Here is a 57,671-nt window from a genome sequence, read left to right as displayed (position 1 = left end):
TTACCGGTACATCCATAGCCAAGCTGGACTATGAAAAAAAATTATCGCTCAACGATCCCGTCACCCGCTACCTTCCCTGGTTCCGTATGTGGGACAGTACGACCACCCGCCTCATCTCGCTCAGGGATGTATTGTGCCACCGCCTGGGCACCAAAACCTTCCAGGGTGATTTCACCTTCTGGGACTCCAGTCTTCCCAGGGATTCCATCCTGTGGAAGCTGCGGTACCTGAAGCCTCCCGGCACCTTCCGGCAGGATTATGGCTATTGCAATGCTGGTTTTTTAACCGCAGGCCAGGTACTGCAACAGGTAACCGGTCAAACCTGGGAACATTATGTGCAGGAAAATATTCTTACTCCCCTGGGCATGAGTCATACTTATATGAATACTGCGGGTATACAGCAGCGATCCAATGTGGCGGCACCTCACAGCAATATGTTTAGCCCGCTGACCGTGTTGCCTTTTGACCAGGTAGACAACCTGGGCCCAGCGGCCAGCATGATAAGCAATGTAGCTGATCTTACCCGTTGGCTGCGTATGCAGCTGGACAGCGGCCGCTTTGAAGGCCAGCGTATTTTACCCTGGGAAGTGCTGCAAAAAACGCGCGATGCCAACATAACGGTCAACAGCCGCAAAAACAACAACTATCCCATCCATTTTATAACCTATGGCCTGGGCGTATACGCGGCCGATTACAATGGCCGGCAAGTGTACTGGCATACGGGCGGCGCTTTTGGTTTTGTGACCAATGTATGCTTTGTACCGGAAGAAAAACTGGGCATTGTAATATTAAGCAACAATGACAACCAAAGCTTTTTTGAAGCCCTGCGTTACCAGGTACTGGATGCCTACCTGGGAGTTCCTTATAAAAACCGAAGCCGCTTCCTTCAGGGCTTTGCCGCTAAGAACCGGAAAGAGACCGAGGCCGGTTTGAAGCAGCTGCAGCAGCGGGTAGATGCCCGCAACAGCACTCCGGTGCCGCTGGATGCTTATACCGGCGATTATTACAATACGGTTTACGGAAGGATCCGGATCTCGAAAAGAGGGACCAACCAGCTCAGCTGTTCCTTTCAGCATCATCCGGACCTGACGGCCACACTGGAGTATATGGACAATAATACTTTCCGGCTCACCTATTCCAATATCGGCTTTGGTGTGTTCCCCGCTGTTTTTACCCTGAAGAACGGAAAACCGGAGACCGTACAGATCAAGGCAACGGATTTTATTGAATACGATGCTTACCTGTTTGCCCGGGACCCGCAGGGGCTAATGATCCGATGAACCGATTGTGTGAGGTTAAACCTGGTTTTAAAGAAGCATCAGTTTTCGGTTTAAAGTTTCAAGCTTAACGTTCCTGGTCAGATCTGTTTTCGTCCTCAGTGAGCGGTTTCGTATTTGAGGTGATTGAAAGGCTCAAAGCTGGTAGCAAGACCAAAGATTCCGGATCCAAAACCATCCCGGTTATAAAGAGATTTCATACATTTACATAACAAGTTATGGAATTAATTATGGAAAAGATATTTTATACCCGTACCGGTAAAACCGCCCTGGGCAGCCGGCTCCGGATGCTGTCTGCCCTGTTTACCGAAGAGGCAGGAAAGATCTATGAGCAAAACCAGCTTCCGCTGAAGGCCCAATGGTTCCCGGTCTTTTATATGCTTTCGCAGAACGAGAAAAAAACGATCACCGAAATCGCCCGGGAGATCGGGCATTCGCAGCCCTCCGTAAGCAGAACCATCCGTGAAATGACCGCAAAGGGGCTGATCACCGAAAACAAACGATCCGGCGACAAGCGGCAGAACCTGGTGGCATTATCCGCAAAAGGCAGGACTCTTGTTCCCCGGATGATGGATCAATGCACAGATGTTGACCATGCTGTGGAGGGCCTGATACAGGAAGCAGTGCATGATCTTTGGAAAGCCATAGAGGAATGGGAATTCCTCCTGGAGCAAAAATCCCTTTCACGCCGGGTACTGGAACAAAAAAAACAACGGGAAAGCAACCTTGTCAGCATTGTTAGCTACGAACCCGGGTACAAAGCCGCGTTCCGTTCTTTAAATGAAGCCTGGATATCGCAGTACTTTGAAATAGAAACAAAAGATACCCGAACCCTCTCCAACCCCGGGAAGTATATTCTTGAAAAGGGTGGTTTTATCCTGGTGGCCCTGTATAAAGGAGAACCGGTTGGGGTATGTGCACTTATAAAAATGAATGACCCCGACTATGATTATGAACTGGCCAAGATGGCCGTTGCGCCCTCAGCCCAGGGAAAAAATATCGGGTTCCTGCTGGCCAATGCCATCATTGAAAAAGCAAAAGAACAGGGGGCTTCCAAACTTTACCTGGAGAGTAACACCCGGCTAAAACCAGCTATCCGTCTCTATTACAAGCTGGGATTTAAAAAGATCACCAACCGCCCCAGCCCCTACAAACGGGTCAATATACAGATGGGACTGGATCTTTAAGACCGGTAAACTTCACAGATCTTACACGGGCAATTGTTCCCCGGGAGATTTCTTCCAACAAACGATACCCCACATCATGAATATCTTTTAATTGGCCGAAGACTGTTAAATAAGGGAAAGCTATCCGCTGAAAACCAATTATCAATAGCTGAAAGCTCAAACAATAAAGTGCCGCCACGGGATCAGGCCTTACTAAAACTTTGCAGCAGGTACTTCGTGATATTCCCCGGTTTTTGCGATTTGCAGGTGAGGTAATAGGGATAAGGAATCACCTTTTTTAAAAGTCGAAGCTGATAAGATTCCCCATTTACCGTAACCCTGAAATCGTAGCCCTCCTCCCCTTCGGTCTGTTCATCAATGGTAAAATCAAAGCTGACTGAAAAATCCTGCAACTGCTCCCTCAGGCAACACTCTACCGACTGGTACAGAAACGACCTGGTGCAAAGCCCGCGGTAATTAGGGTAATGGATAAGCTCCCGCTCAGTGGCTTCCAGGATGGCATCTACATCTTCAACCATCACCCGCCCGTAATAAATACCCTTCGGCATACAAACCGCGTTTGCCGCAAAACGATCGCCCCCCACATGGGTACTTTCAAAAACAGAAACCGCCTTATCATGATTCTCGATGAACTTAAAAACGGGGAAGCCAAACTTGGCGCAGCACTTGTCTTTTTTACCATTGGTGCATACCACAAAAAAAGGATCCGTTTCCCAAATCGCATCCGGGTTATTGATGTAAAACTCCAACCGGATAGCAGCCAGATCTGCCAATGTGGAGCGTAGGGTAAGGTAGCGGTGTCCGATGCAATCCACATAAATCAGCCGGCAGGTTTTAAAATCCGTTTTACGGTTACGGATCAGCAGGAGCTTGGCTTTCTTTTGTTTTGCCAGCTCCTGCAGGCTGGCTATAAAAAGAGGATCAACATGCGCCTGGCTGATCTTTTCCGGAAAGGGATCGCTGTGCTCCAGCAATATAAAACCGTTATAATTTGCAGCAGAGCCGTGAATATCCTCTTTAAAATACCGCGATGCCGCGCTACAAAAAAAAACGTGCCGGGTGCCTGTCTTTTTCAATAATTGCGTTTATATTGTTTCTGAATGATCAATGTACACCACTCCTTCCCGGATCAGCTGTACCACAGCCGCTATTTTACCGGCTTCCGGCTGTTCGCCGGGCAGTGCCGCCACCGTAAATTTTTCTGTATCAAATATATGATCAATCACCGGCTTTAAGGAACCGGCGAATGAAATTGTTTTGCCAAAACATTTTATAAAACACTTGTCGCCCGCGTTTCCCCGCTCATAAAACACATTACGGTTTACCTGCAGTACCGTGCCGGCTCCAAGTTCTTTTAACTGCAGGAGGCTATCGAAATACCCCCGCGCCTGCTGCGGCTGTGCTTTCTGATACTGATCATTGAGCTGCTGCAAGGCATCAGTATGGGCCAGCCGCCCGATGGTTTCCTTAAGCAGCTCTGTTTTTTCGCGGATAACCCTATCCAGGTCATTGCTCCAGAAAGGAACCGCTTCCCGGAAAGCCTTTTCATTTTCGAGCTGCGTTAGCAACTCCGAAAAATACCGGATCCAGGTAAAGGACAGGATTCCCATGGTAATATGTGCAGAAATACCATCATCCGCCACGGCATCATGCACGTAGCCTCTGGGCAGATATAAAAAATCGCCCGGTTGCAATTGCAGGGTCTGTTCCGGCTCCTTATGGTACCCTTTACTCACAAATCCCTGGTTTTTGGTGGGCAGTTCTTTTTCAAACCCGTAAAGGTTCCAGGTTTTTGTTCCCGAAACCTGAAGCACAAATACATCATGAGTATCCCAATGGGGATTAAACCCCTGCGACCTGTTGGGTGTAATATATAAATTGGCCTGAACCGGTGCATTAAATTTCCGGGACAACTCCATGCAGCAGGCAGACAAATGATCAAAATAACGCTGCCCTGCCTGTATCACCAGTGTGGCGCCCTCGTTAAACAATGCAAAGACTTTCTCCGTGTGAATGATCCCATCCCGCTTATGATGCCCGATGGGCACGCCCTTTAGCGTATACGCCGCAGAAGGCACTTCCTGCCCGTTTTTAACAATACGCAGCGATGGATAAAACACATCCTGCCGGTCGAGAAAAGCGGATATTTCGGCGGTGGTCAGCACCGTATTATAATAAGCGGGATCGTCCCGCCGGATATGCAGGATCTTCTTTTCATGATAGGTATTAAAAAAAGCTTCGATGGAGCAGGGTGCAATGATCTTATCAAAAAAAGCGGTCATAGATTCAATCCATTTTTATACTGCACAAAATAATAAAAAAAGCTGCAGCATTTGTTGTGCCGCAGCTTTTTAATACCATTCACTTTTATCAGGCATTATCGGATCCATCCGCATCGCCGCCATCACCATCGCTGCCGCCGTCACCATCTGCTCCCCCATCACCGTCGGAGGCATCGGATCCATCGCCATCGCTGCCGTCCCCATCCGCCCCATCACCATCCATTTCCTCATATTCATTTTCTGTAGCACGCGTTACCTGTAACTCGTCTTCATTCAACAAAAATTCATTTAATTCCATAATCAACGTTTAAGGAGTTTAGAATATAGTTTACTAAAGTAAGTTAGGCAAATTTTCCTGAACTGCCAGCAACACGGACAAATTTAATAGTACATTAATAAAACAGACCTATACATTTCTAGCAACCACGCAACGGAGCAACGGCGCAAAGATTTAGCCGGTCTGAAATAAATATCAGTATTGTATAAAAGCTTTCAGTATTGATCATCAAGTATTAAGACGGGTCAAACATCAAACCTTGAACTTTAAACCTGAAACTGCCCTCCGGTGCCAACCTACTTCCCCGCCCTGGCCCAGCTGTCTTTCAATGTAACGGTACGGTTAAAGACCATTTGTCCGGGGGTGCTGCCGGCATCCAGTGTAAAATAACCCTTCCTCAAAAACTGGAAACGCTCATCGGGCTTTGCTGCTTTCAGCGCCGGCTCGGCCAGTGCATTGTCAACAATTGTTAATGAGTCCTTATTGATATAGTCCGTAAATACACCTTCCACATTTGCCGGATCCTCCACGGTAAAAAGCCGGTCATATTCATTTACCCGGATGGGAAAACAATCCTTCGCATTTATCCAATGGAGCGTTCCTTTTACATGGATACCCGAGGTATCTTCCCCACTCTTACTATTATTGAAATAGGAGCAATTCAATTGAACGATATTGCCTCCGGCATCCTTCACCACTTCATCACACTGGATAATATAGGCACTTTTCAGACGCACCTGTTTACCGGGCGCCAGGCGGAAATATTTTTTAGGCGCATCTTCCATAAAATCCTCCCGCTCAATATACAGCTCATTGCTAAAGCTGATGACGCGGGTACCACCGTCAGGATCTTCGGGGTTATTTTCAGCATGTAGTGTTTCGCCGGCTCCGTTATAATTGGTAATGACCACCTTTAACGGATCAAATACCACCATACGGCGCAAAGCGATTTTATTGAGGTGCTCTCGGGCACAAAATTCCAGTACCCCGGCGTCAATCATGTTGTCTCTTTTTCCTACCCCGATACGATCGCAGTAATCCCGGATGCTTTCAGGCGTGTACCCCCTCCTCCGAAGGCCGGCAATGGTGGGCATACGGGGATCGTCCCAGCCTGATACATATTTTTCATTCACCAGTTGCAATAATTTCCGTTTGCTGGTGATCGTATGGCTCAGGTTGCGGCGGGCAAATTCATATTGGTGCGAGGGATAGATCTCCAGTTTTTCGATCAGCCAGTCGTAGGCCTCGCGGTGCGGCACAAACTCCATCGTGCAGATGGAATGGGTAATATGCTCCAGGGAATCGCTTTGTCCATGGGCAAAATCATACATGGGATAGATGGGCCATTGATCGCCCGTACGGTGATGGTGCGCATGCTTGATACGGTATAAAATGGGGTCGCGCATGATCATATTGGGCGAGCCCATATCTATTTTTGCACGCAGCACTTTTTCCCCATCCCGGTATTGGCCCCTGCGCATTTCTTCAAATAAGCGAAGGTTCTCCTCTACTGTTCGTTCCGCATACTGGTTTCTCCGTCCGGGCTGGGTGGGGGTACCTTTTTGTTCTGCAATTTCCTCGCTGGAACTGTCATCCACATAAGCCAGCCCCTTTTTTATAAGCGCTACGGCATAGTCGTACAATTGTTCAAAATAATCTGAGGCATAGAACTCATTTGCCCACTCGAAACCGAGCCACCGGATATCTTTTTTAATGCCCTCTACATATTCCGTTTCCTCGGTTACCGGGTTGGTATCATCAAACCGGAGGTTGGTTCCGCCTCCATATTTCAGGCTTAACCCAAAATTGAGACAAATGCTGCTGGCATGGCCAATATGCAGGTAACCGTTGGGCTCCGGCGGAAACCGGGTCATAATGGTTTTATATTTTCCGGCAGCCAGGTCTGCTTCCACAATTTCCTCCAAAAAATTCAGGCTCTTTTTATTTTCTTCCGTCATAAAATAACATCAATTCAGTCTACAAATGTAGCTAATTGTTAGTAAAAGAGATAGCACAACTAATGCATTCCATTTTAAAATGGAGAGCGGGTCAATGATCAAACCTTTTGAATTTATTTTATAAGTTACGGGGTATATTGTTATATTCGTTTTAACAATATGGTTTACTTGCGCAGGATCGCCTTCTATAGTAAGTTGAAGCATAATACATTTGAGAAATTATACTATGAAAGGGCGCTTACCTGCAGCAACCTGAGTTCCTCGATTGATAAAAGCATTCCCCTTGTGGCCCGGGCTCTTGCCGAATTGAAACAGGATGATGTGGTGATTGCTGAGGGCCATGCAGATTCCACTGGCGGGAGAAAAGCATTATTAAACCGGCTAAGGCCCAAACCGAAGGTGTGGAACTGAACAGCTCAACGCTCCGGTACAAGGCCTATTCCATGGGCGCAGCGGTACTGGTGGTCAACAGCCTGCCTGCCAAAACCCCGGACGAGCTCAGAGAACCGGCCTCCTGATACCGCCTTCCTTTCTTGCAAACAGAACCTCTATTATACATGAAAACAAAACCTTTCAACGGACTTCGTCTCCTGCTGGGCGCCTGTGCCCTGCATGTTTTAAAAAAAAGCTGACCGGCCTTCTTACATTCAGGCCCTTGGCATGAAATTTTATTGTTCAACAATGCAAGAGATCCATTATACATGAGAAGAAAACGATCCGTTGCGCGTTGCCTCCTTCCCGGCGAATAAACCAGCGTATGCTGTAACAACAGTATCACGATGTCCGGTATTGCCTGTTACATACGTAAAAGCAGGAAGGCTCAATTCTGATCGCTGATCAACGTAAACGACCACCCTACGTGGACGACAGGGTCATATTGTGTTCGGTTACACCATACGGGACGCATCAAATCCTGTACCGGTCAATCGTATATATCCTCTATCACCTATACACATTTTTATTATTCACCTAAAGCAAAACTATCAACAAATGAAAGCAAAACAATTCATTGCATTTTGCCTGTTCCTGCTAAGCACCCTCACCGTGCATGCGCAGGGAAAATCGGTACATGGCCGTGTTACCGGGGCGGACGGAGCACCATTGCCCGGGGTAACCATTTCCTCCCGGAAATCGAACAAGGCGGTCGTCACCGACGCCAACGGCGATTACCGCATCGCAGCCGCGCCCGGCGAGGTCCTGGTATTTTCCTACGTAGGTTATGCCACCCGGGAAGCTGTTGCCCGCGATGGGGAAGAACTGAACATTTCCCTGCAAACATCCGATGCGGAGCTTACAACCGTAGTGGTAACCGCGCTGGGCATTAAACGGGCCGAGCGATCACTTACGTACTCCACGCAAACGATCAGCGGGTCGGACCTTGTAAAAGCCAAGGATGTAAACCCCATGAACAACCTCACCGGTAAAGTTGCGGGGTTGCAGATCAACAGAAGTTCTTCCGGCATCGGAGGATCTGTAAGCATCGTATTGCGGGGATTAAAATCCAACCGGAACAACCAGCCGCTCTATGTGATCGATGGATTACCGGTGGTGAATTCCGCCGGAAGCGGCTCCACCGGACCCTTTGGCGGTAATACAGACCGCGGGGATATCCTCAGCAGCATTAACCCCGATGATATACAGAGCATCAATGTACTGAAAGGTGCTTCCGCCTCGGCCCTGTATGGCAGCCAGGGAGCCAATGGCGCCATTATGATCACCACTAAAAAAGGAGCTGCCGGCGCTACCCGGATCGATTTTTCCAGTACGGCAAACATCGACCAGGCCTTTTACCTCCCCAAGCTCCAGTATACATACGGACAATCCACTTCCGAAAAAGGCGATGCGGAGGATAGCTGGGGCAAACCGGGTTCTTATAAGGATCATGTAAAAGATTTCTTTAACCTGGGAACCACGTTTATCAACAGCATTGCCATAAGCGGCGGTACGGATAAATCGAGAAATTACTTTTCCTACGCCAATACGGCTAACAAAGGGATCATGCCCACCAATACCTTCAAACAGCATACCCTCAGCTTCCGCAACTCCGCCAAGCTTTTCAATGACAAACTTTTATTTGACGGAAGTCTGATGTATGCCTTCCAGGATGTGCACAACCGGCCGGCATCCGGTCTTTACTTTAACCCGCTCAGTGGCTTATACATGTTCCCGCGCGGGCTGGATTTTGATAAATTCAGAAACGAATACGAGTACCTTTCCCCCACCCGCAACCTGCTGCTGCAAAACTGGTTCAACGTAAATGCAGATGCGGGCCTGGGCGGCACCCACCATTCGCAAAACCCCTACTGGATCCTGAACAAGATCCCAACAGATCAAACCCGGCATAGCCTCATCGGTGCGGTAAGTCTGAAATATGATATAAACGACTGGCTCAGCATCAGCACCCGCGGTACATTGAACCGGGTATGGAATAAATTTGAGCGGAAGGTTTCTGCAGGAACGCAGGGGGTACTCTCCGGGCAAACAACCGGCGGCACACCGGTAGACAATGGCCGGTACATCCGCGAAGAAGTGGCCTCTACCAATAAGTACGGCGATCTGTTGCTCATCGGTAACAAGGACCTGAACGATGACCTGGCATTAAATTTCACCGTTGGTACGGCCATCTCCGATCTGAACAGTTATGGATGGAACCTGGATGCCCGGCAACTGAGGGTGGCCAACGGATTCTCACTGGCCAATCTTTCGCGGAAGGACCCGGTAAATGCATTAACCGAAGTATACCAGCGCAACCAGACCCAATCGCTGTTTGCATCTGCCAACCTGGGCTTTAAAAAATACCTGTTCCTGGACCTCACCGGCCGGAACGACTGGTCCTCTACCCTAGCCAGCACCCCCAATGAGAAAAACGGATTCTTCTATTACTCCGCCGGTATTGCCACCATCCTGTCCGATATACTGCAGCTACGCAACAATTACAGCAAGCTGCGCCTCTCCTATGCCCAGGTGGGTAACGGTGTAGGGGTGTTTGTATCCCAGATACCCGAAGCCACTATGGCCAGCGGGAACATTGTAGCCAACAGCGCGGGTGTATATAATGACATTCCGCTGAAACCCGAGATCAGCAACAGCTGGGAGCTGGGTTACGAGGGCCGGTTCCTCGACAACCGGTTAACCGTAGACCTAGCCCTTTACAAGACCAATACAAAGAACCAGTTCTTTACCTTTCAGGGGCCCCTGGGCTTGCTGAACACTACGGTTTACCTCAATGCCGGTAATGTGGAAAACAAGGGGATCGAACTGTCGCTGAACTACAATGTTATCAAACATCCTTCCTTCAGCTGGAGCACCGGCGTTAACTATACCTCCAATCGCAACACCGTGCTGGCCCTGCATCCCCGGTTGACCAATGCCTATCCCATCGGCAACTTCAATGTGCTTCGTGTAGGTGGGTCCTTTGGTGATTTCTGGGGTAAGACCTTCCTGAGGGATGCCGCCGGAAAGATCGTTGTAGACAAAGACGGAACCCCGCTTGGATCGAAAGACGGATACATCGGCAGCTCCAATCCCAAAGTGCTGGTGGGCTGGAACAACAGTTTCAACCTTGGCAAACTTTCCCTGGATTTTACGGTTGACGGCCGGTTTGGCGGACAGGTGATCAGTATTACACAGGGATACCTGAACTCCTTTGGCGTAAGCAAACTAAGCGCCGATCAGCGGGAGACCGGTGTAACGGTAGACGCGGTAGACCAGGATGGAAAAGCGGTAACCAATGTGCCCGCCCAGAAATATTACCAGGGCGTTGGCAACCGCGATGGGATCATTGAGGGTGAAGTATATGATGCCACCAATATCCGGCTCCGGCAGCTTTCCCTGGCCTATCATATACCCGTAAGATCCAATTTTATTAAAAACGCCAGCGTTAGCCTGGTAGGCCGCAACCTGTTCTTTATTACCAATAAAGCACCGTTTGATCCGGAACTGAGCTCGACCACGGCAACAGGAACCGATGGCGGACAGGGCCTGGACAGTTTTGGGCCGCCTGCCACCCGCAGTTATGGTCTTAACCTGAACCTGAGCTTTTAAGCCGCGCGGGTACACGCTTCGATTCAATTAATTAATGCAGAAAAAATTAAAATATGAAACCATTCAAATATCTCTTCAGGACCTTTTGTTCATCAACGGTCGCCGTATTGCTGATGACCGGGTGCACCAAGGATTTCAAGGATCTGAACTCCAACCCCATCGGGCTTACAACAGAACAGGCCGATGCCGACTACACCCTGTTGTCTGCGTTTTTACAACAGGCCCAACGCTTCATCATTCCGGAGGATGTAGGCACTTACCAGCTGTCGGAGAACCTGACCAGCGACTCCTATTCCGGTTATATGGCAGCAGAAGCGCCCTTTGTATCCAACTCCAACAACCTTACCTATAGCCTGGTAGACGGGTGGAACGCTTCTATCTGGACATCTCGTTACATCAATGTGATGAACCCGACCTACAAGGTCATTGCTGCAGCAAAAGCAGATCCGGTCCTTAAGGACCTGGAAGCCCTGGCAAGAATTGTAAGGGTATCGGCCATGTCGCGCGTCAGCGATAAAATAGGCCCCATTATTTACAGCCACTATAATACCCCCAATGATGACGGAACGATCAGCTACGATGCGCAGAAGGATGCCTATCCCCTGTTATTTAAAGACCTGGATACTGCCATCAGCATCTTAAAAGCGCTGCCGGCCACCATCTCGCCCCAGATGAAGAATGCCGACCTGGCTTATACGGCCAACAATTATGAAAACTGGCTGAAATATGCCAACACGCTGCGGCTGCGGCTGGCCCTGCGTGCAGCCCTTATTGATAATGCAATGGCCAAAACCCAGGGCGAGGCGGCGCTGGACCCCGCAAATGGCGGCCTGTTAAGTGAGAACAGCCAGAACTGCTCCGTAGGGCTAAGCGTATCGCACCCGCTCAACGTGATCGTGAACGACTGGAGCGATACGCGTATGGGCGCACCGATGGAATCGATCCTGGGCGGATACAATGATCCCCGGATATCAAAATACTTCCAGAAAGCCACCGACCCCGCCGTTGCCGGACAATATAAAGGGATCCGGAGCGGTATTAATATTGACGAAAAATCGAGATACGATTCCTATTCCAAACTGGTGTTCTTCTCCGTTAATAAGATGCAGCTGATGGTGGCAGCAGAATCCTGGTTCTTAAAAGCAGAAGCCGCACTGAGGGGCTGGACCAATGCAGGAGATGCCAAAGCAAATTATGAAACCGGCATCGACCGTTCCTTTGCCATGTATGGGCTTACAGCCGAAGCCGGCGCGTATAAAAACGATGCGGCAAGCAAACCTAAACCCTATATTGATCCAAAGGCCAAGACCGCAGGCGAGAACGATGTACTGACGGGCTCTCCAAACCTGAGCACGATTACCATCAAATGGAGCGATGCCGACAATAATAACCGCAAGCTGGAACGGATCATTACCCAGAAATGGATCGCCCTGTTCCCGGACGGCGAAGAAGCATGGGCCGAGTACCGCAGGACCGGATACCCCATCCTCTTTCCGGTGGTGGTTAATAAAAGTGCCGGCGCCATCCCAACCGTACCGGGCATACGCAGCATTCCCATTCCCCAAGTAGAATTTACTACCAACAAGGCCGCAGCAGAAGCCGCGGTTGCCACACTTGGCGGTCCCAGCAATGGCGCCACCCGGCTCTGGTGGGATGTGGTCAATAAATCGTTTTAAGCAAAAATGCCGTGGTTCAGAAAGCTCACCACGACAAAAAAAATACCTGGCATTCCGGTGCCCCGCATGTCGTCAATCCGGGTAGCCATCGCGTATGCGTCAAGCTAAGGGGATGTAAGCATACAAGCAAATCTGCGCTATTAAAGGCTTTGAGGGGCATAGCCCCGGATAGATGTTGGAACGTCGTGCTTCATCGCGATGTTAGCAGCCAAAAGGCAGATGTGAGTGCCATAGGCACGGCAGATGTTTCGGGCTGACGGCTCTCAACCCTTCGTCCGGATGGCGAGACGGGTTAAAACCCGCTCTTACAATATTCATCTGCCGCTATGCGGCGGGTACACAGTTTCATGCTAACCTGACGCGTAGGCGCAGAGGCGGGACAGGCACTGACGGAGCCGATGCGCTGCATCGTTGGTCATGAATACTATAAACACGTGGCGCCTGCAGCGCCTGGATTGAGTTTCCTAACTTGATGCACATGCGATGGCGATCGGGATTGACAAAGGAAACCGATGATCCACCCGCATTCATGTGCGACACAACATCCGCAAAATGACCGGTTCAAAACAGGAGCCGGTCATTTTGTTTATAACATAGGGGTCTGCAGGCATCTCATGCCGGTCCCGGCCTTGCAACAGAACAGCTGCTTACCCGGCATACAGCCCCGGTATCCTTCCTGAACCATCAGACAGCTTCAGATCTGCCTTCATCAAAAACACGTTATAGTCTTTCCATACAGACATCAGAAAATAAAGCTCCGTTCCGTTTTGCAAAGGATAGATAAAGGAGCCATACAGGCCGGGATAATCCGCAGAACGAACAAGTATTTTGGGAGCGCTCCATCCCTGTTCTATGGCCTTTGAATCGCGTAGTACCAGCGCCTTGTGGCTTACATCCAGGTACGCAATGATCCAGCGCTGAAAATGTTCATTATAGATCACCGACATTTCTCCTGCCGGGGCTTTGATCACCGGCGTGGCCCCGGCCTCATCGCCGCTAACCCAGCCCCGGACTTCATTCCAGTACTCAAACTGTTGCAGGAAAGCAAACTCCGCTTCTTTCACCCGCAGCAGATAGATGGCCCCATGCCGCCCGGCAGGCGTCCCCAGCATATACACCCAGCCGTCCTTTTTACATTAACCGGAATAATATCCCCCGTTAAAGGAAGTATGACAAGCTCCGGTTCTCTGCCCCCCGGTGCATCGATGAACACCGGCAATAACAAAACAAAATTCAGGCATTGCAAATAAAGACGAACTTTCATAGGGCGTACCGGATCTCTTTTATATCAATGGTACCGGATACAGTCCGTACCTGCGCTTTCCGGTTTTTATACACCACGGTTCCAAACCCCGTAGCAGTTGAAAGAAAACAGGTAAAGTCGCCAATCTTTGAATGCACATGCAATATTTTATCTACCGCATCATACCGCAAGCCGGTAAGCCCCTGCAGCATGCCGTAGCTCGACATGGCCCGGGCGTACCAATGCCCGCATTCATACTCGTTAAACGGATTGCGAACACGTCCGTTGTACCGGTTGCGACAGGCTCTAACAATATCCAGCCCTTCTGCCACTTTTCCCATCATCATTAAATGCGCAGCCACCTGGTATTCGATACCCGTCCACACTTCGTTGCTGTATACAAACGGCAATGACAATTTGCCACCTCTCGGCCATGTGCACAGCAATAAGCCGCCCTCATTGCCCAGTGCATAGGCCGGGCGCTGCGGGTTCACATGCCCTTTAAGACTTTTTTTTAAATTATAGCGGTGCACGGAAAGCAGGTGACTGGTTATTTTTTTTGGGTCTACCGGATCTTCCAGTCCGCAAACCGCCGCCATCCAGCTCCCCAGGACACCGTCCGACAAACAACCGCTGCCATACTGGTATTTGGGTCCTTCTTTTTTCAGGATGGCAACTGCCTCCCTGGAATAAGCGCCGCCAAAGGATTGTGCTTCGGCAGGATTCTGAGCCTTCAGTCCTTCCCATTGTATTTTTTGGAAAAAGTATTCCCCGTTGTAGAGCTGGTTTTCCAGGAAGGCCTTTCCTTTTTCCTGCAACGATCTGTAAATACCAATATCCTCCTTTAAAAAGCTTCCCATAGTAATAATGGATTGCAGGGCTCCCAGGTAAAAACTGGTACACATGGCATCGGGTCCCCAAAACTCAATATCATAGGTGTTATGATGTGGCTCTTCCAGCACGCCTTTATGCGTTGGATCCCAGGTTTCGATGCAATAATCGAGGCTGCGTTTTGTAAGGGGATATATTTTTTTCAGCCAACTGTGATTTCCGCTGATGCGCCATTCCCGGTATACTTTCATGATGCCGCCCAGCTGTCCGTCTGCCGCTGCATGAAAATCGTGCTTTACAGGGCTGATGGGCATATTGGCTCTAAAGGTTTGATGCCCGGCAGCGCTTTGGTCTTCGCAGTACTCGGTATTCCGCAGGCCGATCTCCAGCCCTGGAAACAGGTGGCAAATAGCCTGTGCATAGTTCCACACATGGGTACAGGTACCATGACAGCACCCGGCCTCATCGCTGCAGCCCTCCCAGGCCCACATGCGGCCATCATACTGGCGCAGCACGGTAGGCGACTTTAATATGGTCAGATTGGCTGCCACTGCTTCTATTACCTCTGCCGGCAGCGTGCTGCTGTAAAAAGCATCCTTAAACAAGGCCGACTTCTTTTTCAGCGTATCGTATTGCGCGCGCCAATAGGCCGCTACGGCTTCAATATTTTTAAACCGGGAGGCATACCAGGGCTGGTATTTTTCACCGGTAAATTTTGTATAGGCTTGCAGTCCCGATTCCAGCGGCGTAATGCAGCAGGCATCACTATGGCATTGTTCCTTTCCATCCGGACCTTTATCCTGTATGCGCAGGTCTGCCTCCGGAACATACCAGGCCATCATGATCCGGATCGTTCGCCGGCCCCCGGGCGCCAATGTAAACGGAACAAATAAGGAAGCCCCGGGCGCATCCCAGTCTACCGGCGGATTGTCTTTTGTGGCCCCGGCTTCAATGGTATTCCAGATCATTGTTACGGGGTCAAACCAACCGCCCCTGAACCAGCAATAGTCGGTAACCGGCTGCTGATCCGCTGTTGTATAAATTGCAAAGTCCGTTTTTGTAAACGGTTTGTCTTTGCCCGGCTCCTGTGAAAGGATAAACCCCTGTTCCATTTTGCGAATGCGTGCCCGCTCGCCCCGCGCCACAAAGTTTTTTGCATTATAAGAAAAAACGGCCTCCTGCATTTTTGCCGTGCGGTTTACAAACCGGTATTCCAGCGCCCCCACCGGCAAGCCGGAGTTATCTTCATCGCCCGGTATAAACGGGCTCCAACCCGTAACCTCCACCTCCAGGGGCATTGCTTTGTCTTTTAATTCAATAATGCCAAAAGGAAAACGGGCCAGGAAGGTGGCTTCTTCAAAACGCGGTAAGCCGTAGCTGGTACCGCCAGCGCCATTGCCTGTACCCCGCTGGCCAAAGATCTTCCATTCCGGTACCGGCCCTTCCAATACTCTTGCCACCGGCTGTGCCCCCTTTACACATACAGCTGCAAACACATTGGGTTCAAAAAACACTTCGGGGCGGTTATTGATCGACATGTGCGAGATGGCGCCCGTTCCCTCCAGGCAAAACATACCGGCGCCAAGCCCGCCAATGGGAAAGGCTACCCGGTTGAGGTATTCTCCTTTGTAAACACCATTAAATGCTCTTTCAGCCGCGGGCCATTCGTTTTTAGCCGGTATATCCGGCAGATCACTACCATCGTTTGCAGCCACGGCTCCGGTAACCCCGGATGCAACTGCTGCCAGGCTGCCCAATCCTACCTTTTTAATAAAAGACCTTCTTCCTTTTGTATGGTTCATGCCATTCGTTTTTATTTGCGGTGCCGGACATCAGGCAACTACATAATCATACCGGTATTGAGGTTTCGGGTAACCGGGGCTTAGCGACCGGCATTGACGGATTTCATAAAACATTCCGTCATCAATGGTGTTTGCCAGCGCTTCAAACACCTGCCGCTCCAATACCCGGGCGTCTGCTTCTATCCGCACATTAATCGTCATTTGAGCAATATTGCCGGCCCCCGCAGCTCCCCTAAACTGCAATGTACCGGCGGGGCCGGTCTGGTTGCCCACCCGGTATTGATTGTTCTTACTTTCGATCATGATCTTTATATGCCCCACCCGTGCCTGTGCACCCAGTAAACCGTTAAGCCGGCAAAAATAATTTTCAAGAAACGCATCCCAATCCACCGCTGTGCCCTGCAGCAACACGGCAGCATTGAGCCAGCCCAGCAGGGCCTCACCTTCGGCATAGATGGCATAGTCCACGGCCGTCAGCCGGCTCCCCGAAACCGTGCTTGTCATTATATCATCCAGCCAGGCCTCCAACCCGGCCCCCGTACGGGCACTGATGCATTGCAATTCCCGCCCGGGAAATACCAGTTTTGCCTTTTCCGCTAATAGGGCCAACCGTCCGGCACTGATCGTATCGGTTTTTGTGATCCCGATCAGATCGCTTTCTTCCAGCTGCTTCCGGTAAATATAGGCAGCGGACGGATGCATGCCGGCATCACCGCCATCAAGGATCTGCTCCAGCTTCGCCGGATCTGCAAGCACGGAAAAAGGCGCCATCTCTACCACCGCCTGCATCTGCTCTTTTAAAGGTTGCAGGATGGTTGCAGAAATATCAGTGCAGCTGCCTACCGGCTCCGCAATGATGACATCCAGCCCGGCACCCTGCCGGATCAGTTCATTAACCGTCTCTGTAAATCCGTGATAATTGCAGCAAAAACAGCTGCCGCTTAGTTCCCTGGTAACGCGATTGCTTTTTGTGAGCAGTAGTGTATCCACCAATCCCTCCGCCTGATCGTTGGTGATGAGGCCAACAGATTTGCCCCGGGCCGCAAGCAATCCGCAAACAGCCTGTAATAGTGTTGTTTTACCGGCTCCTAAAAAGCCCCCTACAAAAACCAGTTTTACCTTACGTGCTTTCATTTCATCATGTTGATATTACAGGGATGCTTTCCTGATAACAACGGCACTGTATCAAAAATGATTATTAAAACAAACTAAACCGACCGCCGGGAGCCCTGCCCGGTATTGCAGCGTTCCCGTTGATCGTATGAACACAACAGGGCCTATTCAGCATTGCTTTTAAACAGACCGGCTCCATAGTGATCAAAGATCCTGTTGTAAGCTTCTGCTGCTGCGCCATTGCCCCAATCATAAATAGTAAACTCCCCAATCCCCAGGCCATGGGCATCGGTAACACCATCATGCCCATAATTCTCCATCATAAACCCATAATCCTTTTCGTTAAAAAAGGGCCACCGGGCCTGCCATTGCTGCATAGTACCCGGGTTTAGCGGTGTGTACATCATTGTAAAGGAGGCTTTCAGGGCAGCAATGCCCCGCTGCCGGTAATCCGCGCGGTGCAGCAAGGCGCCATACCGGATGATCAGTTCCGCAAAAAGACTTTGCCGGGAATCGTTCCACTCGGCATCCGCATTCATCACCCCAAAACCACCAAGCGTATGAACGGCCATATAAGGCGGCTGCCAAACGGCCTGCCACATCAGCAATTCATCCAGCACCCGCTGCCCGGTAACAAGATACTTCTTTTCCTTTGTAATCTGAAACATTTCAAGCAGCGCTTCTGCGGTCCAGAATATGCAAAAGGTATTCTGTTTATACATATTGTTACGGGGTATTTTGCGCCCCACCCAGGTATCGCTTCCAATGCGGCTGCAGGACCAATAGGTTTCAAAATCTTCCCACCGGCCCATGGGGATGATCTCCCGGGAGACGGCATCGATGGCTTTTTTTGCAGCTTTTAAATACCGCGACTCCCTGGTAAGCGCATACAGTTTTAATAAAAACGTAACAGAAGCTGATGTTTCGGGCGATTGTTTTAAATAGGGCAAGGGGGTTTGTTCCTTTAAATCGAGCCAGGCAGGAAAAAAGCCTTCGGCATCCTGCAGACCAAGCAGCCTGTTGGCATACCGGGCCGCATAATTCAGTAAACGCGGATCCTTTTCCAGCTCCTGATACCATACCAGCATCCAGTATGCGGTAAAGCTCATATCTGCAATATGATAGGGCGATTGTCGTGCATCCCAGGTATACGGGTTGCGGTTAGAGTTGCCAAAATACCGGGTATCCCACCCCGTGGAACGGCTGTATTTTTTTCCATCCGTTCCGTCTACCTCCTCCATTCCGGTGGCAATCACCGAATGAAACAGACCCTCTTGCTTCGGAAAGGAAAGCGCCAGCTCTTTTGTAAGCAATGCATAATGCAGCAATGAATCGTCATGCATTCTCCGCGCGTACCGGTACAGGCCCTGTGCCGACCGCAGGGAGTTAAACCAGGCCTGGTTCCAGACAGAAAGAAACTCGCGCTGATTGGGTATTCCTTTGTAGTTGGGGCTCTGCGTTATGTTTACAATAAATGCCGGCGCGCCCACATTCCTGCCGTCAAGCACAAGCTGCTGCCATACCGCAGATCTCCAGTTTTTAAACGCCCAATCATAGGTTTGTTTTACATACGGCTCCAGCTCCGTACGCTGCAATGGCATCCCCTGCCTGTATAGCGGCCGGCCCCATTTTTGCCACAGGAAGGCGGCCGTTTGCCCAAAGGGGTTTTGCAGCGCTTCTTTTTTATCTGAAACGATACAATAAAACCCAATAGTATGTACTCCTTCGGAAAATACAGCGCCCGGTACTTTTGTAAACAGCACATGTTCTTTTACTGCGGCCTTTCCCATACCCAGCACCAGCTGGTTCCTGGGGGCGTCCATATCCATATACCAGGGCACAGCGCTTTCGTTTTGCAGCAGGTCCAGATCCGGTATCACAGCCAGTAATTTTGTATCGCCGGCAACAATCAGCGCCGGTGCCCGAAATACATGTTGTGCAATAACATGCATACTGTCCGGGGTTAAAAGCGGCGCCCAGTTAAAAGAGGGCACAAAAGCCGGAATCACGCGCAGGCTAACAGCGCCGCGTTTCACAGGCTTTTGAAATTTCCATACCACGGATACATGGTAAATATTGTCCGATACCGCTTTAACAGTAACGACCTTTTGCGCTGCTTCCACCTCATCCGTTTGTATATCCCGGATATACTTTTTCAGTAACCCGGGGTATGGGCCTGAAGCCTGCACACCGGTCGTTAATAAAAGAAACGCCCCCATCCAACAAGCGATCTTCTTCATAAATAAATCACCAGCCATTTTCAGGCCTTAATTATTCGTTCTTAGATAATATAAGCTATTAAGATCCATTACCAGCTTATCGGGGCCGCCGCCCGGGTCGGCTACAAAAGAAGCCTTCAGCGTACCCGTACGCCTGGGGGCAACAGTGGTCAATGAGTTATGTGTATGGAACACATAGTTCATGGTGCCATCCGGATCAAAAAACACGTCTCCATGGCCGATACCCGGCTTACCGGAATTATCGATGCTGAGCACCGGGTTTTCGGCGGCTTTTGTCCACGGTCCCCAGGGGCTTGCGGCGCTGGCATAGCCCACGGCATAATGCTGGTTGACATAATGGTTGGCCGAATAGATGAGATAATACACCCCTTTGTGCTTTATAACGGCAGGGCCCTCTACCACATTAGCCTGTTTCAGCTCCCAGCTGGCAGTAGCCGTAATACAAAGTTTCCGGCTTGCTTTATCAATAGCCGTAAAATCATCATTCAGCGCCGCCACATATATTTTATTGCCATTCGTAATATCTACATGATAAAGATACTTTTTACCATCATCATCTAAAAACACATAGGGGTCAATATTCTTCTGATCAAAAGCGATGGGGTCCTTTGCATAAAACGGCCCTTCCGGTGAAGCAGCTGTAGCAATAGCGATCTGCTCATTGGCTACATAGGCCATATAAAACTTATTGTTAGCCGTCCATACCTGCGGCGCCCAAAAACCCGCAGTGCCAAAGGATTCGAGCGCACGCAGCGCCAGCCCGTCTGCACTGGAGGCCGGCAGCTTCCACTTCTTTTTATCGTCCGAAATGTATACTTTAATTCCTCTGTCGGGGGCAAGGCCATCCGTACCATACAAATAATATTTTCCCTTGTTAACAAAAACGGTGGGGTCTGCCTGGAAGATGGGGTCGCCGGGTGTTTTAGGTACCGGCAGCGGCGCAATGATCCGTTTGCCATCCCTGGAACAGGCCGCCAGCAGCACCCAACAGATGACCGGGTAAAACAGGCCGCTTAAGATGTTGATCTTATTTTTCATGAGTTGTTTCGATTTAAAAAGAATAATTTTTTTCGGGATCAAATGCCAGACGATAAACGCTGCCGGAACCATCCAGCGCCAGGATATCATTTCCGCTTACGATGATTTTGCGGAACACATTCCAGCCGGTACCGATTTTTTTACCGGTGCCCGGCACCCCGGTTTCCGACACCGGGTAGTACCAGAGTTCACCAGCCGCATTTACAAAGAGCAATGCATTGGAATTGACAGATGGGTAGGCTACCCCCTGGGAATAATTAAAGCCGGCGCCCACCTGTGTGCGGTTTTGATCAATTTTTGCAAACAGGGGCTGGCGCCACAAAACGCCGCCATTATCCGCGGTTATCATATAATTTCTAAAAGGAACAATCAGGTATTTATTCCAAAAGTCGCCCAGCCAAAACGTATTCCAGTCTGCAATACCGGTTATAATATTTTCGGCGGGTTTGGGATTGTTTTGCAGAATATTTTCGGGGTGCATATCAAACCGGAACAGGCCAGCCCAGTAAGGCGCATTTCTTACCACCATGGCATTTTCGTTCAAATAATAAAATGATTCGGAAGCATCCCATCTAATTCCGATATGCAGCGCCGCCTGGTTGTAATCGCCATCATTCTTCGGCAGGTTCATCAGAATATCGAGGCTGTTTTTATCGTTGGAGATAATGGTATTTTTGGGACCAAGGCTAAAAATGCCGCCCCAGCTACTTCCCAGCTTTAATACAGGCGGCAGGGCTACCCGGACAAGGTAAAAGGTAACTGCATATTTTTTCAGCACCTGCCCCTCTCCTTCCGTTGCTTTAATGCCCACGGGCAGGATATAGGTTTTAAACAGCGATAAGTTATTGTCAGACTTTACACTTAATGTAAGGCTATCAGTACTGCGCTCCCCCGCCTTTATTATGGCCGTTTGGCTGCTGAGCGTATAGTTGGTGGCGGGCAGCAGCGGGTAGCTGGTACCGCTCCGGGCGTTAAAATCCGCGGCGGCGGCTGTTGCTACCTCAAAGGAAACTTTTATATCCGTCTGTGCATTTTCTATACCTCCAATATATGCACTATATCCCAGGCGATAAACACTATCGCCCGGCCTTACGGTAAGTACGGTAGAATCATTGGCTGCGCGCGGCATATAGATATTTCTATAAATGGAAGCGTCCTCAATACCGTTATTATATTTGCTGCAGGAAACCGCCGCAATTGCCACCACGGCCAGTATTCCAAACCCTATTTTTTTTATCTGTTTCATTTTTACTTTTATTGTTGATGACCTTACAAAAGAAACTACCAATACATGCTCTGGATAAGACCTGGGTCCTTATCCAGCTCCGACTGAGGCACCGGCCAAAAATAGTCGCGGGGCGCTTTAAAGATGCGCTTATCAGCTTCGGTCCGTTTATAAAAAGAAACATCCTGCTGCGAATTTCCACTGTTAATATTCATACCCAGGAGACTTCCGTTATTGGTTTTGGCGGCAATTTTCCAGCGGCGGGTATCAAAATAACGATGCCCTTCAAAAGCCAGTTCTATCCGGCGCTCGTGCCAGATTTTTTCGCGCATCTGCTCCTTTGATAAGCTGGCCGGCAAACCAGGCAAACCCGCCCGGGCACGGATGGCATTTACATAGGTGTACACATCCGCCACAGGGCCATCGCTTTCATTAAGCGCCTCGGCATAGTTGAGGTATTGCTCGCCCAGGCGAAACATAATAAAGGTTTTCAGATCCCAGCCGCTATTGGTTTGAATATTGATAAGGGGATTGGAAAACTTCCGCAGCACATACCCGGTTTTGGAAAAATCCGTACCATTTTTTGAAGCCCCATCCTTACCATTAAAATAGGTTTGTATGACCGTGTTTTTCCATTTAGCCCCGGTAAAATGCACGCTGGCGTAAAACCGCGGTTCGCGGGCTACATACATATTGCTGATGCCCGCATCCCAGTTTTTACCACTTGCAGCAGCAAAACCGGTTTCAGTATAGCTGGCATCGCCGTTTATAACCGGCGACCCGTCTGCATTGTAGCCGGTAATCACATCGCGCCCCAGCGTATCCTGGTAGGCATCCACCAATTGCTGCGATACCGACAAAATGGAAAATCCACCATAACTCAACGGATTGGAACAGCGCTCCAGGTGCTGAAAGGCCTGGCGATTCATGGCCCATAAAATTTCCCGGTTATTGTTTTGTAAAAAAAGATTGGTATAATTTTCAACGGGGTTATTACTGGGTGCTGTATACAAACCATAACCGGCAGCTTCACATACCTCAATGCATTCCCTGGCTGCATTGGCTGCCTGCTTCCACTTGCCGGCATCATAGGCCTGCGAAAACAGGGCTTCCCCGTCAGGGTTTTTAAAGTCCCTGAAATCGGCGTTGCCGTTAAAAAGCGGGCTGGCGGCATATAACAGCACCCGGGCTTTTAAAGCCAGCGCGGCGGCCTTTGTAGCCCTCCCCTGCTGATCACTGTTGGCTGTTATGGGCAACAGGCCTGCCGCCGCATCACAGTCTTTTACGATAAACGCCACGCAGGCATCTACCGGTGAACGTTTGATACTTTTAAAATCGTCATTCGGCGTTTTGGCCTGGTCCATAATGGCCATCGGGCCATAGATCCGGAAAACGGCAAAATTATCAAAGGCCCGCAGAAAATGCGCTTCCCCGATCCAGCGGTTTTTATTGTCCTGTGTATAACCGTCCTGCAATGGCAGCTGATCAATATTCTCCAGGAATACATCCGCCTTACGAATACTCTGATAGGCAAACTGCCAGTTGGAAACAATGTTTTGCGCGTTCCAACCGCCCCGGTTCATATAATGCACATAGCTGCCCGGAAAAGTAATCTCCATTTCATCCGAGGCGCCCGTCCAGGGAGAGGCATACCGGTTGATTCCATCGATGTCCACCGGGTTAATCTCCCAGGGCTGACCGGCATAAATCGATGTAAGGAAGGACTCTGTGTACAGCCGGTTGGTAAATACTTCTTTTAATGTAATATCCTCATCGGGCGTTTTATCCAGGTAGCGCTTGCAGGAAAACAAGCTTAGTAAAAAAAGCCCTCCTATCAGTGAATAGTTTTTCATTCCTATTTATTTATACATTAATTAAAATTGATTTGCACACCAAAATTCAGTGAACGCTGCATGGGATATAAACCCAGGTTATCTCCATCCCTTCCGTTATTGCTGCCGTTATTGGATTCCGGATCCAGGAATTTCAGATGATCAAATGTGAGCAGGTTGGTGCCGTTGATAAACACCCGGAAAGCGCTCAGCCGGTATTTCCTGACCAGTACAGGAGGCAGACTATAGCCTACTTCGGCATTTTTGAGGCGCAGGTAAGAAGCATTCCGGAGGTATTGCGAAGAGTATTGAAAATTGTTTGAGTTGTTGGCCGGTGTTGCCGCAGGGTATTGGGCATCCAGGTTATCAGGCGTCCAACGGTTGTTGTAATACTCCTTCAAAATATTATAACTGCCCGCTCCGCGTAAAAAAGGATACATAGAGGGACCTACTATAAAAAGGCTGGTACGCGCAGCGCCCGAAAAAAACAAACTCAGATCCACGCCTTTCCAGGCCACGGTGCCGCCAAAGCCATACACAATTTCCGGAGTACGCGGAAACCCGTTCAGGTACATATAGTCATCGGCTGTTATTACCCCATCCCCGTTTACATCAGTAAACCGGATATCGCCCGGGTAGATGGTAGTGGAAAATTGTTGTACCGGGCTTTGGTTAATCTCTTCCTGATTGCGAAACATGCCCATGGCCAGCAGCCCGTAGGGCGCGTCAATAGAATGGCCCTTACCCGATTGATAGGGCACATGTTTTAAGGACTCATCGTTTTCGATCACTTCATTGTGCGCATAGGTAAAGTTCCCCATCAGCGAATAATACACGCCATTTCCGGCTGGTTTATTCTGAATTTTCAAGCTCGCATCCAGGCCTTTGTTTACCACTTCGCCCAGGTTGCCATAGGGAATAATCCAGGGGAAGAAGCCGGATACAAAGGGAATGGTTTGCCGCTGCATCAGGATGCCGGTCCGGTGCTCATGGAAGGCGTCCACCTGTAATTGAACAACGTTATTAAACAGACCGATATCCATCCCAATATTTTTCTTTAGCGAAGACTCCCAGGTAATATCGGGCACCCCGATCTGGCCTTCATCAAAACCTCTGAACGCCTGCTGGCTGGAGCCAAACCAATAGGTATTGGCATCCTTTTTCATCCGGGTAAGGTAAAGAAAACGGGTACCATTACCGATCTGGTCATTACCCACTTTACCATAGGAGCCCCGGATCTTTAATTGATTAATGAGATCAGAATGCCAGAAAGCCTCATTGGACACAATCCATCCCGCAGAAACAGAGGGGAAGAACCCAAAGCGTTTTCCCGGGGGAAACTGTTCTGATCCGTTGATCCCCATATTAAACTCCACCAGGTAGCGGTTGCGGTAGGCATACGAACCCCTTCCCGCATATCCCCGGCTCCGGTAGGGCAGCCCGTTGGTAGAATTGGCCGCTACCAGGTTGGTATATTCCTTTTGATTAAACAGCAGCAGTGCGTTTACATCATGCTTTCCGGAAAATAACCGCTGATAGTTTAGTGATCCTTCTATATAGGAGTTCCGGTTGTTATCTGCCGTAAACGGGCCATAGCCCAGGGTACCGGCCTCGCGCACAACGCTGTACCGTTCTTCTTCCGATGCGGGATCCTGGCCCAGGTATTGTTTAATTTCATAGGGCCGGATGCGGTTGATGCCGCTAAAATTATAATAGTCATAGGCAAATTTTCCGTTGACGCTTAACCCGCGGGTAACCAGTCGCGACAGGTCCCATTTAGCAGCAAAGGTGCTTTGCAGGGTATGCCTTGCCTGATCCGAATAACCGCTTTGGGTAACCAGGGCCCAGGGGTTACGGCCCAAATAAGAAGCGCCCCCCGCTACCGAGCCATCGGGATTTAATACCGGGTATTGGATGGGCGAAATCACCGATAGCGCGCTAAAAATATCCGGCGCACTGGAACCGGGGTAATGCCCGTTTTGAATAATGGCGCCCAGCCCTACGGTAACGCTGAGCGACTTAGACAGGTTTACATCCACATTGGATCTGAAGTTATAGCGTTTTACATTGGCATTGGTATTATAGGCGTTCAGGCCATCCGTATTATAGATGCCCGACTGCAGCAGAAATCCTACGTTGGTATAATATTTTACCGTTTCTGTTCCGCCGGATACACTCAGGGTATTAATGGTCTGATTTGTGTATTTTTTCAGGATCAGGTGCGTCCAGTCCACATTCGGATGAAAATAGGGATCGCTGCCATCCGCAAATTTTTGCAGATCCTCCGGGGTGTATAAAGGGCTGCTTCCTGTATGCACCAATGCCTCGTTCAGCAGGCTGGCATAGGTCGTGCCATCAATATAATCCGGCATACGCAGGGCGGCCAGCTGCGCCGCTTCCGCGCGCAGGGTAATGGCAGGTTTTCCTATTTTTCCCTTTTTCGTGTTGATCAGGATTACGCCGTTGGCGCCCCGCACCCCATATACGGCAGTAGCTGATGCATCTTTCAAAATGGTAAAACTTTCTATTTCCTGGGGGGTAATATTATTCATATCCCGTTCTACCCCATCTACCAGTACCAGTGGCGCCTGACTTCCTCCAAAGGTACCTACACCCCGGATAAACACCTGCGCCTGATCGTAACCCGGTTCACCGCTGCTTTGCCGGGTAATAATCCCGGGCAGTTTACCACCAATGGCATTGGAAAGCGAGGGCACCGCCACCCGCTGCAGATCATCGGTGGAAACGGAGGACAATGCGCCCGTTACGGTGAGCTTTTTTTGCGTACCATAACCCACCACCACTACTTCATTTAATTTTTGGGATGCCTCATCGGGATGCAGGGTTACCACAATGGACCGTACATTTCCCGGCAGCAGTTTTTGGGTAAGATTGCCAACGGAGGATACTTCCAGGGTATCGGCTGCATCCCTCATCTCGGTAATAAAGTTCCCGTTGAGGTCCGACAAAACCATACGCCCTTCTTTCCGGATCACCCGGACAGAAGCGCCCGGAACCGGCTTTTTTTGCTCGTCCAAAACAACTCCGCGCAATACCCAGCTGCTTTCAGGCACCGTGTCCGGCAGCGGATCCGATTGGTAAAGCCGGGCCTTGTTGCTACCCGAAGCCGGGCTGCAAAGCAACAGCAGGCCCACATTCCATAAAACCAGTAAGCAGCATCGCAATAAACAGCAGCTCAGTGGAAGGTTTTGTTTTTGGTTCATAACTATAGATGATTAAAAAGATGGCCTGTTATAAATGAAGAAAGTTTTGCTTAATCGTTTAAATAAAAGAACCGGGCAATACCCCTTTCCTGCACCACTCCAGCAGTTTTATAAAATCCGGCTTCATCCCCTGCAGCACTTTCCAAGACAATCGCAAAAGCTTAATCGTTTAAGTAAAGATAAACGTTTTTTACAAACAGCGCAAAAAAATCCGGAAGCTTCTTTAATTAATCTGCAAATCCTGCTTAAATTTTTCTATAAGCAAAAAAAACGCGGGACCATGTCCCGCGCCTTTGTTATGTATAACTGATGATCGTTTAAGCTTTCACTTTATACCCGCTGGTGGCATAATACAGGATGAATAAAAACAGGGGGATAGGAACAAAAAAGCCTACTGCCATGCCATAGGTATCAGCTACAGCGCCCATCAGCAGGGGAAAGATGGCGCCGCCGGCAACCGACATAACAAGAAAAGCCGCCCCCCGTTTTGTTTGCGGACCAAGGCCTTTAATGGCCAATGCAAAAATGGTGGGGAACATTATGGACATAAAAAAGAACACGCCGTAAAGGGCTATCACGGATGCCCATCCAATTTCAGCTCCTATTACCGGTAATAAAATACATACGGCAAGGGCATAGAATGCTAACAATTTGGTGGGTTTAAAATATTTCATCATCGCACTGCCGGATATCCTCCCGATCATAAACAATGCAAACCCGATGGATAAAAAATAAGGACCGTCTGCTACATTAAAGCGGGGTTCCATGTGCATATCCTTGTCATCCGTAAGAAAATTAATAAGGTAGCTGAAAACACCCGTTTGCGCTCCAACATAGCAGGCCTGTGCAATGACCCCTAATTTAAAGTGCCGGTTTTGCCATAAAGGTTTCCTGGTAATGTATCCGGAGGCGGAAGGGTCTGACACCTCCACGGCGTCCCCCGAAGTCGTTGAAGCACCATGTACACCGTGGGCAGCATTCTCATCTTCTTCAGTAATTTCAGGAAGTTTCAGACGTTTAAAAATAAATGCCACCACCAGCACCGCCAGGCCAATCATTGCAAATGGCAGCACAATAGACATCATCTTTTCGCCTTCAACATGGCTCCGGTTACCGTAAATATAAATGGCAATCAGGGGACCAATCGTCCAGGCCAGGCCGTTGAACGACTGGGAAAAATTGATCCGGCGCTCTGCCGTTTCCGGCGGTCCTAATTTTGTGGTATAAGGATTGGCCGCTGTTTCCAGCGTGGCCAGGCCACAGCCGATGATGAGCAGGCAAAGCAAAAACAATACAAAAGATTGTAACGGAGCCGTAACCGCCGCTATCAAAGCACCACAGGCAAAAAGAAGCAGCCCGAATATAACGCCCTTCTTATACCCGTATTTCTTCATGAATAAGCCAGCCGGTATTGCCATAGCAGCATAGGCGCCATATAAATGAAACTGTATTAAACTTGATTGCCATTTTTTCAGGTGGAGCATTTCCTGGAAATTTTTATCCAATGCATCAAGCAATCCATGCGCTATGCCCCATAAAAAAAATAACGCGCTGATTGCGGCAAAAGGCGCTGCATAGTTAATACCGTCTTTGATAAAAAGTGATTTCTTGTTGCTCATATCAATTGTATAAATTGGATAAAATATTCTTAATTGTTATTTACTCATCGTTATCTGTACAAAACGGCAACGCAATCAGGTTCGGGGTTTAAAGCAATTGACCATTCACTTTTTCACCAGCCCTTTCTGTACGAAGCGGTAAAATACATATTTTTTGCAAGATCCAATCCACTAGTGTTAATATTAACTACAAAAATGTGAATTTTGTTTATTTGCAGCTTCCGGCTTTCCGATTCCAGATTTGAGATCTTACATCGAGCATAGAAACAGATTCAACGTGAAACATCAAACGTCAAACGTGAAACGTGAAACCATCCCTTAGCTATCCATCAGTAAGGAGTTCGGCTCTCTGTTGCCTATTTCCTATTCAATGTCGTTTCCTTAGCACTTGGACGTCCAATATATTGCTCACTCCCGATGCATCGCATTGGCGTCAAGTTAAGGGGAAGTAAGCATGCCAGCAAATCTGCCGCTATGCGGCGGGTACAGTTTGCATGCTAACTTGACGCCCATGATGCGCCAAACCTAATATTCTTCCCGGTTTTACGTCTTCGGAGCACAACATCTGGCTTAAAGTAACGGTATTGATTCACTATTGCCCCCTTACCCGTACAACGGCCCATAAACCGCGCAGGCCCGGTAATCGGAGCCTTCCGGATCCATACCAAAAGCACCCCATGCAGACGGGCGGAAAATCTTTTCCTCCGCAACATTGTGCATCGCTACAGGTATACGCAGCATGGAAGCCAGGGTTATAAGCTGATCACCGATATGCCCATAGCTGATGGCTCCATGATTGGCGCCCCAGTTGGCCATCACCGAGTACACATCTTTAAAAGGCCCCTGCCCGGTCAGGTTGGGCACAAACCAGGTAGTAGGCCAGATGCGGTCGGTGCGCTCATTTAAGATCGCATGTACCTGTTCGGGCAAATCGATGGTATGACCCTCTGCAATCTGCAGTACCGGCCCCTGCCCTCTTACCAGGTTTAGCCGGCACATGGTTACCGGCATTCCGCCTTTTGTAAGAAAGGTAGAGGAGTAACCTCCCCCGCGCATATAATCCCTGTTGGAGGGACTCCAGGTGGTAGCAGCCATACAGGAGGCGGCCTCCTTGTTTCCGATTTCCCAAAAGGGCTTCATGGCCGGCTTTCCATTCCGCGACTGCTGCCCTGTGCCATCCAATGTGGCCGAACCGGAATTGATCAGATGAATAAATCCATGCTGTGCAGCGCCATCCGGTTTCCAGCCCGATACCCGCTCCGCGGCCTCGGGGCTCCAGTAGGTACGCACATCGGCAAAGATCTGCGCGGTATTGGTCAGCAGATAATTAAATAACATGGAAACCCCGTTGTAGCAATCATTTTCCGTAGCTACCATATACGGTTTACGAATACCATTCCAGTCGAAGGAAGAGTTCAGCATTGCCTCCGAAAAATCACCATCCGGTAAAAAGTCGGTCCATTGCCGCTGCCCCTGGAAACCTGCTACCAGGGCATTATGTCCCTGTGCTTCCTCCGGATACCCCAATGCTTTCAGCCGCGGGTTACCCGTCATCAGGTCGCGGATGATGATCGTCATTTTGGTCACAAATTCCCAGTCCCGGTCTTTTTCTTTTCTTGATTTAATTTTTTCTTTCCGGTTATAATCCTTCCCTTCTTTACAATGCTTCTTCACCCATGCCAATGCTTTTTTAAACTCGGCAGGATCAAAAATATTTAACCGGATGCGCCGCAGGATCTCGGAAGAATCTACATACTCATTGCGCATGCCCAGGTATTCCTGGAAGAATTGCGGATCTACAATGGAACCGGCAATGCCCATAGATACAGAGCCAATGGCCAGGTAGGATTGTCCCTTCATGATGGCCACGGCCATACCTGCCTTTGCAAAGCTCAGCAGTTTTTCCTGCACATCACCGGGGATGGACCTGTCGCCCATATCCTGCACATCCCTCCCATAAATACCAAAACAGGGCAAGCCTTTTTGGTTATGCGCCGCCAGGGTTGCCGCCAGGTATACCGCCCCCGGGCGCTCCGTGCCGTTAAAGCCCCAGATAGCTTTTGGTATCGACGGGTTCATATCCATGGTTTCTGAGCTATAACACCAGCAGGGCGTTACCGATAGGGACAGCCCTACATTACTAACCGCAAATTTTGCTGCGCAGTCAGCAGCTTCCTTAACACCTCCGATACAGCTGTCGGCAATAACGCATTCAACCGGCGTTCCATCCGGGTAACGTAGATGTTTTGCATACAATGCCGCCACTGCCGCCGCCATGCTCATAGTAGTTGCCTCCAGCGACTCCCTGATGCCTCCCAGTCGGCCATCGATGATGGGGCGAATCCCGATCTTAGGATATTTGTTTTCCTGTTTTTTATGTTTTACTGCCATTTTGTTTGCTGTTAGATGTTAGATACTGGATACAGGATACTGGATACTGGATACTGGATACTGGATGCTGGATGCTGGATGCTGGATACCAGATCACCTGTTCCCATGCCCGCTATCCGGTTTTCACCTGCACTTCCGGTAATACCGGGATCCACATTCCCACTCCCGATAGTCATAGGGATCCACAGTCCCCAATTACCTGCTAAATACTTTTTCTATTTCCGCTACTGATACGCCCAGTACTTTTTTTGCAATGGCGCTTAATGCCGCTTTATCGCCTGTAAAATGATATACGCTGTGCTGATGGGTTAATGTGGCGCCCGGCTTCAGAAAAGCCGCGGGAGATACGCTCTCAATTTCATAAAAGGGGCCCATCTGCGTCCCATCGGCCAGCGGGCCATCGTTGTAGGCATTCATAGCATCGCCGCTAAACGGGGCCCTGTCGGTACGCCACTCCTGGTTTAAATATTTTCCGGAGGGATCTATATCATATTTTACAATGGTGAGTACATTGCCAATTGCATCATAGCTGCCGGCAACATCTTTTACCCTTGCAGGTGGGATGCCCAGCTTACCTCTCGATTTACCATCGGCCTTAAAAAACAGCAGCCCGTTACTATACTGAATCCGGTCCTTCGCAATCTCTCCAAAATAGTCGGTGGTTGCTACTTTACCGGCCGCCTCATTCTTATACGGGATCACAATGGTGCAGCCCCCGGAGGGCATAAACATATCCAGGTTCCACATACAGGGGGCTCCTGTCTTTTCGTCCCAGGCTTGTACACCGCTATTGGAAATGCTATTCACTGTTTTAAATGCAACAGATTTAACACCGGCACTCAGCGAAACCTCCAAATCAGAAGCAATGGCATCGGCGCCAATCAATGAAACCTGCCTGGTGGCTTTTAATTGCAATTGTGCGCCGGCATAATTTTGCAGGTTCATATCCTTCGACATGGAAACAGAAGCGGCATCTGCTGCATCGAGGCTCCAGGGTTCCGTATCAATAGGAGCCGGTGTTTTCCAGTGTTCAAATTCCATTTTTGACCCGGGCTTAAAATAGAGCGAGAACACGCCCCCCTCCGGTCCCAGCCAGAGCCGGTCTTCGCCGCCATAGGCGTTCATGTGCGCATCCTGTGGCCCCTCAAATGCCTTGTAGTTTACCCATCCAAAACTTTTGCCCGCAGCTCCGTTGGCGGAAGAGGTAAACACTTTTGCCTGATATTTTGGAGATACAATAACCTGACTGGCGCCATCACTGCTTTTGAGTACGATGAGGCCACTGTCTTTCTGCTGCAGGAACTCCCTGTCGTAACCAAAACTTCCGGGTATTTGCTGATCCATTGACACTTTTGTTTTTGAAGAGTCCGCCGAAGCCGCCGGTGGCTTAGCTTCATTGTTGCAGGACTGCCACAACATTCCTCCTGCTATTAACGGAACGGTTAAATAATGTATTTTCATTTTATATGTTGTTCGTTATTTACTAAGCAGCATCAGCATTCCGCTCATAGTTACTCATTGACCATTCACTATTGCCTAATTCACCTCCAGCACATCCGCCCCCGGCAGTTTCGGAAATTTCTTATGCGGTTCCGTCTGGTACCAGTAGGCCACGGTAATGATATCCGAATGCTGCGGCAGGTAACGCCCGCCCGACTTCCAACCCAGGTCCTGTATGGTAACTTTCAGGTCTTTTTCGAACCGGATGGGATCCATAATATGCCAACGGTACATGCCAAAACGCATTTGTGAGCCATACAGTCCATCGGGTTTTAGTACCTGGTGCAGGCCGGCATAGGCTGTTGAAAATTCCTGGTACTGGCGGGTCCTTTTATTTTCAAAATTATAGGAGCCGCAGAAATAGTCTTCAGTGCCGGTGCCTACAATGGTGGCATAATCATCATCGCCATCCATGAAAAACTTTATTTCGCCTTCGCCCCACCAGCCATTATTGGTAACGCCAACACCCATATAGGTGCCCACATAGTGTCCTTTTCCCTTTACACCATCGAGGATAGTATGCAGAGATCCCATATTGGGTTTGCTGCGGCGGTATTGAGCATGAAAATAGCCTTCATCGGATCCAACATCCGTTAAGGTATAATCTACCTGGTAATACAAACGCATGGGCTGCGTATCCGTGTTCTGCATCGTAATTTTACAATTTTTACGGAACGGCATTTTCCAGTAGCTGTTAAAAGCGCTGCCCGGGTTCACCGTTATGGCCAGTGAATTAAGGGGAGAAAACTCGTTCCACGCTATCCCAAAGAAAGGGCCTACGGGGCTTTCCACGGAAGGGTCCGATTCGCCATCGTAATAGATCCTGAAGATCGAAAAATTAAAGTTTCCTGTTGGCGTCATCCAGATGTGCTGGATGGCTCCGGGGCCAGCGATGTCAGCCATCGTAAAGGTTTCGCCTGGTTCAATAATGATAAAGGGGTTCACCTTCCATCCCTTTCCCAGCTCGCGTGCTTCATTGGCCGCATTGGCAACATTGCGCTTTCCCTTATCGCGGGCAGGATCTGCCATGCCCCCCTTCCCCTTCTCACCCGTAAAATTCTCCGGACTTATTGAGCGGGTTTTTGCATCGGAAAGACGGGACAAATTCCCCAGGTTCATATCAAGGCCATTAAAACGCTCCTGCGAGAAGCCCGAATAAAAAGTAAATAGCAATAAAAACAGAAACAGTTTTTTTTTCATAATGACATTTTTTGAGTATGGGATTGCAAAGCTTATACGTTTAAGCGAATTTAAACGGAATCTTTTTAACTGCCAACTTTTATTCTCTTTTCTGTACCCGTTTGCCACAGAAGCGCTGAGACACTGAAGACCTTGAGCTTTTCTAAATGAAAAAAAATCAGTAGCAACAACACGCATCCCGTAGCATCGCTCTTCGTCAATTTAAAACTAGCGCAGGTCTGCAAGCATCGCAGTTAACCCAAATGGTTGCTGCTTTCGCCTTCTACAATGGTGGACGGCACTGTAACCTGCGTATACTTTTTGTTCCGGGCATCAATCGACTGCATCAGCAGCTGTACCGCATTTTCGCTGATGGCCTGAAGGTTCTGCTTGATATAGGTGATGGGTGCATAAAAAAAATCAAAGACGTCGCTTTCGTCAAAACTGATCACACCCAGGTCCTGCGGTACTTTTATGCCGCGGGCATGGAGGCGTTTCAGCGACTGTACAGAGATGCTGTTGGTGGCAAAAACCAGCGCATCCACCGCCCTGTTTTTCCCATCCAGGAAGCGGTCAAGCGCCGTGCTCACATCGTCCTTATAATTTCCATAGGGTACTTTCACCAGCCATTTTGTATTAAACCGGATCCCACCATCTTTTAGTGCATCTTTATAGCCGGCGATCCGGTCGGCCATGTGGGTCAGTGTGGTATCATAGGCAATAATCCCCGGTTTTTTGTACCCGTTCCGGATGAGCAGTGTAACGGCGTTATACATCGCATCGTGATTGTCGGTAACCACCACATTGGTCTCCGTTTCCCTAAAGCCCCGGTCCATCAGCACAAACGGAACTCCTTTATCCCTGAGCGCTTCAATCTGCAGCTGGGAGCCGGCTACGGGGGTAATGATCAGCCCATCTACCTGCCGGTTCAGAAAAGTGCTGATCAGGTTCTGGGATTTTTCCAATTGCTCATCACTGCTGCCAAACAGCACGGTATATCCCCGCTTTTGCGCCTCCAGCTCAATGATCCGCGCCAGCATGGCAAAAAAGGGGTTGGAGATATCAGCTACAATGAGCCCGATGGTATGTGTTTTTCCAAATTTGAGCCCCCGGGCAATCAGGTTGGGCTGGTAATTCATTTCTGCAGCCACCTTCTTTATTTTTCGTGCTGCAGTATCACTCACCCGCGCCTCTTTTTCCTTACCATTCAGCACATAAGACACCAGTGCGGTAGAAACGCCCACTTTTTCAGCAATATCCTTCAGCGACACGCGTTTTTGCATATATATATTAACTCTAAAAAAAACTTTTACCAATCATGTTATCAGTCAGCGGTACAAACGCTAAATTAGGATTAATCTGCATTTGCAGCAAAAGGTTTCATACGCCATACTTAATCGTTAAAGCAAAAGTAGAAACAAACGGCGACATCACCAAATACCCTATAGCTGTATAGTAACCGCAACGCCCTCGTTGCTGTTTTCAAACCGCAGAAAAAGGGTTTTGGATGCCGCATCCCAGGTGTTATCCAACAGGGGAGCCGGTTTTCCGCTTTTTGTTAACACTATTCTTTGAGGTTCCGATGGGAGGTAGATGCGCATGGCATTATTGGTTGCCGAAGGGCTTTTTAGCAGGAAGGAATATTTTCGGTTGTTATAAATTTCATTATAAGCCCTGCCTGCCGCCGCCAGGATCTTTGGCTTGCTTCCTTTGATGGCTTCCAGGTCGTATAAAAAGGCCTGCTGTCCCGGCAGGACCTCCTTATGCGCCAAAACAGGCAGGCGCGGGTCAAACAGATCCACCACGGGGCCATTAATGATTAACGGTTGATGGTCGGCATTTTCATCAAGTACTGCGGCAATAATATAAGGGCCCCGTTTTAACAAAAAGTGATTTTTCTTTTCCAGTTTTCCGGCATCTGCGTATTGGTTATAGGCCTGCTCCACCTGCCCTAAAAAATCAGAATCGCGCCCGGCTTCCAGCACCAGTTCTTTCGGATCAATGCGATTAACTACTGCCCAGCCCTTGCCGGCTTTTACAAAACCCGGCTTACTGCCATCAATATGCAACAGTCGGAACAAATCTGCCGAAGGCGCTTTATAATGACGTCCGTTGCTGTTCCACCATTCCTTTACGGTTTGGAAAGGATCATCATCGCGCCCATAGTAGAGCAGTACGCCGCCGGAGCGTACCCACTGCGCCAGGAACCGGTGATATTCCGGCTTTAGGGGTTTCATATTTGCATAGCTCATTATCAGTACCCGAACATCCTTTAGTGTATGATTGTTTTCCAGGCTCTCCATGTGCACCGTTTCAACCGGTATGCCGTTCTTCAGCAATGGCAAGGCCATACCATAAAAGTTGGAAAGCTGCGGATCTTCATATCCTGCATGCGTTGGAAAACGCTGAAACATCATTGAGTTCGAAACCAGCACTCCAATACCTTGACTACCGCTAACCTTATTGGATGATACCGGCATTTCATTTAAAGCATTCACCATTACCTGCATTTGTGTTGCATAAGCAGGAGAAATCGGCTGTTTTTCACTATTTCCTTCAACTTTAAACCGGCCAAGGTAAATACGGTTGGGCCAGGGCATTACTTCATAGCTGGCTACGGTTGGGTATAAAAGTTCGGCGGTAAAAGTAGCCTGGTAATTCTTTTTATAATCATCCCAGGTTCTTGGCCAATCTTCAATGGGGTCGGTTAACAAAAATATTTTTTTCCCTGTGGGCTGTATCATCGATACCATGGATCCATATTCAAGGAAAGCGTTCTCAAAAACCCGTTCTTTCTTTACTCCGTTATAATAAACCGGTTCGCGCGAGGTGCCGGTCCACACCTGCGCAATATAACCATCTACATCCTTAATAGCGGCAAGGCTGGCTTCGGGGCTAACAATCTGCCAGGAAGAATAGTTAATTAATGAATGGGTAGGCACGTAACACTTTACATTGCGACCAATGGCCCTGCTGTACGATTTCACATACTCGAAACAGGTTTTGAGTGCATGATAATAAAGATGGTATTTTAACTTTGAAGACAGGTAGGTGGCTTCGGGCGATTCATGCTGTGGCCTCCAGTTAAACCCATAATAATTCTTCCATTCTTTTTTGAACGCGGTGCTGTAGCCTGCCCTTGCCCAAAATTCCGGTTCCTCGAGGTGTATGGCCGTTACACCCGCATCAATAGCCCGTTTTAAATGGGTCTTTATATACTCCAGGTAACCGGCTGATGGAACAATATAGGGCACATTATGTCCATGCCAGATTGTATCGCCATTGCGCTGTACCTGTCCTTCATCCAAATGGGTTCTGCCATCATATTTTCCCAAAAAGTAATCCTGGTACTGGCCCCATGCAATGCCGGTCATAAAATGAACCTGGTAACCTTTATCTCTCCATCCCTTTACCCGCTCTTCAAATTTTCCACCCGCATCATTGATACCATAAACAATAGCCACATCTGATCGTACATCATACGCCGCGTTCCAGGGCGCAGCAACCTGAAAGGCCGTTTTTTCCTGAGCAGCGCCAGCGCATTGAAACAGCAGCGCCAGGAGCAGGCCCCCAAACCTTTTATAATATTTGAATATCATTGGCAATCGCGAAAGGGAGGCGCTATCCAATCCCGCAGAACACGCCTCTCCTCTTTTCTGTATCTGTTATTCTTAATAGAACTGAATAATCTTCCATTCTGTAATCTGAATCAGGCTGGACCCTCCGTTTACTGTTACCAGCATCCGGTAATAAGTATACGCATTGGGAAAATTTACATTAAACCGGCGTGTTAATTGCCGGCCAAGAAATATTTCATCTTTCCTGTTATCCAGTGTTGTCCAGTCCGTTCCGTTATTGGATCCCTGGAACAACCAGTTTTTCGGATCTCTGTCAGGAGCATCATTACCTGAAGTAATTTCATACGCATCCAATCGCTGCGGCGTATTCAATTTCAGCTGCATCCAGAAATTGGGGTTGTAGTTAAAACTCAGGAATTTTGTGGAATAATCGTTGTCGACCAATTTAACCGAGCCCTCTTTTGCATTTGCGCCATCCCGGTTTTCATCGCTCACAGTCAATGTTCCCAACGGCGTAATGTCTTTTACCCGGGTTTGCAGGGAATCCAGTTTAAAATAGGTCACGGACAATGCAGAATCTTTATTGCCCGCCGAAACACTTTTAATTTTAACGGGTAAAAGATAATGATAGCCAAACGATATCTTTTGGCCATTTACCAAAACAAAAAGCGGCTCAGAGCTCTTTTTACCGGCCTTAATGGTACCGGTATTGGAGGAAAGCGTATAAACGCTGTCCGGAAGCGGATAGTATGTATATCCTAAATACCCATAGTTAATATTGTATTGGGTAACCAGGGCCGGATCCACTTCAAATTGTACAGTTACATCCGAGCCCGGACCATTGAACCCGGAATAATAGGCGCCAAAAGTAACCTGCTGTATCGAATCCATTTTATACAGCGTCATTACAGAACGGTCCTGGTATGCCTGCGGCATATAGATCGTTCCCTCTTCCGGTGAATACAGGTCATCCGGCTTCGCACAACCCGTCATCATTATACCGGTTCCACCTGCAGCGGCGGCCCAAAACAGGATTTTTGTAAAGAATATTTTGGTATTAAAACACTTCATGTGTATGGTTTTAATTGTAATAAAGTAGAACTGCCAGTACCCGTGGGTTTCATTTACCATCCGGGGTTTTGTACCAGGTATTTGTCTTTCAAGACTTCATCATTGGGTATTGGCCACAAATAATCGCGGGGTAAAAACCTTCTTTTTTGAACGAGTGTTTTTTTGTAGAAATCATTGCCATCGGCATATACATTCATACCATACACATCCGCTCCCATAGTTTGCGGCGCAATCTTCCACCGGCGCACATCAAAGTAGCGAACATTTTCAAAAGCCAGCTCCACCATACGCTCATGCCGGATGGCTTCGCGCATTTCCTGTTGGCCCGCTGGCAGCGGAAGGGCATTTACCCCGTTGCCATATTGTGCAATCCCGGCCCGCTCCCGGATCAGGTTCAGATACTTCAAAATATCAGGATTACCCGGATCACTTTCGTTGAGCGCTTCTACATAATCAAGGTAAATTTGAGCCAACCGGAGATGGACCCATCCCCTGCTATCGCCACTTGCAGCAAGCTGCTTCCGAACCACATACCCGGTGGAGGTTACATCCCAGGAGCTCTGTGTTTTACCGGAATTGCCACTAAGTTCAAAAACCGGTGTTACTTCCGTAGCGCTGCCCCCCTGGTTTTGCCAATAGCTCTTGTTGTATGTAACGCCCACATAGAACCGGGCTTCCCTGTTTACCCATTGATTAAAGGTAGACCGGGACTTAACATCATAGGGCGATTTAAAATCAGAAAAACCGGCATTCACATAACCCGATTCAGGATCGGTTATCGGGTACCCGCTCCTCATATTATAAGCATCTACCATCGACTGGTTCACAGACAGGAAACCAGCGCCCTTGCCTACGGTGTTGCCATATCCTACCAGCTTTGGAGTAATATCATACCAATAATCCCCCGCACTGGCCATGGATTTTCCAAAAATCCATTCAGAATTCCAATCCTTTATCATCACATTTTTGCAGGACTTATACGCCGCCACCCAGGCGTCATTATCCGACTCTTTGTAAAGCGCATAGGTCTTATTATCAAATTCATTTAAAAACTCCTTTGCGGCGTCCACTGCCAGCTTCCATTTATTAGGGTCATAGGTTTGGTTAACCAGTTGCGTTCCATCGTGGTTTTTTAAAGATGCCAGCTCTTTATTTCCATTAAACAGCGGGCTTGCGGCAAGCATCAGTACCTGAAATTTGTAAGCCTTACAAACGCCGGTGGTAACACGGCCCCATTCTTTGGTGGTTCCATAAGTAAGCGGCTGATCAGGAGCCTGGGGGCTACCGGCTACCGACTGTTTGATCTCATTATAGGCAGAATCCAACTGTCCGACTACATAGTTAACACATTCATCAAATGTAGACCGTTTAAAGAAGATCTCATCTCCGCTTCCATTTACCGGCACTTCATTGGGAAGGATAATCAACGGTCCGTACAGGCGCATCATCCAGAAATAAAACAAGGCCCGCATGGCACGCGCCTCGCCCTTGTAGTGCATCCGGATCATGGAGCTTACTTCGTTTGGATTGGCGCCATCCACTTTATTGATAAAATCAGTAGCTGTTCTTACAGGCTTATACCAGTTGATCCAGTAAGTCCCCCCAACATTGTTATCCCAGGTGCTTTGGTTGAGCGAGTTGGACATCACCCAGGAGAGCGACCAGTAATTGGCCTCATCGGAGGCGCCCGTCCATGGCCCGGCATAATTGCTGGGTGCAAACCGGGCGCTAAAATCGTCCGGCATATTTGTATAAACCTGGGCCAGATACGCTCTTGTATTGGCCAATGATTTGAAAATATCTTCCTCCTTTAAAATATTATCCGGAATCTGGTCCAGGAACCGTTTACAGGAGATGGACAACGCGCTCAGAACAATGACGATAATGATGATTCTACTTTTCATTGTATTCAGAATTTACATAAGATTAAAAATTAGCTTGAATTCCTATTGACAGGTTCCTCGTATTGGGATACGTGTTGCCATCCCCCGTATTCATTTCGGGGTCCCATAATTTAAAGGGGCTCCAGTAAAGCAAATTCACTCCCGAAAAATAGATTCTTGCATTTTGCAGCCCCATCCGTTTAAAGCTTCCCCTGGGTAAATTATAACCCATGTCTAATGTCTTAAACCGGATAAAGCTGATATTTTTCACCCACCAGGTGCTGGTTTGGTTGTTATTGGCGGTAGAATTGCTGCTAAAGCCCAACCGGGGATAAAACGGATGCTCCGCATGATTGTCCTCCGTCCAACGGTCCACAATATTGGCATAAACATTGCCATCGTTTCCGCCACCCGCAAAAGGCGTACGGGCAATGCCGCCGATGGTCCGGTAAGCCCCGGAAAGTCCCTGGAAGAAAGCGCTCAGGTAAAACTGGTGAAAATTGAATGTAAAGCTAAACCCATATACCAGGTTGGGCACATCACCGCGGCTGATCTTTGTCTGGTCATATACATTGATGACGCCATCGCCATTCAAATCCTTGTATTTGATATCCCCGACCCTTGGGTTGCCCAATGCGCTCTGATCGGGGCTGTTGTCAATTTCGGGCTGACTTTGAAACAACCCCTCTGCCACATAACCAAACTGTGCCAGGATATTTTGTCCCCGCCGTTCCTGGTAAGGATCTGCAAAAGGAGCCTGTTTATTCTCCACCAGCACATCGGTATTATAAGTGAACGTTCCCCTGAATGAAATATTGGATTTTGCGCCCAGCGGAATCGCTTTTAATTCCACCGTTCCGTCAAAACCTGAAGCATCTACGGTGCCGTAGTTCCCCACAGGATTGTACTGAAGCCCTGCGTAACTCGGGAAATCAGCACGGGTAAGGAATACACCGGTCCGATAGGATTTAAAGTAATCCAGCACAAATGACAATTTATTATTGAATACATTAAATTCCAACCCAAGGTCCTGTGTATGCGCCGTGGCCCAGGAAACATCGGCCCCATATTGAGAAATGTTAATACCGGATATACCGGTGCTGTTACCCGGCAAACCAAAATTGATGCCTCTTGCCCCGGTGGTGATCAGGGTCAGGTATCCGAAACGCAGGCCCGTTCCCGGTGCACCTGCAATACCGTTGGAATACCGCAGTTTAAAAAACTGGAACACATTCGATAAGGGCTCAAAAAACTTCTCGTTCGACAATACCCATCCCACGCCAAAAGAAGGAAAAAACCCAAACCTCCGGGAAGGCGCGTAGTCCTCAGAACCATTATAGCCAATGTTCACCTCTCCAAAATATTTATCCTTGTAAGCATAGGTGGCCCTTCCCGCATAGTTTTGCTGCCGGTGCGGAATAAACTGGCTTAAATTACCCTGGAAGGGATATACCTTACTTAGCTGGTTATATACCAGGGTTGAGGTAACGTGATGCACCCCGAATGTGCGATCATACAAAATTTGCCCTTCGGCGGTGAATTGCCGGTCGCCCCCATTTCCAATGCCAAAACCAAGATCATCAGACCCGTTGATCATTTGCTCCAGGTTCAGCGATCCATCCTCTTTATAATGGTTGGCCTGGTTGAGGTAATAGATACTCCGGTTTCTTCTTCTGTATTGGAAAGACTCGTTAAATACATCGAAAGAATAGGTACCGTTTACAGAAAGACCTTTCAGCCAAAAGCTCAGATCCTGCTCCAGTTTAGCATTGCTCTGTACCCTGGATTGAAATCGTTTTACATATCCTGTTTGTGTAACGGCCGCCCAGGGGTTGGGCGAAGCCGTAGCTCCATAAGCAATACCAGACACGAGGTTGCCGGGATACATTGGTGGGTAAAACACCGGGCTCGCGTTCATTGCCTGTCCAAAAGCCTGCGCCGCGCCACTTCCCGGCTCGTTAAAATCAGTAATCCAGCCACTGATACCGAGGCTAAACCTGGTGGTCTTTGTCCAGTTCATATCAATATTGGAAGTAAAATTATAGCGCTGATAACGGGTTCCTGCATCATAGTCCACATTCGGATCTGTTTTTAAAAGTGAGGCCTCGTTATAATAGGCCACAGAGGTATAAAACTTGGTATTTTCCGTACCACCCGAAGCGCTGAAATTAAACCGCCTGTTTGATGAATATTTTCTGAACAAATAGTCAATCCAGTCGATATTCGGATACACATAAGGATTTGCCGTCCCGGATAGCGTACTGTCTATATAAGCCTGCGTAAATTGCGGTTGGAGACCGGAAGCGATCAACGCTTCATTTTTAACGCTCATATAGGTTTTTGCATCCGCCATATCCTGAACCTTTGTGAAAGTTGTCATTCCTTCATTATAGTTCGCCATCAGGTTAATCTTGCCTGTTTTCCCTTTTTTGGTGGTAATCAGTACTACACCGTTAGCCCCCAGGGATCCATAAACAGCGGTGGAAGCCGCGTCCTTCAGCACCGTAAAAGACGCAATATCTTCCGGGTCGATGCTGTTTAAATCGCGTCCCTGTATGCCGTCAATGATGATCAGGGCGCCACTCTGGCTTCCCCCGAATGTCTGTATGCCCCGTATCCAGACGTCTGCCGAATTACTGCCGGGCATTCCCGAGCGCTGCACACCCACCAAACCGGCGATACGCCCCGCCAGCATCGTACTCAGGTTTGCCACAGGATGCTGAAGCTCTTCTGCTTTTATCGTGGATTGGGCGCCCACCAGGCTCACTTTTTTCTGACGCCCATAACCGACCACCACCACGTCATTCATACTGCCTGCGATTGCCTCCAGTGAAATGTTTTCAACAATCCGCTCTTTAAATACCCAGCGAAAGGTTTGATAACCGATAAAAGAGGCCGCCAATGAATCTCCTTTGATTGCGCGGATGGAAAATTGACCCTGTGCGTTGGTTGCCACAACCTGTCCGGAACGCAGGTTCTCAATGGTAACCCCTTCCATAGGCGCTTCCAGTTTGTCTTTTACTGTTCCGGTTATGGCAATCGCTTCCGGGTCCTGGGCTGCGAGCCGGTTGGGCAATGCTCCTAAAAAAAGAACAGCAATCCAGAGCATCAAAGTTTTGTGTACACTCATAGAAATACAATTATTGGTTTTTAATACCGTGAATCATTATGTATCCGGTATACGCGCATTCAATAGCCCGTATGCCTTTTACCTAAAGCTTAATCGTTTAAATTTCGAAAACGCAGGTTCGGTCAAACTATCCTGAATTACCCATTATCTGAATTTAAATCTGAACTATATAAACAGCTATACTTAACAAGGAATAGTTAGTAAAATTTACACAGCCAATCAGTGCATTTTTTCGTCCCCTGCTCAGAATCAATGTAAAACACCAAATGAAGCATGTAAAATAAAAAAGGGGTATTCTTTTAGGAAAAGGAGCTGGTCGGTTTTGACCGGATCCCCTTCTACATTTCACATCGGATATTTATTATTCTACATTTTCAGAAGCCTTTCTAAAGAGCAGTTTTTTATAACACGTCCCTTCACTTTTTTATTCCTTACCCGGTATATATCCATTTCCTTACACAGCAAATCAGCAAGCAGCTCCTATTTTATCTTTATTAAGTATTCTTAAACCGGAATTAGCATCCATAAAACAACAAAATCGTTTTTGCAAATTAAAAGTAAAACTTCCAAATGAATTAACAAAATTTTTTTAAACAGAATTCCGTAAAATCAGTTCGGCAGCAATCAGGGCGCCTTCTTCCGGCGTCTTTTTTATTTGGCCGCCCATCTGGTCCATTAGTAACCGCATGGCCTGAACCGCAATCTCCTGCACCGGCTGACTGATTACCGAAATGGAGGGAGAAGAAAACCGGAACAGGTCCGTATCATCAAAACTGAACACGGCCACTTTTTCCGGTATCGCTATATCCAGATCCTTTAATGCCTTTATACCAAACATACCAAGATAGTTGGTTGCAAAGATGATGGCATCAATTTCCGGGTGCTTCTTAAGAAAACTCCGGATCCTTGGTTCATATTGCGCTTTATCCTCGTAGTAAGGAAGACGAAGCAATAACTTTTTCTGAAAAAGACTGCGGCTTTTCATGACTTCCACAAAAGCCCGTTCCCGCTCTTTCATATGTACCTGGTCCATAGTTACGTTCACAAACGCGATCTGCTTCCTGCCTTTCTCTACCAGGTATTCCGCAGCCTGCCTCACACCTCCATAATTATCAACAAGGGCAAACGGAATTTCTTCATCGGGGAAATAACGGTCGATCAGCACCAGCGGTTTACGGCTTTTTTTTAAAGCCTGCACTCCGGCTTTCATGCCAAGAGAAGGGGCGATCAAAAATCCATCTACCTGTTTTACCAGCAACTGGATCAGGTCGTTCCCCCTGCTGTCATTATTTTCCGTACTCCCATACACCACCCGGTAGCCAACCATAGCTGCGGCTTTTTCGACCGATTTGGCCAGTGAAGCAAAAAACGAGTTGGCAATATCCTCCACAATCAAACCAATCACATGCGTTTTTCCCGTTCGCAGGCTCGCTGCAGCCCGGTTGGGAATATAACCGGTTTCTTTAATAATAGACCGGATATGCTGCACCATTTCATCGCTGATGCGCATCTCCTGATGCTTCCCGTTTACTACAAAGGAAACCGTTGATGGCGCAACACCGGCAAGCCGCGCAATATCTTTAATAGATAAATGTTTCACTACAGATGATCAAAAAGTTTGATGTTGAGAAATCCCCGTTTCTGTTACGATGGATAAAATTAGTTGTTTTTATCCGATAGTCTGATACCGCTTAAAATTTTTGGCAGGATTACAATTCAAACAGTTTATTCAGCATTTCGTACAATGAATCAGGATCTGCTAATTACAAATAATGTAACCTTTACACATAAAAAAAACGATTATGAGAAAACTATTTTTGCCGACAGCAGCCGCTGTCTTACTATTGAGTTCCTGTGTAAAAGAGTCCGGTACCCTCAGCAAAACCGCGCCAGACGCCGGAGTTGCCACGTTAATGGCGGCTGGCGGCAAACAGAAAAACAAGGTTTACAGCGGGCCCGAAGTTTCCTTTAAAAAAGGAAAGGCTACCACCCTATACGAGGTAGATGCCATGAACCATCCCGTGAGCCTCGCCATCTACATTAACAATGCCGCGTGGAACAGCCTTGATATGCCGGCTCCGGGCGGCAGCAACAATGTTCCGGCCAATACAGTCATCCTTCGCTTTCATCCCAAAGTAGACGCCCATATCTTCAACCACGTGGAGCTGAACTGGAACCCCCATGGCCACGAACCGGAAAATATTTACGGACTGCCGCACTTCGATTTTCATTTTTATAATACAAGCGTGGCGGAGGTAGAAGCGATTCCTCCCTACGAGGTGGACCCTTCAAAATTTGATGTTCTGGTGGGCGAAGATTATCTTCCTTCACATTATTTTAATCCCGGCGGTGGCGTACCGCAAATGGGTACCCACTGGTTAGACGCCACATCCCCGGAGCTCCCGCCCCAAAACGCTATTTTTGGTCAAACATTTATTTATGGAACTTACAACGGCAAAGTCACTTTCATAGAGCCCATGATCACCAAGGCGTTCCTGGACGACAATTCGGGATTTACAAGATCCGTTCCCCGGCCGGCAAAGGTAGCCATTAGCGGGTACTACCCCAAGATGCTGCGGCTGCAGAAAACGGATGATGGCTATTTAATAATACTTGAAAATTTTGAATACAGGGAAGCGAGTTAACCACTCCCCGGGAGTGCTCCCTCCGGAAGTTGTATCACTACGCTGATACAACTTTTTTTTTGCCTTCCCTATAAGAACCAACGCTCACTGGCCAATCCATTTCTTAAACGCTTTTACCCTTTCACGGCTTACAAGCAGGTTGCTGTTAAAAGAAGGATTTAAGCACAGGCTAAGCCGGCAGCCCGAAAAAGGCACTATGTCCCGCACCGCTTTTGCAGCAACCATGCAGGCGCGGTTGATCCGGAAAAAAGAGCGGTGATCCAACATGGCATCAACGGCATCCAGTGTATAGTTAACAATAAACTTTTTGTTGTCAAAGGTCTTTAGAAAAATGACTCTTCTATCTACATAAAAATAGGCAATATCAGATGTCTCAATACTCGCCATCCGCTTTCCGGATTTTACCAGGAAACGGGTACGGCCGGTTATATGGTCCTCCATGCCAGCCGTTGGGCGAAACACAAAAACCAGGGGGTCTTTAAATGCTTCAAAGCTTTGATCGCTTGCCGGCTTTATATCCATAAATATAAGGTCGGGCGCGGGATGCGTTCCCAGCCATTCCCGGCTTTCGGGAATACTTTTCAGAACGGCCATAATTTCGATGCCCCCATCTGCAGACAGCAGTCTGGATAATTTTTTTACAGCCCTGTTTTCGTCTTCAATAATAACCGTTGTCATTACCGATTGGTTTTATTCAGATCCAATAATCATTCACGGGTTCAGCAGCAGTTGGTAACATTTGGGCTAACAAAAGAGGGCTTTGTTTAACAAAACTAATAAAATCCCTGCGCAAACCAATAAATAATGAAAAGCCCCGTGAAAATCATCACGGGGCTTTAACTATGTGCCGGCTTTTAAATTAATTGAGGTGGGATTCAATTTTCTTTACAAAATTGCCCTTGGGCTGCGCACCTACCAGCTTATCTACTACCTGCCCGTTTTTGATAAACAAAATGGCGGGAATAGAGGTGATCCCATAATTCATGGAAACCTGTGGGTTTACATCCACATTTACTTTCCCGATATTTACTTTTCCTTCGTATTCTTTGGACAACTCTTCAATTACGGGACCGATTGCACGGCAGGGACCGCACCACTCTGCCCAAAAATCTACCACAGTTAATTTATCGGAGTCCAATACCTCTGCCTGAAAGTTAGAATCATTAAATTCTTTTGCCATTTCAAATATTTTAGTTTGTTAATTGTTTAAACCGAATTACAAATTTAGTTCCCATTTAAATAACAGGCAATATTGACAAAAAGTTGTGCAGAAAATGTCAATACCGGCAAACAGCCTGACAAATGACCGCTAACAGCTGTTCACCCCGAAGCGCCCACACCTGGTATTTCGGGGCTATGCCGGTACCGGAACACCAATGCAAAAAAGAACCCGACAACCAGCGCATAAACCGCAAAGACCAACCAAACAGTGCTCCAGTCTGTCGTTTCGTTCCGGGTAAAGTGCTGCACGAGCCATCCGCTTCCAAAACTTCCGATCATGGCCCCAATGCCATTCGTCATCATCATAAATAATCCCTGGGCACTCCCTCTTATTTTTGAAGGAGCCTCTTTTTCTATAAAAAGCGAACCGGAAATGTTAAAGAAATCAAAAGCCATTCCATATACAATCATCGACAAAATAAGAAATACCAGCCCTTTCCCCGGGTCTCCGATGCTAAACAAACCAAAACGCAGAAACCAGGCAAACATGCTCATCAACATTACCGTTTTGATACCATATCTTCTCAGGAAAAAAGGGATGGTTACAATAAAGGCTGTTTCCGATATCTGGGAGATTGAAATCAATATGTTGGGGTACTTTACCCCAATAGTGTTCGCAAAAGCAGGATCAAATTTAAAATGATCGATAAAAGGAACCCCCCATTGATTGGTGATCTGTAAAGCAGCTCCGAGAAACATTGAAAAAATAAAAAAGGCCGCCATCTTCGGCGTCTTAAAAAGGCGGAATGCATCCACACCAAATGCAGCGGAGAGCGAGCGGGGGCCTTCATTCTCCGGTTTGCAGGGCGGCAATGTAAAACAATACAGGCCGGTTGCCAAAGCGCTTCCTGCGGCAAAGAGTAGCTGCCCGTTGGTGAGGGTCCAATGAAACAGATCCGTTAGCCACATTGCCGCAATAAATCCAATGGTACCCCACACTCGTATAGGAGGAAAATCTTTTTGAGGCTCCAGACCGTTGTTCTTTAAAACGTGATAGGCAACGGCATTATTTAAAGATATTGTTGGCATATAGGTAATACACACGAGCAGCATGCCCCAAAACATCTCACCAGGCGCGGTTAGGGTAGCCGTATAATATAATGCGCCTGCGCCTGCGATATGCGACAGTCCCAGAAGCCGCTCCGCATTTACCCACCGGTCACCAATGATACCCAGCAAGGGGGGCATAAAGATAGAAGCGATTCCTAAGGTTAAAAAGACGGTACCGATCTGTTCCCCTTTAAAATGAAGGGTTGAGTACATATACCCCCCGATGGAAGTAAGGTAGGCCCCCCAGATAAAAAACTGTAAAAAAATTGATGATGATCAATCTTAGTTTTATACTCATAGATGAACTTCAGTTGCTTTATACATTGTACGGCAGTTGAAGATAATTATTTACCCCGAAGTTTTGCTAAATTTGCAAAAAATAAGCAGTATGGCAGCAGTGATGGATCAATCTATTTTACCTGGAGACACCGATCTGAGAGCAATTGCTCAAAAAATATACAACGACCAGCGCATTACCGATGAAGACACGCTGCTCCTGTTTGAAAAAGGGAGCCTGGGCTTTGTAGGATCCCTGGCCAATTTTGTGCGTGAAAAATTACATGGAGACATTACCTATTTCAACCGCAATTTTCATATAGAGCCCACCAATGCCTGCATCTACACCTGCAATTTCTGCAGTTACAGCCGGCTGTATGCACACCGGGATGAAGCCTGGGAACTGGGACTGGAACAGATGATGGATATTGTAAAAAAATATGATGGCGAACCGGTAACGGAAGTGCATATTGTAGGCGGCGTACACCCTAAAATGAACCTGGAGTTTTTTGCAGAATTGCTCCGGAAGATCAAAGTACACCGCCCCGATCTTCATATAAAGGGATTTACGGCAGTAGAGCTGGATTATATGTTCCGCAAGGCGAAAAAGACGGTAGCCGAAGGCATGCAGTACCTCAAAGATGCAGGGCTCGAAAGCCTGCCCGGCGGAGGCGCCGAGATCTTTGCAGAAGCCGTTCGGCAGCAGATATGTCCCGATAAAGTAGATGCCGATGGATGGCTGAAGATCCATGAAACTGCTCACCAGCTGGGGATGCATACCAACGCCACCATGCTGTACGGACATATTGAAAGCTTTGCCGACCGGGTAGATCACATGCGCCGCCTGCGGGAACTGCAGGACCATACAAAGGGGTTCAATACCTTTATCCCGCTTAAGTTTCGCAATAAGGACAATGACATGAGCCACGTGCCGGAATCGACCCTGGTAGAAGACATGCGGCTCTATGCGATCGCCCGCATTTACCTCGACAATTTTCCCCACCTGAAGGCCTACTGGCCGATGCTGGGGCGGCAAAATGCCCAGCTGTCGCTCTCCTTTGGCGTAAACGACCTGGATGGCACCATCGATGATACTACCAAAATCTACTCCATGGCCGGCGCAGAAGAGCAAACACCCTCCATGTCTACGGAAGACCTGGTAGTGCTTATCAAACAGGCCAAACGCCAACCGGTGGAGCGGGGTACGCTTTATAATGTGATCAAAGACTATGGCCAATCTGAAAATGTGAAAATGTGAAAATGGGAGATCCCGCAAAACGGAACAGGTTCCGGGGATATGGATCAGTGGTTATCGGGAGTGGCAATAAAAACCCTGGTATATTCGATAGACTTTTCTCCGGTGAAGATTTTGCATCACATATAATAAAGAAGCGGGGGCAATTTTATTAAAATGTTTGATCGAAAGTGGTTTGGAGCATACAAACCATGGCCAGGCTTCGGTCAGTGAGGGCAATGACCAAAAATATAAATAATTTTGATCCCGGTTCATTATAAAGCAGATCCGGCATGAAACATAGAACTTGAAACACTGAAACCGGGAACTTGAAACTAAAATCTCTCCGCGATTAGGTTTTTTCCGCGATTTATAATATATTGCTGATCTAAATCATTGCTACTATGGCTAAGGTTTCCAATATTCTTGCCCGTAAAGGGCATGATACGATCAGCGTTGCCCCCACTACCTCTGTTTACCAGGCACTGGAATTAATGGCCGATAAAAATATCGGGGCGCTTGTTGTGCAAAACGGCGAAACCTACCTTGGGATCATCACCGAGCGCGATTACTCCCGTAAAGTGATCCTGAAGGGAAAGCACTCCTCCGATACCACGGCAGAAGAGATCATGTCCACCAACCTGCCCCGTATTTCGCCGGATGATTCCGTAGAACATTGCATGGAACTGATGAGCGACAAGAACATCCGGTACCTCCCGGTGTTTATCAGCGCACGGCTTGCAGGTATCATTTCCATCAGCGATGTAGTAAAAGAAACCATTCTGCAGCAAAAAGAAACCATTAGCCATTTGCAGGATTATATACATAGCAACGGGTAAGATTTCTTGTTTCAGGTCCGGGTTCCAAGTTCCAGGTTTCAAGTTCCACGTTAGAACACTAACCTGAAACCTCAAACATGAATCGGACATTCCCCTTATTACTTTTCATAAACCAGGTACCCGTAAGGCTGCATCTCAAAACTTTTTGCCATTGTAAAATCGCGGGCGGCGCCGGAAAAAACATCGTTGAACATTCCGGTCAGATGAGTATCTGTAATATCAATTTGCAGCTGCGATATATCTGAAAAGTTCAGTACAACCAACACCTCATGATCGCCATTTTTACGCAAATAGGCCAGCACTTTATCATCGGCCGTAGTAGCCAGCTTAAAGGTAGTCACCGCCGGGTCGCCACCCCGCAATGCAGGATTGGCCGTGTGCAGGTTCAGCAATACTTTATAAAAATGATGCAGCTGCAAACCGTTTGTTGACTGCACCTCTTTTGCCGGCCAGGGAATCGGATCCCGGTCAAAAAATTGCAGCCGTTTATCTTTTAAAGGAATTTCCTGGCCACTGTATACCAGCGGAACGCCGTTCCAGGTACAACTGAATACGGCAAGAACGAGTGCCAGGTGTCCATATTTTTCATACTCGGTACCGTTCCAGCTATTTTCATCATGATTGGAAGTAAACCATGCACGCATGCTGGAGTCGCCAATAACATTGTATTGCAGCAGCAGGTCATATAAACCGGAGAGCGGCTGTTTCTTTTTAAAAAATTCTTCCGTCTTATGCATCCATTTCCAGGAGTAGCTGGTATCAAACACGGTACCATAGTCCGGGTTCTCCAGTTCATCAAACTCACCCAGCCAGAACAAAGGTTTTGCCGCATCCAGCTGGGGCCGCGCCTCCCTCCAGAAATCCAGCTGTACCCAGGAAGCCAGGTCGCAGCGAAATCCATCAATATCCGCCTGTGTTACCCAAAACTTCATAGCATCGATCATGGCCCGGCGCAGCTCAGGATTGCTATAGTCCAGCTCAATAATATCATCCATGCCGCTGGCAATTTTAAAGGCACCGGTAGCACTATCCTTTAAATAGAAATCCGGGTTTGTTCTTGTCCACACATGCCCCCAACCCGTGTGATTAGCCACCCAGTCGATGATCACCTTAAAGCCCATTGTATGCGCCTGCTTTACCAGCTGCTGAAAGTCCTGCAGGGAACCAAACTCCGGGTTAACGGCCGTGTAATCAGAGCAGGCATAGTAACTACCCAATGTGCCCTTCATCTCTTCTTTTGCAATAGGCGTAATGGGCATCAGCCAAAGGGTTGCCACGCCCATATCCTTTAAGCGCGGCAAGGCCGCAGCAAACGCATTAAACGTGCCCTCGGGTGTATACTGCCGCAGGTTGACTTCGTAAATATTTGTTGTATGCCTCCAGTCTGTAGTTATCATTGTTCTTGTTGTTTTCGATTTCCCTTCTGATCCTTTCTTATTTTCCGGGGCATCAGCTTACTGGCCCCGGTTATCAAAAGCAGCGTTGCAAACAGCTGCTATTTGCCCATGTCACTTCTTTTGTTTGAAGATAATTATTTTTTTGAGATTGAAGAAGCTGTTAGAAAACAGATTCCTTCCGCTACATATCAAGGATCTGCACCCTCCGTAATTCCAGTAAGTTTAACGCATTGGGCTGGTACCCCTTAATATTAGGTTGTATAAACTGGATCACTTTATCGTACCAGAGCGGCACCACCGGAGCATCATCAATGGCCAGCTGATCGGCCTGCCGGTATAAAATATACCGCAGCGAATCATTGGTTTCCCGGATGGCCGCCTCAAAAACGGCATCAAACTTTGAGTTGCTGTAACGGGTATAATTAGGCGGAGCGGGGTTTTTGGAGTAAAATACTGATAAATAATTTTCAGCATCGGGGTAGTCAGCAATCCAGCCTCCGCGGAAAAAGGCTGCTCTTGAGTTGGCTGTCATCTCAAACAACAACGATTTCTGTACCACTTCCACCTGTATGTGCATTCCAATCGCTTCCAGTTGTTTTGCTATAAAATTGGCAAAATCTGCATACAGGGAAATCGTGAGCAGTTTGATCACCGGCAATCCCTTACCGGCAGGAAAACCCGCCTCTTTTAATAAAGCGATAGCTTTTGCGGGATCATAATGATAGCCTTTGACCAGCGAATCATTAAACGAAGGCAGTCCCTTGGGCACAAACCCCGATTCAGCAGGCGTTCCAAGCGAGTTGCGCAAATAAAGAATCATCTTCCGCCGGTCGAACCCATAGTTGATCGCCTGCCGTACTTTTTTAAACCGTAGCGGCGAATTACGTACGATCTCATTAGCGGTATCTACCAGGATCCCCAGGTACTCTATATTAAGATAGGGCTGCGTTTTTAACACCAGCTTTCCTTCCCAGGCCTTTTTAAGCGTTCCCCTTTTCGTAAGCACCTCATCCTTAAAACTGGGATCCAGTTCATTTACAAAATCAAGATTGCCCTGGCGCAGCAACAGAAACTCCGTAGCGCGACTATCTTTAAAACTGATTTTAATGCCGTCAATATAAGGCAAGCGATTGCCGGCACTGTCTTTTTCAAAATAATGAAGGTTCTTTTTGAACACCAGTCCCTGCCCTTCTTCCCAGGCTACAAACTGGAATGGCCCGGTGCCTACCGGGTGGCTTCTGAAATCCACGCCGAATTGCTGTACGGCCTCCCGGGCTACCACAGAACAATACTGCATAGATAAAATACCCAGGATGGGCTGGTAGGGACGCTGCAATCTTAGCCGGAAAACCGTATCACTCAATGCCGTAAACGGGTTTATAGCATCGGCCTTCCCATTAAAAATCCAGGCGCCGGGACTGGCTACTTTGGGATCGATGATCCGGCCAAGGCTAAACACCACATCGGCGGCCGTCATACGACGCCCCCGCCCCCCCGGGAAAACCGGGTTATCATGAAAAAAAACATCGCTGCGCAGGTAAAAAGTATAGACCCGTTTATCCTCCGATACTTCCCAATGCGTAGCCAGGGAGGGCTTTATGTTCAAACCGTCATCAATCTCTACCAGGGTGTTAAACAACTGATGCGCGGGCCACATGGTAGATTGATTTTTGGCAAATGCAGGATCCAGTGAAGCAATGCCTGTATACTCATTATACCGGAATACTTTTCGTTTCCTTACGTTGCGATCCGTACATCCTCCCAACGCTATCACCAATAGCAAAAAGAAAAGTGCAGCAGGCATCCAATATAGTAGCGTTGTTTTCATCTTGAACGTTTAAATTTACAATCCAAACCATTCCGGTAATGATTTTTTTGAAAAATATTATTAACACACCAGTGGGGTACATAACATTTTTTCTACAACACCGCATCCTTTCCGGCAAAACCGGTCGTCCTTGTATGACAAAAAAAGCAATCGCAAAAGCGTTCGGGACAAAAATAGTATGCGCACTCTGCATGATGCTGTTCTTTGCCGGGGAGCCCCGGGCGCAATTGCTGCACCAGCAGGAAACAGGTACCCGTCAGGACAGTCTCAGGGGCGGCTACGGTGCAGGCAGAAACTGGTGGAATGTGCTCAAATATGATATCCGGCTTCTTGTCAACATTGATGAAAAATTCATCAGCGGGTACAATGACATCACCTATGCTATCCTCCGGAATTCAAAAGCCCCCATGCAGATAGACTTGCAGGAGCCCATGGAGATCGAAAAGATAGAAGACCTCAATACCCGCAGGCCCGTTACCTTTCGCCGGGATGGAAACGTATACTGGATCAATACATCCGGTATAGTTGCCAATAAAAAAAACAGCACAATCCGCATTTATTTCCGTGGAAATCCCGTGGTAGCCAAAACTCCTCCCTGGGATGGAGGCTGGATTTTTACAAAGGACGAAAAAGGACGTAACTGGGTTAGCACTGCCACACAAGGTATTGGCGCCAGCTCCTGGCTTCCTTGTAAGGATCACCAGGCCGATGAGCCCGACAAGGGCATGACCATCAACATCAATGTACCGGATAGCCTGGCGGCCGTAAGCAACGGTCGGCTGACCTCCAAAACCCGTAACGGGAACGGTACTACCGACTGGAAGTGGACTGTTACGCAACCCATCAACACCTACCTGATTACCCCGTATATCGGGCATTATGTAAACTTCAACGATACCTTGCAGGGAGAAAAGGGGAAGCTGGATATTGGTTACTGGGTGCTGGATTATAACAGGGAAAAAGCCAGAGAACACTTTAAGATTGTAAAGCCCATGCTCCGCTGCTTTGAGTACTGGATGGGCCCCTACCCTTTTTACGAAGACAGTTATAAGCTGATAGACGCCCCGCACCTGGGTATGGAGCACCAGAGCGGCGTGGCTTATGGCAACAAGTACCTGAATGGTTATTTGGGCAAAGACCGGTCCGGAACAGGCTGGGGAAATGACTGGGATTTTATTATTGTGCATGAAAGCGGGCACGAATGGTTCGCCAATAACATTACGACCAAAGATATTGCTGATATGTGGGTGCACGAAGCTTTTACCACTTATTCCGAAATCCTCTTTGTGCAATGCCGGCATGGCTTAAAAGCAGCCAACGAGTACCTGATCGGGCAACGGAAGATCATCCGGAACGATAAACCCATCATCGGCACCTATGGGATAAACAAGGAGGGCAGCAGCGATATGTATGATAAAGGCGCCAGTATGATCCATACCATCCGCCAGATCATCAACGATGATGAAAAATTCCGCGACCTGTTAAGAACCCTGAACCGGGATTTTTATCATCAAACGGTAACCGGCAAACAAATTGAAAACTATATCATCCGGAAGACGGGCATACCATTGCAAAAAGTGTTTGACCAGTATCTGCGTACCACCAATATTCCCGTATTGACCTATACGATTGATGGTGGCAAAATACATTATAAGTGGACGCGTTGCGTACCGGGATTTAATATGCCGGTGCAGCTGGCCAACGGGCAATGGCTCCATCCTAAAGAGCAATACCAGGAGGCGCCATCAGATATTTTAGACAACAACCTGCTCCATGTCGATCCAAATTTTTATATCAAAGTAGAAAAAGCTTCTTAATCCGGTTCCATGAGTGCAGAGATCAGGAAACACAGTATTATTTCGTCTGCCGTTATTTATATCGGCTTTGCCATAGGTGCATTAAACACCTATTTATATGGGAGAGAAGGCTTTTTTACCGAGGAACAATATGGGCTTACAACACTATTCATATCTGCATCCCAGGTAATTGTATCCGTAGCATCCCTTGGAATGCCTTCATTTATTTACAAGTTTTATCATTATTATAATGACAACCTGGAACCCCGGAAAAACGACATGATCGCCTGGGCCTTATTAACCGGGCTGGTTGGCTTTGTCATCGTCTTTTTATTGGGGGTTGCCTTTGAACAATTTTTTGCAAGAAAATTCAGCAACGGGTCTGCCCTGGCCGTTTATTATTATTATTGGATGTACCCCATATCGCTGGGCTTAACCATTTTCGGGATCCTGGAGGCCTATGGATGGAGTTTAAAGAAATCGGTCCTTACGAATTTTTTAAGAGAGGTGCAGTGGCGGCTGCTGACCACTTTGCTGATTGTTTTGTTTCTGCTAAAGATAATTCCCGATTTTGGCCTGTTCATCAAACTATATTCCTTTATATATCCACTCATTGCCCTGATCCTGTTGTTGTACCTGGCAATCACGAAAAAGATACACTTTACTTTCAGCGTAAGTAAAGTAACGCGCCGCTTTTTTAAGAAGATCATCCGTTTCATATTTTTTGTATACTCCGGGCTGCTGGTATTTACCATTTCCCAGCAGTTCGATTCCCTGGTACTGGCTTCAGTCACCAAAACCGGCTTAAAAAACCTCAACATATTTACGCTGGCAGTATTTTTAACCAGCCTCATACAGGCCCCGCAGCGCAGTATCATTGCCGCTTCCATCCCCTATATATCAAAGGCCTGGAAGGAGAAAAAAATAAGCCAGATCCAAAATATCTACCAGCGGTCTTCCATCAACCAGCTGATATTTGCCTGCCTGCTCTTTACGCTGATTGCCCTGAATTATACCGATGCCATTGTTACCTTAAAGCTAAGGCAAAGCTTTCTGCTGGGCTTTGTTCCCTTTATTTTACTGGGATTAACCCGGGTTATTGATATGGGCACCGGCGTTAACTCCCAGATCATCGGCACCTCTACCTACTGGAAATTTGACCTGGTCAGCGGGATCATCCTGTTATTGTTTATGCTGCCCCTCACTTATATTTTTACTAAAAGGTATGGCCTCATGGGGCCGCCCATTGCCAACCTCATTTCTATTACTATTTACAATATTATCCGCATTGTATTTCTCTGGAAAAAGTTCCGGCTCTTTCCTTTTACAAGACAAACACTTTATACACTCATCCTTAGTGCAGTCGTGTACCTGGCGGCCTGGCTTTTGTTCCGGGGCCTGCATGGCTTCCCCGGTTTATTTGCCCGCAGCACTTTTATTGTGGCGCTATTCGTGGGCGCCGTTTATTATTTCAACCTGACCCCCGATCTAAAACCCGTGCTGGCTACATTGGTAAAACGGCTGAAGAGAATCAGGGATTAATGTGAAAATGTGCTGATTTGAAAATTTGGAAATGAGGCTTACGTTTAAAATCGGGGTCTCCGTAGATAAAGGTTTAAAGTTCCAGGTTTAAAGTTTCAAGTTGGACCATTAACGGGGTCTTCGTATATTAGTAGGTTGACCAGAATCCAGAATCCAGAATCCAGAATCCAGAATCCAGAATCCAGAATCCAGAATCCAGAATCCAGAATCCAGAATCCAGAATCCAGAATCCAGAATCCAGAA

37 protein-coding genes and 1 pseudogene (1 of these 38 only partly in view) are annotated in these 57,671 nt (G+C 48.0%); 11 read left to right on the top strand and 27 right to left on the bottom strand.

All coding sequences use genetic code 11. The features are described from left to right. A protein-coding gene (locus GGU45_RS16805; protein ID WP_435226686.1) for a serine hydrolase crosses the window boundary here: on the top strand, positions 1-1,280 show its 3' portion. It extends 259 nt beyond the left edge of the window; 1,280 of the gene's 1,539 nt are visible here — the last part of the coding sequence; the start codon falls outside the window, past its left edge; its stop codon occupies positions 1,278-1,280. 227 nt (positions 1,281-1,507) lie between these two features. Continuing rightward, positions 1,508-2,464 (top strand): bifunctional helix-turn-helix transcriptional regulator/GNAT family N-acetyltransferase, encoded by a 957-nt coding sequence (locus GGU45_RS16800; protein ID WP_435226684.1) that lies wholly within the window; start codon positions 1,508-1,510, stop codon positions 2,462-2,464. Positions 2,465-2,646: 182 nt separating this feature from the next. Here GGU45_RS16800 and GGU45_RS16795 read toward each other — a convergent pair whose 3' ends face one another. The 4 genes from GGU45_RS16795 to GGU45_RS16780 all read right to left on the bottom strand — a co-directional run bounded on the left by GGU45_RS16795 (position 2,647) and on the right by GGU45_RS16780 (position 6,981). Continuing rightward, positions 2,647-3,540, bottom strand: a complete 894-nt coding sequence (locus GGU45_RS16795) for a ferredoxin family protein (RefSeq protein WP_435226682.1) — start codon at positions 3,538-3,540, stop codon at positions 2,647-2,649. Positions 3,541-3,549: 9 nt separating this feature from the next. After that, complete coding sequence (locus tag GGU45_RS16790) at positions 3,550-4,746, bottom strand: cupin domain-containing protein (RefSeq protein ID WP_435226681.1); 1,197 nt, start codon at positions 4,744-4,746, stop codon at positions 3,550-3,552. A gap of 88 nt (positions 4,747-4,834) precedes the next feature. Further along, a complete protein-coding gene (locus GGU45_RS16785) occupies positions 4,835-5,044 on the bottom strand; it encodes a hypothetical protein (RefSeq protein WP_435226679.1) in 210 nt (69 codons plus the stop codon). 275 nt (positions 5,045-5,319) lie between these two features. Further along, entirely contained in the window at positions 5,320-6,981 is a 1,662-nt protein-coding gene (locus GGU45_RS16780) for a glutamine--tRNA ligase/YqeY domain fusion protein (RefSeq protein WP_435226677.1), read from the bottom strand. A gap of 159 nt (positions 6,982-7,140) precedes the next feature. Here GGU45_RS16780 and GGU45_RS16775 point away from each other — a divergent pair, with 159 nt between their 5' ends. The 3 genes from GGU45_RS16775 (at position 7,141) to GGU45_RS16765 (ending at position 12,701) form a co-directional block, all read left to right on the top strand. Continuing rightward, positions 7,141-7,392: a hypothetical protein gene (locus GGU45_RS16775; RefSeq protein WP_435226675.1), complete on the top strand. Its 252-nt coding sequence runs from the start codon at positions 7,141-7,143 to the stop codon at positions 7,390-7,392. A 579-nt stretch (positions 7,393-7,971) separates the two neighbouring features. After that, on the top strand, positions 7,972-11,025 hold the full coding sequence (locus GGU45_RS16770) for a SusC/RagA family TonB-linked outer membrane protein (RefSeq protein WP_435226673.1): 3,054 nt from the start codon (positions 7,972-7,974) through the stop codon (positions 11,023-11,025). 53 nt (positions 11,026-11,078) lie between these two features. After that, entirely contained in the window at positions 11,079-12,701 is a 1,623-nt protein-coding gene (locus GGU45_RS16765) for a SusD/RagB family nutrient-binding outer membrane lipoprotein (protein ID WP_435226672.1), read from the top strand. Between the two features lie 647 nt (positions 12,702-13,348). Here the strand turns inward: GGU45_RS16765 and GGU45_RS16760 are convergent. From GGU45_RS16760 to GGU45_RS16725, 8 genes and pseudogenes are all read right to left on the bottom strand, one after another. Then, positions 13,349-13,822: pseudogene (locus GGU45_RS16760) on the bottom strand (DUF4185 domain-containing protein); the annotation flags it as partial. A gap of 139 nt (positions 13,823-13,961) precedes the next feature. Next, complete coding sequence (locus GGU45_RS16755; RefSeq protein WP_435226670.1) at positions 13,962-16,577, bottom strand: GH116 family glycosyl hydrolase; 2,616 nt, start codon at positions 16,575-16,577, stop codon at positions 13,962-13,964. 30 nt (positions 16,578-16,607) lie between these two features. Further along, positions 16,608-17,711 carry a GTP-binding protein gene (locus GGU45_RS16750; RefSeq protein WP_435226669.1) on the bottom strand — a complete coding sequence of 368 codons (1,104 nt, stop codon included), beginning with the start codon at positions 17,709-17,711 and terminating at the stop codon, positions 16,608-16,610. 143 nt (positions 17,712-17,854) lie between these two features. Beyond that, positions 17,855-19,948 (bottom strand): hypothetical protein, encoded by a 2,094-nt coding sequence (locus tag GGU45_RS16745; protein WP_435226667.1) that lies wholly within the window; start codon positions 19,946-19,948, stop codon positions 17,855-17,857. Between the two features lie 9 nt (positions 19,949-19,957). Further along, a complete protein-coding gene (locus GGU45_RS16740; protein WP_435226665.1) occupies positions 19,958-20,968 on the bottom strand; it encodes a glycoside hydrolase family 43 protein in 1,011 nt (336 codons plus the stop codon). 13 nt (positions 20,969-20,981) lie between these two features. Beyond that, the gene (locus tag GGU45_RS16735) at positions 20,982-22,214 is read right to left on the bottom strand and encodes a DUF1735 domain-containing protein (RefSeq protein ID WP_435226663.1); all 1,233 of its coding nucleotides are present in this window, start codon (positions 22,212-22,214) and stop codon (positions 20,982-20,984) included. 35 nt (positions 22,215-22,249) lie between these two features. After that, entirely contained in the window at positions 22,250-24,046 is a 1,797-nt protein-coding gene (locus GGU45_RS16730; protein WP_435226661.1) for a RagB/SusD family nutrient uptake outer membrane protein, read from the bottom strand. A gap of 17 nt (positions 24,047-24,063) precedes the next feature. Next, complete coding sequence (locus GGU45_RS16725; RefSeq protein WP_435226659.1) at positions 24,064-27,249, bottom strand: SusC/RagA family TonB-linked outer membrane protein; 3,186 nt, start codon at positions 27,247-27,249, stop codon at positions 24,064-24,066. Positions 27,250-27,283: 34 nt separating this feature from the next. On the opposite strand from GGU45_RS16725, the gene GGU45_RS16720 reads away from it, so the two are divergent. Further along, positions 27,284-27,559 carry a hypothetical protein gene (locus GGU45_RS16720; protein WP_435226657.1) on the top strand — a complete coding sequence of 92 codons (276 nt, stop codon included), beginning with the start codon at positions 27,284-27,286 and terminating at the stop codon, positions 27,557-27,559. A gap of 7 nt (positions 27,560-27,566) precedes the next feature. Here the strand turns inward: GGU45_RS16720 and GGU45_RS16715 are convergent, their stop codons facing one another. The 10 genes from GGU45_RS16715 to GGU45_RS16670 form a co-directional block, all read right to left on the bottom strand. Continuing rightward, the gene (locus GGU45_RS16715; protein WP_435226655.1) at positions 27,567-28,868 is read right to left on the bottom strand and encodes a sugar MFS transporter; all 1,302 of its coding nucleotides are present in this window, start codon (positions 28,866-28,868) and stop codon (positions 27,567-27,569) included. A gap of 603 nt (positions 28,869-29,471) precedes the next feature. After that, entirely contained in the window at positions 29,472-31,259 is a 1,788-nt protein-coding gene (locus GGU45_RS16710) for an L-fucose isomerase (protein WP_435226653.1), read from the bottom strand. A gap of 195 nt (positions 31,260-31,454) precedes the next feature. Beyond that, entirely contained in the window at positions 31,455-32,720 is a 1,266-nt protein-coding gene (locus tag GGU45_RS16705) for a DUF6786 family protein (protein WP_435226651.1), read from the bottom strand. A gap of 75 nt (positions 32,721-32,795) precedes the next feature. After that, a complete protein-coding gene (locus GGU45_RS16700) occupies positions 32,796-33,959 on the bottom strand; it encodes a glycoside hydrolase family 172 protein (protein WP_435226649.1) in 1,164 nt (387 codons plus the stop codon). Between the two features lie 233 nt (positions 33,960-34,192). Further along, positions 34,193-35,221 (bottom strand): LacI family DNA-binding transcriptional regulator, encoded by a 1,029-nt coding sequence (locus GGU45_RS16695; protein WP_435226647.1) that lies wholly within the window; start codon positions 35,219-35,221, stop codon positions 34,193-34,195. A 159-nt stretch (positions 35,222-35,380) separates the two neighbouring features. Next, positions 35,381-37,537 (bottom strand): hypothetical protein, encoded by a 2,157-nt coding sequence (locus tag GGU45_RS16690; RefSeq protein ID WP_435226645.1) that lies wholly within the window; start codon positions 37,535-37,537, stop codon positions 35,381-35,383. A gap of 72 nt (positions 37,538-37,609) precedes the next feature. After that, positions 37,610-38,587: a BT_3987 domain-containing protein gene (locus GGU45_RS16685; protein ID WP_435226643.1), complete on the bottom strand. Its 978-nt coding sequence runs from the start codon at positions 38,585-38,587 to the stop codon at positions 37,610-37,612. Positions 38,588-38,640: 53 nt separating this feature from the next. Further along, the gene (locus GGU45_RS16680) at positions 38,641-40,491 is read right to left on the bottom strand and encodes a RagB/SusD family nutrient uptake outer membrane protein (protein ID WP_435226641.1); all 1,851 of its coding nucleotides are present in this window, start codon (positions 40,489-40,491) and stop codon (positions 38,641-38,643) included. A 22-nt stretch (positions 40,492-40,513) separates the two neighbouring features. Beyond that, on the bottom strand, positions 40,514-43,600 hold the full coding sequence (locus GGU45_RS16675) for a SusC/RagA family TonB-linked outer membrane protein (RefSeq protein ID WP_435226639.1): 3,087 nt from the start codon (positions 43,598-43,600) through the stop codon (positions 40,514-40,516). A 589-nt stretch (positions 43,601-44,189) separates the two neighbouring features. Then, a complete protein-coding gene (locus GGU45_RS16670; RefSeq protein ID WP_435226637.1) occupies positions 44,190-45,200 on the bottom strand; it encodes a LacI family DNA-binding transcriptional regulator in 1,011 nt (336 codons plus the stop codon). A 202-nt stretch (positions 45,201-45,402) separates the two neighbouring features. Between GGU45_RS16670 and GGU45_RS16665 the strand changes: the two genes are divergently transcribed. Further along, positions 45,403-46,245, top strand: coding sequence for a hypothetical protein (locus tag GGU45_RS16665; RefSeq protein WP_435226635.1), 843 nt, complete (start codon positions 45,403-45,405; stop codon positions 46,243-46,245). 84 nt (positions 46,246-46,329) lie between these two features. On the opposite strand, the gene GGU45_RS16660 is transcribed toward GGU45_RS16665, so the two are convergent. The 3 genes from GGU45_RS16660 to GGU45_RS16650 form a co-directional block, all read right to left on the bottom strand. Then, positions 46,330-46,923, bottom strand: coding sequence for a LytR/AlgR family response regulator transcription factor (locus GGU45_RS16660; protein ID WP_435226633.1), 594 nt, complete (start codon positions 46,921-46,923; stop codon positions 46,330-46,332). A 181-nt stretch (positions 46,924-47,104) separates the two neighbouring features. Continuing rightward, the gene (gene trxA / locus GGU45_RS16655; protein ID WP_018626163.1) at positions 47,105-47,425 is read right to left on the bottom strand and encodes a thioredoxin; all 321 of its coding nucleotides are present in this window, start codon (positions 47,423-47,425) and stop codon (positions 47,105-47,107) included. A 140-nt stretch (positions 47,426-47,565) separates the two neighbouring features. Beyond that, complete coding sequence (locus GGU45_RS16650; protein ID WP_435226630.1) at positions 47,566-48,729, bottom strand: nucleoside permease; 1,164 nt, start codon at positions 48,727-48,729, stop codon at positions 47,566-47,568. 175 nt (positions 48,730-48,904) lie between these two features. On the opposite strand from GGU45_RS16650, the gene mqnE reads away from it, so the two are divergent. After that, positions 48,905-50,050 (top strand): aminofutalosine synthase MqnE, encoded by a 1,146-nt coding sequence (gene mqnE / locus GGU45_RS16645; RefSeq protein ID WP_435226628.1) that lies wholly within the window; start codon positions 48,905-48,907, stop codon positions 50,048-50,050. A 380-nt stretch (positions 50,051-50,430) separates the two neighbouring features. After that, complete coding sequence (locus GGU45_RS16640; RefSeq protein WP_435226626.1) at positions 50,431-50,865, top strand: CBS domain-containing protein; 435 nt, start codon at positions 50,431-50,433, stop codon at positions 50,863-50,865. Positions 50,866-50,963: 98 nt separating this feature from the next. Here the strand turns inward: GGU45_RS16640 and GGU45_RS16635 are convergent, their stop codons facing one another. Both GGU45_RS16635 and GGU45_RS16630 read right to left on the bottom strand, forming a co-directional pair. Then, a complete protein-coding gene (locus GGU45_RS16635) occupies positions 50,964-52,262 on the bottom strand; it encodes an alpha-amylase family glycosyl hydrolase (protein WP_435226624.1) in 1,299 nt (432 codons plus the stop codon). A gap of 181 nt (positions 52,263-52,443) precedes the next feature. Next, positions 52,444-54,090 carry an ABC transporter substrate-binding protein gene (locus tag GGU45_RS16630; RefSeq protein ID WP_435226622.1) on the bottom strand — a complete coding sequence of 549 codons (1,647 nt, stop codon included), beginning with the start codon at positions 54,088-54,090 and terminating at the stop codon, positions 52,444-52,446. 134 nt (positions 54,091-54,224) lie between these two features. Between GGU45_RS16630 and GGU45_RS16625 the strand changes: the two genes are divergently transcribed. Continuing rightward, on the top strand, positions 54,225-55,907 hold the full coding sequence (locus GGU45_RS16625; protein ID WP_435226620.1) for a M1 family metallopeptidase: 1,683 nt from the start codon (positions 54,225-54,227) through the stop codon (positions 55,905-55,907). 9 nt (positions 55,908-55,916) lie between these two features. Further along, a complete protein-coding gene (locus GGU45_RS16620; protein WP_435226618.1) occupies positions 55,917-57,428 on the top strand; it encodes an oligosaccharide flippase family protein in 1,512 nt (503 codons plus the stop codon). The last annotated feature ends 243 nt before the right edge of the window (positions 57,429-57,671 follow it).

Origin of the sequence: Niabella hirudinis, assembly GCF_051201075.1 — a bacterium.
In the GTDB taxonomy this organism is placed as follows: Bacteria; Bacteroidota; Bacteroidia; order Chitinophagales; family Chitinophagaceae; genus Niabella; species Niabella hirudinis.
Note: the sequence above shows the minus strand (reverse complement) of the source record. Positions and strands in the feature narration are given on the sequence as shown.

Bases quoted from the DNA above. Each gene is read 5' to 3' on its own strand.
- GGU45_RS16800 (WP_435226684.1), top strand. From the start codon at position 1,508: ATGGAAAAGATATTTTATACCCGTACCGGTAAAACCGCCCTGGGCAGC.
- GGU45_RS16790 (WP_435226681.1), bottom strand. From the start codon at position 4,746: ATGACCGCTTTTTTTGATAAGATCATTGCACCCTGCTCCATCGAAGCT.
- GGU45_RS16785 (WP_435226679.1), bottom strand. From the start codon at position 5,044: ATGGAATTAAATGAATTTTTGTTGAATGAAGACGAGTTACAGGTAACG.
- GGU45_RS16780 (WP_435226677.1), bottom strand. From the start codon at position 6,981: ATGACGGAAGAAAATAAAAAGAGCCTGAATTTTTTGGAGGAAATTGTG.
- GGU45_RS16775 (WP_435226675.1), top strand. From the start codon at position 7,141: ATGGTTTACTTGCGCAGGATCGCCTTCTATAGTAAGTTGAAGCATAAT.
- GGU45_RS16770 (WP_435226673.1), top strand. From the start codon at position 7,972: ATGAAAGCAAAACAATTCATTGCATTTTGCCTGTTCCTGCTAAGCACC.
- GGU45_RS16765 (WP_435226672.1), top strand. From the start codon at position 11,079: ATGAAACCATTCAAATATCTCTTCAGGACCTTTTGTTCATCAACGGTC.
- GGU45_RS16755 (WP_435226670.1), bottom strand. From the start codon at position 16,577: ATGAACCATACAAAAGGAAGAAGGTCTTTTATTAAAAAGGTAGGATTG.
- GGU45_RS16750 (WP_435226669.1), bottom strand. From the start codon at position 17,711: ATGAAAGCACGTAAGGTAAAACTGGTTTTTGTAGGGGGCTTTTTAGGA.
- GGU45_RS16745 (WP_435226667.1), bottom strand. From the start codon at position 19,948: ATGGCTGGTGATTTATTTATGAAGAAGATCGCTTGTTGGATGGGGGCG.
- GGU45_RS16740 (WP_435226665.1), bottom strand. From the start codon at position 20,968: ATGAAAAATAAGATCAACATCTTAAGCGGCCTGTTTTACCCGGTCATC.
- GGU45_RS16735 (WP_435226663.1), bottom strand. From the start codon at position 22,214: ATGAAACAGATAAAAAAAATAGGGTTTGGAATACTGGCCGTGGTGGCA.
- GGU45_RS16730 (WP_435226661.1), bottom strand. From the start codon at position 24,046: ATGAAAAACTATTCACTGATAGGAGGGCTTTTTTTACTAAGCTTGTTT.
- GGU45_RS16725 (WP_435226659.1), bottom strand. From the start codon at position 27,249: ATGAACCAAAAACAAAACCTTCCACTGAGCTGCTGTTTATTGCGATGC.
- GGU45_RS16720 (WP_435226657.1), top strand. From the start codon at position 27,284: ATGAAGAAAGTTTTGCTTAATCGTTTAAATAAAAGAACCGGGCAATAC.
- GGU45_RS16715 (WP_435226655.1), bottom strand. From the start codon at position 28,868: ATGAGCAACAAGAAATCACTTTTTATCAAAGACGGTATTAACTATGCA.
- GGU45_RS16710 (WP_435226653.1), bottom strand. From the start codon at position 31,259: ATGGCAGTAAAACATAAAAAACAGGAAAACAAATATCCTAAGATCGGG.
- GGU45_RS16705 (WP_435226651.1), bottom strand. From the start codon at position 32,720: ATGAAAATACATTATTTAACCGTTCCGTTAATAGCAGGAGGAATGTTG.
- GGU45_RS16700 (WP_435226649.1), bottom strand. From the start codon at position 33,959: ATGAAAAAAAAACTGTTTCTGTTTTTATTGCTATTTACTTTTTATTCG.
- GGU45_RS16695 (WP_435226647.1), bottom strand. From the start codon at position 35,221: ATGCAAAAACGCGTGTCGCTGAAGGATATTGCTGAAAAAGTGGGCGTT.
- GGU45_RS16690 (WP_435226645.1), bottom strand. From the start codon at position 37,537: ATGATATTCAAATATTATAAAAGGTTTGGGGGCCTGCTCCTGGCGCTG.
- GGU45_RS16685 (WP_435226643.1), bottom strand. From the start codon at position 38,587: ATGAAGTGTTTTAATACCAAAATATTCTTTACAAAAATCCTGTTTTGG.
- GGU45_RS16680 (WP_435226641.1), bottom strand. From the start codon at position 40,491: ATGAAAAGTAGAATCATCATTATCGTCATTGTTCTGAGCGCGTTGTCC.
- GGU45_RS16675 (WP_435226639.1), bottom strand. From the start codon at position 43,600: ATGAGTGTACACAAAACTTTGATGCTCTGGATTGCTGTTCTTTTTTTA.
- GGU45_RS16665 (WP_435226635.1), top strand. From the start codon at position 45,403: ATGAGAAAACTATTTTTGCCGACAGCAGCCGCTGTCTTACTATTGAGT.
- GGU45_RS16660 (WP_435226633.1), bottom strand. From the start codon at position 46,923: ATGACAACGGTTATTATTGAAGACGAAAACAGGGCTGTAAAAAAATTA.
- trxA (WP_018626163.1), bottom strand. From the start codon at position 47,425: ATGGCAAAAGAATTTAATGATTCTAACTTTCAGGCAGAGGTATTGGAC.
- GGU45_RS16650 (WP_435226630.1), bottom strand. From the start codon at position 48,729: ATGTACTCAACCCTTCATTTTAAAGGGGAACAGATCGGTACCGTCTTT.
- mqnE (WP_435226628.1), top strand. From the start codon at position 48,905: ATGGCAGCAGTGATGGATCAATCTATTTTACCTGGAGACACCGATCTG.
- GGU45_RS16640 (WP_435226626.1), top strand. From the start codon at position 50,431: ATGGCTAAGGTTTCCAATATTCTTGCCCGTAAAGGGCATGATACGATC.
- GGU45_RS16635 (WP_435226624.1), bottom strand. From the start codon at position 52,262: ATGATAACTACAGACTGGAGGCATACAACAAATATTTACGAAGTCAAC.
- GGU45_RS16630 (WP_435226622.1), bottom strand. From the start codon at position 54,090: ATGAAAACAACGCTACTATATTGGATGCCTGCTGCACTTTTCTTTTTG.
- GGU45_RS16625 (WP_435226620.1), top strand. From the start codon at position 54,225: ATGACAAAAAAAGCAATCGCAAAAGCGTTCGGGACAAAAATAGTATGC.
- GGU45_RS16620 (WP_435226618.1), top strand. From the start codon at position 55,917: ATGAGTGCAGAGATCAGGAAACACAGTATTATTTCGTCTGCCGTTATT.